Origin of the sequence: Ilumatobacter sp. (assembly GCF_030065885.1) — a bacterium.
GTDB lineage: Bacteria > Actinomycetota > Acidimicrobiia > Acidimicrobiales > Ilumatobacteraceae > Ilumatobacter.
The window spans coordinates 1-55,820 of sequence record NZ_JASJCS010000008.1 but is presented as its reverse complement, the minus strand read 5'-3'; the positions used below and the strand labels follow the sequence as shown (position 1 = coordinate 55,820).

The following is a 55,820-nucleotide window of genomic DNA, read 5'->3' as shown; positions in this document are numbered from 1 at the left end:
GCGTGGTCGGCGTCGGCCGGCAGGAACCCGGCGTCGATCCAGTGCTCGACCCGCTGGCGGTCGGGCCGGCCCGACAGCAGGTCGCCGCCGGTGTCCTCGCGAGTGAACGCAAACGCGATCGACAACCGGCCGAGGTGGCGATCGCGGACGTCGAGCAGCTCGTCGAGCAGCATCGCCGAGCGGCTCGTGCGGTTGACGTACAGCAACGAGACCTGCGAGAGCGGCTCGGCGGCGAGGATCGTCGACACGATCGACAGGATCGGCGTGATGCCGCTGCCGGCGGCGAGCGCCGCGTACGAGCGGGCGACCGCCGGGTCGATCCGGTGCGTGAAGTGGCCGAGCGGCGGGAGTGCGTCGATCTCGTCGCCGACCTGCAGTTCGGTCGACGCCCAGGTCGAGAACACGCCGCCCGGCACGCGGCGGATCGCCACGCGGAGCGGGCCGTCGGGTGCCCGCGAGCAGATCGAGTAGCTCCGCCGCAGCTCGACCCCGTCGAACTCGCGACGCAGCGTCAGGTGCTGGCCGTGCTCGAAGCGCAGGCGCTGGTCGCCACGATCGAACGTGACCACGACGCTGTCGTCGGTGTCGTGGTCGATGGCGGCGACGCGCAGCGGCCGGAAGCCGTCGTCGAGTGGCGCAGCGCCGGTGTCGGTGTCGGTCGCGGTCACAGCGGTTTGAAGTGCTCGAAGGGCTCGGAGCAGGCCTCGCACACGTAGGCGGCCTTGCACGCCGTCGCGCCGAACTCGGAGATCAGCCGCGAACGCCGCGAGCCGCAGCGCGGGCAGGCGACCGGCGGCTCGACCGGCGTCGCACCCTGGTCGGCGACGGGTGACGGGGGAGCGATGCCGGCGAGGCGGAGCCGCTCGCGCCCACGCTCGCTGATCCAGTCCGTGCTCCAGGCCGGGCTCATCACGAGCCGCACGTCGGGCTCGTAGCCGGCGTCGCGCACGACGGTCGTGACGTCGTCGCGGATCTGGTCGGTGGCCGGGCAGCCGGTGTATGTGGGGGTGAGCAGCACGGTCGCCGTGCCGTGGTCGATCGTCACGTCGCGCACGATGCCGAGGTCGCCGATCGTCACGTGCGGCAGCTCGGGGTCCTCGATGTCGCGGACGAGCTCGTCCAGGCCCTGGGCGTCGATCATCGTCACCACGAGGCCCCCGGATGGGCGCGTGCGACGACCTGCAGCTCACCGATGAGGTACGAGAACGCCTCGGTGTGGGTGCCGGTGCGGCCGCCCCGGTGCATCACCCCGTCGTCGGGCACCGTCAAGGTCGCCTCCTCGAGTGCGTTCGCCACGGTGCCGCGCCACGGCTCGGACAGCGTCTCGGCCGGCGGGTGGATGACGCCCGCTGTGACGAGCGCCTCCTCGACCTCGTCGCTGTCGAACAGCTCGCCGGTGTAGCGCCACAGCCCGTCGAGCGCAGCCTGCGCCCGCTGGTGGCTCTCCTCGGTGCCGTCGCCGAGGCGCACCACCCAGCTGCGCGAGTGGCGGAGGTGGTAGGTCGTCTCCTTGACCGCCTTGCCGGCGAGCGCACGGAGGGTCTCGTCGGTCGAGTGCTCCATGCTCCGCCAGTAGAAGAACGCCCAGGCGTCGTGGAGGAACTGCCGCACGATCAGCTGGGCGAAATCGCCGTTGGGCTGCTCGACGAGGAGCGGGTTGAGGAACTCATGCGGGTCGCGCGTGTAGGCGTAGTGGTCCTCGTCGTGGACGACGCCGTCGACCGGGCCCTGGACCTCGCCGGCGTACGTGTACAGCGCCCGGGCCTGACCGATCAGGTCGAGGGCGAGGTTCGACAGCGCCATGTCCTCCTCGATCTCGGGCGCGTGCGTGATCGCCTCGAGCAGCCGCTGGGCGAGGATCAGCGCACGATCGCCCTGGCGGAGGACGTACGTCAGCAGGTGATCGGGCGGCGGGGGAGGGGTGTCGGGGCGCATGGCGGACCGCTCACATGTTGGCGACTTCGTCGGGCAGCTCGAAGTCGGTCGGGTGTCGGAACGACTTGTCGCCCGCCGGGTCGAAGAACGCGTCGCGCTCGTCGGGGTCGCTGGCGGTGACGTCGCTCGACTTCACGACCCAGATGCTCACGCCTTCGGACCGCCGCGTGAACAGGTCGCGGGCGTTCTGGAGCGCGAGCTCGGCGTCGGGCGCGTGCACCGTGCCGCTGTGGACGTGGCTGACGCCGCGCTTGGGGCGGACGAACACCTCCCAGAGCGGCCAGTCGGACGTGCTGCCGGTCACGCGGCAGCTCCTTCACGCCCAGCGCGGGTGGCCCGCTTCTCGGCGTAGGCGGTGGCCGCCTCGCGGACCCATGCGCCGCCGTCGTGGGCGCCGACCCTGGTCGCCATCCGCTCGCGGTTGCACGGCCCGTCGCCCTTCACCACGGTCCAGAAGTGATCCCAATCGATCGGACCGTGCACGTAGTGGCCGGTCTCCTCGTCGAACCGGAGCTCGGGGTCGGGGACCGTCAGCCCGAGCAGGTCGGCCTGCGGCACCGTGGCGTCGATGAAGCGCTGGCGGAGCTCGTCGTTGCCGAACCGCTTGATGCCCCAGCGCATGTTCTGGTCGCCGTGCACCGACTCGGCGTCCGGTGGTCCGAACATCATGATCGACGGCCACCACCAGCGGTCGAGTGCGTCCTGCGCCATCGCCCGTTGCTCGGGTGTGCCCTCGGCGAGCGTCAGCATGATCTGGTACCCCTGCCGCTGGTGGAAGCTCTCCTCCTTGCAGATGCGGATCATCGCCCGCGCGTACGGCCCGTAGGAGCAGCGGCACAGGGGCACCTGGTTCATGATCGCTGCGCCGTCGACCAGCCAGCCGATCGCACCGACGTCGGCCCAGGTGAGCGTGGGGTAGTTGAAGATCGAGGAGTACTTCTGGCGACCGGCGTGGAGGAGGTCGAGCAGTTCCTCGCGTGGCGTGCCGAGCGTCTCGGCGGCGCCGTAGAGGTAGAGCCCGTGGCCGGCCTCGTCCTGCACCTTGGCGGTGAGGATCGCTTTGCGGCGCAGCGACGGTGCACGCGTGAGCCAGTTGCCCTCTGGCTGCATGCCGATGACTTCTGAGTGGGCGTGCTGCGCGATCTGGCGGACGAGGGTCTTGCGATACTCCTCGGGCATCCAGTCGCGGGGTTCGATGCGCTCGTCGGCGTCGATCAGCGCGTCGAAGTGGGCCTGTGACCGCTCGGCGTCCATGACCCGTCAGTCTATGACACACCAATTCCCTTGTCCAGGCTTCCGATCGTGTCATGATGTGGGTCGGGCGGAGACTGCGAGCCCGTGTCCCGGTTGCGGGCGTCGTGATCGGCCGACGACCATGAGTCGATGACCGGTCTGCTGCCAGCGCTCCACGGATCGCATCCCGACGCGCCCGACGCCGTGGTCGTCGACGGCGAGTCGGCCACCTGGGAGCGGCTCGCCGGTCGCGCCGACGCGCTCGTCGCTCGCATCGCCGGCGCGCCGGCGATCGCGGTGCACGGCGCACCCTCGTTGGACACCGTGATCGCCGTCGTGGCAGGCATCCGAGCCGGGGTGCCCGTCGTCCCGGTCGCCGCCGACGCCGGCCCGATGGAGCGCGACCACGTGCTCGCCGACTCCGGCGCGACACTCGTCATCGGCGACCCCGACTGGCCCGAGGTGACCCTCGACCGGATCCCCGTGCCGATCCGGCCCGCCGGTGTCTCGGCCGAGGTGGCGAGCGAGGCGCCTGCGCTGATCATGTACACCTCGGGAACGACCGGCCTGCCGAAGGGCGCGGTGATCCCGCGGCGCGCCATCGCCGCCGGACTCGACGGACTCGCCGATGCGTGGGGCTGGACGCCCGATGACCGACTGGTGCACGGTCTGCCGCTGTTCCACGTGCACGGACTGATCCTCGGCGTGCTCGGCGCGCTGCGGGTCGGATCGCGCCTCGTCCACACCGGCCGGTCGACCCCCGAGCGCTACGCGGCGGCGGGTGGCACGCTCTACTTCGGCGTGCCGACCGTGTGGTCGCGGCTCACGGCGGCGCTCGACCACGCCCGCTCGCTCGCATCGGCGCGGCTCCTCGTCTCGGGGAGTGCCGCGTTGCCCGTGCCCGTCTTCGAGTCGCTGCGCTCGCTGACGGGCCAGGCGCCCGTCGAGCGATACGGCATGACCGAGACGCTCATCACGCTCTCGACGCGCCACGACGGCGAGCGGCGCCCGGGCCACGTCGGCGTGCCGATCGCCGGGGTCGAGACGCGGCTGCGCGACGACCGTGGCGACCCGGTGCCCCACGACGGCGAGACCATCGGTGGCCTCGAGGTGCGTGGCGCGACCCTGTTCGACGGCTACCTCCACCAGCCGGAGAAGACCGCCGAGTCGTTCACCGACGACGGCTGGTTCGTCACCGGCGACGCCGCGACGATCGGCGACGACGGGTTCCACCGCATTGCCGGGCGGGCGTCGATCGACATCATCAAGTCGGGCGGGTACAAGGTCGGCGCAGCCGAGGTCGAGTCGGCGCTGCTCTCGCACCCGGCGGTCGCCGAGGCGGCCGTCGTCGGCCAGCCGGACGACGACCTGGGGGAGCGCATCGTCGCCTACGTGGTCGCCGACGGCGTCGACGCCGACGCGTTGATCGACCACGTCGCCGGCTCGTTGTCGGTGCACAAACGTCCGCGTGAGATCCGGCATGTCGCCGCGCTGCCCCGCAACGCGCTGGGCAAGGTCCAGAAGACGAAGCTCGGAGGTGGTCGAGCGCCTGCTGACCAGGAGGGTTGACAACGTGACATCATTGTGACATCATAGAGACATCAACTCAATGTCGTTGCGATGTCATCCATGACGCGACGGCATCCACGAAAGGGTCACGACGATGTTCAACTACGATCCGGTCCTCATGAAGGCGCTCCAGGACGACCGCATGCGGCGGCTCCGCACCCGGCACGCCCACCCGCGCTCGGGTCCGCCGCCGCGGCCCGCCAAGCAGCAACGCCGCCGGCCCTGAGATGCACGTTCGTCCCGTCGTCAACTCGCTGCGGGCCTCGATCGTCGGCCAGGCCGCCGTCGGCGGCGACGATCCGGCGGTCGAGGCCGCGGTCGCGCAGATCGCCGACGCGATCGAGCCGGCCCTGCACCTGGCTGCGCTCCAGCTCGCCGAGCAGGCCGCCGCCGAGGTCGGTGCGCAACTGCCCGACCGAACGGTCGAGGTCGTGCTCGTCGACGGTGACCCGGCGCTGCGGCTCGCCGATGCCGAACCCGAGCCCGCCGAACCCGACCTCGAGGACTTCGATGCCCGCATCACGCTGCGTCTGCCGCCGACGCTGAAGGGGCTGATCGAGCAGTCGGCGACGGCCGACGGTGACTCCGTGAACTCGTGGGTCGTCGACGCGCTCAAGCGGCGTGCACAGTCGACCGACGCAGGTGGCCGGCGGGTCACCGAGAGCTTCGACCTCTGATGCTACGCCGCGAGGAGTTCCACGTGTCCGGGCCGGCGAGCCTCGACGTGCACAGCCGGTCGGGCTCGGTCGAGGTCCGCGTCGGCGCGGCCGGTCGCGTCGTGGTGACGATCGACGGCGGATCGGCCGACTCGTGGGAGGTCGTGCAGGTCGGCGACTCGGTCTCGGTCCGACCTGGCGGTCGCGGTGGTGGCTGGCGTTCCCGTTCGACCCGTGTGCATGTCGACGTGCCGGAGGGCTGCGACGTCGACGTCTCGACCGCCTCGGCCGACGTCGTCGGGGTGGGCGACCTGGGTGACCTGCGGGTCAGGACGGCCTCGGGTGACGTGCGAGTCGACCGCGCTCGCCGGCTCGACGCCTCGACGGCCTCGGGCGATGTGCGCGTGCACGAGGTCGGATCCGACGCGTCGTGTTCGACGATGTCCGGCGACGTCGACCTGCGAACCGTCGGTGGTCGGTTGCGAGCGTCGACGGCGTCCGGCGGGGTCCGCGTCGCCCAGGTCGGCGAGGCGGTCGACGTCGGCACCGCCTCGGGCGACGTCTCCCTGCACTGCTGCGACGGGGACGAGGTCAGCGTGAAGTGCGTGTCCGGCGACATCTCGCTCGGTCTGCCGTCAGGCATCCGCGTCGAGCCCGACATCTCGACGCTGAGCGGCAAGACGATGCTGCCCTCGAAGGCGTCGTCGGGGCTGCACGACGGCGGCCGGCGGACCGTCCGCGTCCGCCTGCGCACGGTGTCCGGCGACGTGCGGATCGCACGGGCGACCTGACACCGGATCAGCCGGTCACGACGAAGCTGAACTCCTCGTACCGGCCGTCCGACGTCTCCATCTCGATCCAGAACGTCTCCCCGACGGGGGCGCCCTCGAAGATCACCTTGACGTACCACTTGCCGTGTTCGTCGGCCGACGTGCCGCCGCTGCCGAACGGGGACCAGAAGTGGATCTCGGTCCCCGGGCTGGCCTTGCCGGAGAACTCCTCGTACGGGGGATCGCTGTCGCACGAGCCCCAGTGCTGGTAGGCCTTGAAGCGAACCTCTTCGGCGGGCGGCTCGGTCGTCGCCGGCGGTTCCGTCGTCGCCGGTGGCTCGGTCGTGTGTGGGGGCTCGGTCGTCGCCGGCGGTTCGGGCTCGGGCTCGGGCTCGGGCTTCGGTTCCGGCTCGGGCTCGGGCTTCGGTTCCGGCTTGGGTTCGGGCTTGGGTTCCGGCTTGGGTTCGGGCTTCGGCTCGGGCTTCGGCTCGGGCTTGGGCTCGGGCTTCGGTTCGGGCTTGGGTTCGGGCTTCGGTTCCGGCTTGGGCTCTGGCTTCGGCTCGACCTTGACCGGCGGTTCGACGGGGGTGATCTCGATGCCGTCGAGCAGCGGGGCGGCCGCCGTCGTCGGCGGTGCCGTGGTCGGCGCGACCGTCGTGGGCGCGACCGTCGTGGTGGTCGACGTGGTGGTCGAGGTGCTGGTCGTCGTGCTGGTGAGCGCGGTCGTCGTCGGGTCGCCGGCGCTGCTCGAGGCAGTCGGCTCGTCGGATCCCGGGACGGGGGTGCCCTCGGCATCGGGGACCCCGCCGTCGAAGTCGAGCCGGTCGGAGATCTGGATGCCGGCGAACTGATCGGTCGTGAGTGCGGCCGCGCCACCTGCGAACAGCGCCAGCGAGGCGGCGACGCCGAGCACCACGCTCATGCGCCGCCCCGTCGCAGTCGGCGCACCGAGCAGCGTCCGGAGGTGCGCGCGGTTCGGCTGCGGTGTGAACGACATGGCGGCGTCGTCCAGCAGTGTTCGGAGCTCTCGGTCGTTCACGGCTGACCTCCCAGCGATGCGGCGAGGGCGGCGTGCCCCCGGTGGAGATGGGTGCGAACCGAGCCGAGCGAGCAGCCCAGCACGTCGGCGATCTCGCTCTCGGTGTAACGCAGCCAGTGCTTCAGCACGACGGCGGTGCGCTGCTTGGGCGAGAGCGCCTGGAGCGCCGAGACGATCTGCGGGTTGGTGCTGCGGCCGAGCGCCTCGGACTCGGCCGACGCGGCGGCCTCGCTCGCCTGATCCGACGGCGTTTGCGCAGCGTGCTTGCGGGCCGTCGCCGACCGCCGGTGCGACGACATCGCCAGGTTGGTGACCGTCGTGCGCAGCCAGGCCGGCGCCTTGTCGTGGTCGTCGAGGTCGTCCCACTTCTCGTACAGCTTGGCGAACGCGTCGTGGGCGAGGTCCTCGGCCCGGTGCCGGTCGGCGACGAGCAGGTATGCGAGTCGGGCGAGGCCGACGTACTCGGCCTCGTAGAGCTCGACGACGCCCTCGTCGGCGCCCGCCACCACGGGCGCGGTCTGGCCGGGTGGTTCCTGCCGGACCTCGGAGCCACCTTCCAGGACCCTGAGGTCCGGTCGGTTCCCTGCCGGCCGACTCCCGCTGTCGGCTGTTGCGTACATCATCGTGTGTATCGACGTCCGAGACGCCGATCTCTATGACACGCGTGCGCGAGTTGACCAGAGCTTGACGGTCGGTGCTGCGTCAGGTCGACGCCAGGTGGTCGATGGGCGTGATCAGGTACTCGTCGAGGTCGATGTCGTGGGTCATCCGCCAGTACTCCAGCAGGCTGTACGGGGTCACCGAGACGACCCTGCCGTGCGAGTTCCGGTAGTAGGTCGACATGCCGGGGTGGCTCCAGATCATGCCGGCGTGGCGTTCGTCGACGTCGCGGACGAACTCGTCGTGGACGTCGCGTCGCGGCTCGATCGCCGCGATGCCGCCCTCGATCATGTGCACGATCGCGTCGGTGATGAAGCGGGTCTGGCTCTCGGCCTGGAAGATCGCGCTGCCGCCGTGCCCCAGCCCGGTCGACGGTCCCTGCATGAGGAAGAGGTTCGGGAAGCCGGGCACCGTGATGCCCAGGTGTGCGGTGGCGTCGTCGTCGCCCCAGACGTCGTCGAGGGTGATGCCGCCTCGGCCGACCGGGTGGATCGCCCGAGCCATGTCGGTCATCCGGAAGCCCGTGGACAGGACGACGACGTCGACGTCGTGCGACCTGCCGTCGCCGGTGACGATGCCGGTCTCCGACAGACGTTCGATCGGATCGGTGACGAGGTCGACGTTCGGCCGCCGCAGTGTGCGGTACCACCCGTTGTCGAGCAGGATCCGCTTGCCGTACGGGGGATAGGACGGGACGCAGGCGTCGAGCAGATCGGTGCGGTCGCCGAGCTCGGCCTCGATGTGGGCGACCATCTCCTGCCGGTGTCGCTCGTTCACGCGGTTCAGCGACCGGTCGGGGTGCGGCCAGTCGGGGTCCTTGCGCAGGTACGGCAGCAGCCCGTCGCCGTATCGCCAGAGCATCGTGAACCGGAACCACTGGGCGTAGTGGGGGACGTTGGCCAGCAGCCACTGCGCACCGTCGCTGATCGGGTCGTGGTAGCGGGGGATCGGCCGCGCCCACTGCGGGCTGCGCTGGAAGATCGTGAGGTGCTCGACGTCGCCGGCGATCACCGGGACGATCTGCATCGCGGACGCACCCGTCCCGACGATCGCCACACGTTTGCCACTGACGTCGAGGTCGTCCGGCCACGCCGTCGTGTGGAACATCGAGCCGCCGAAGTCGGCGGCGCCGGGCAGATCGGGGATCGACGGGATCCCGAACTGCCCGATCGCCACCACGAGGTCGGTGCCGAGGATCTGCTCCTCCCCGGCGGGCGTCGAGACCCGTACGTGCCACGAGTGGTCGCGTTCGTTCCACGTCGCGCCGGTGACCGTCGACTCGAAGCGGATCCGGTCGCGGACGCCGAACTCGTCCGCACAACCGCGCAGGTAGTCGAGGAGCTCGGCCTGAGGTGAGAAGTTGCGGCTCCACCGGTACCGCGTGCCGGTCGAGTACGAGTAGGCGTGGTTGGGGGTGTCGACGCCGCAGCCGGGGTACGTGTTGTCGCGCCAGGTGCCGCCGACGTCGCCGGCACGCTCGACGATCGTGAACGGCACGCCGAGTCGATGCAGCCGTGCGCCCACGATCAGCCCGCTCGCGCCGGCCCCGATCACGACGACGTGCCGGTCGATGGGCGGCGCGCTGCCGTCGTGCCACTCGACGTCGCGTGCCGTCATGCCGAGGTCCTCGCGCATCATCGGCGCATACCCGGCGTCGATGTCCTCGCCCATGCACCAGCGCATCATCTCGAGCATCAGCTCGTCGCCGGGGTCGTCGATGGCCGTCCCGAACGGCCCGCCGGCCAGCGCATCGAGTGCCGCCGATCGGATCTCGTCGGCGACCGAGTCGGGGATGCCGGCCCGTTCGTCGGCGATCAGGCGGACGTCGCGTCGTGGGCGGTACGGGTCGGCGAGCCACCGGCGGTCGCCGGTGACGTGGACGAGACACATCAGCAGCACCCGGAGGTCGGCGTCGTCGAGCGCGGCGGCCAGTTCGGTGCGGTCGAGGGGGTCGTGCGTCGGCTTCATCCTCGCCGCCGACAGTACGGTGCTGGCGTGCGCATCTGTGTGGTCGGAGCCGGGTCGCTCGGTTCGGCGATCGGCGGCGTGCTGGCGCTCGCCGGCAACGACGTCGTGCTCGTGACCCGCAACGCCGACCACGTCGCCGCCATCGCCGCCTCCGGCCTGCGGCTCGACGACGGCGATCAGGTGCGGACGGTCCCGGTCGCGGCAGCGACGGGCTACGAGGGGCAGCCCGTCGCCGACCTCGTGATCGTGCTCGTCAAGTCGTTCGACACGCGCGACGCGATCGCGGCCGCATCTCCGGTGATCGGGTCGGACACCGGCGTGCTGACGCTGCAGAACGGCGTCGGGTGCGAGCAGATCATCGCCGACGTCGTCGGTGCCGAGCTCGTGATGGCGGGGCGCACCTTCGTGGGCGGTCGCATCGTCGAGCCGGGTCTCGTCGAGTACGGCGTCGTCGGGCGCCGCACGACGATCGGCGAGCTCGACGGCTCGTCGACCGATCGGATCGCGGCGATCGCCGACGTGCTCCGACGGGCCGGCATGGACACCGACGTGAGCGACGACATCGTCGCGATGATGTGGGAGAAGCTGTTCGTCAACGTCGCCACGGGCGCCTGGAGCGCCCTGACCGGTCTTCCGTACGGCGAGCTCTCGATCGATCCCGACGTCGCGCCGATGGCGATCGCCACCGTGGCCGAGGCGATGGCGGTCGCCCGCGGCCTCGGCATCACAGTCACGACGACCGACCCGGCCCTCCCGTGGCGGCGCGCCTGGGAGGGTCTGCCGTACGGCTTCAAGGCGTCGATGCTCCAGAGCGTCGAGAAGGGCTCGCGAACCGAGGTCGACGTGATGCACGGCGCCGTCTGCCGAGGCGGGCGCGAGGCCGGCGTGCCGACGCCCATCAACGACGCGCTGTGGGCGGCGGTCAAGGGCCTCGAGCGCCGGCTCGCGCTCGACTGAACCGCCCACAGCCACCGCCTGCGACACTGGCGTCGTGGGGACGTACAACGCGGCCGCGTGGTTGCTCGATCGGCACGTCGACGCCGGCCGAGGTGATCGGGTGGCGATCCGGTTCGAGGGCACGTCGGTCACCTACCGCGAGGTGCTCGGCGAGGTGTTCCGGGTCCAGCACGCGCTCGCCGACCGCGGGGTGGGGCCCGGCGATCGGGTCGTGATGGTCGTCAACGACGAGCCCGATTTCGTCGCATGGTTCCTCGGCGCGATGCGGGCGGGCGCGGTGCCCGTACCACTCTCGACGATGCTGATGACCGAGGACATCGCCGGCATCGTCGCCGACGCCGAGGCCTCGTTGCTCGTCGCATCGGCCGAACACCAGGACCGGGTCTCGGCCGGCGAGCTGCCGGCCGGCGCCGTCGTGCTGGGGACGCCGTCATGGGCCGACTACGACGACCGCAGCGAGGCGCCGGTCGGCGACACCGACGCGCTCGCGAGCGCGCTCTGGCTCTACAGCTCGGGCACGACGGGCTCCCCGAAGGGCGTCATGCACCGGCACGGGAGCCTGCAAGCCACCGCCGACACCTACGCCCGCAGCGTGTTGCGCACCGTCGAGGACGATCGCTTCCTCTCGATCGCGAAGCTGTTCTTCGCCTACGGGCTCGGCAACTCCCTCACGTTCCCGTTCGCGGTCGGGGCGACGTCGATCCTGCATCCGGCGCCGCCGACCCCGGCCGACATCCTGCGGCTGATCGCCGAGGAACGCCCCACGCTGTTCTTCGCCAGCCCCGGCTTTACCGCGGCGATCCTCGACGCCGCTCCCGACCCGAGCGTCTTCACCGGTGTGCGGGCCACCGTGACCGCGGGCGAGTCGCTGCCCGCCGATCTGCACCGCCGCTTCTCGTCCACCTTCGGACACCCGGTGCTCGACGGCATCGGCACGACGGAGGCGCTGCACATCTTCATGTCGAACCGGGTCGACGACCAGGTCGCCGGCACCAGCGGCATGCCGGTCGAGGGCTACGAGGCGCATCTGCGCGACGACGGCGGCGACGAGGTCGTCGAACCCGACACGCCGGGCTACCTCCACGTCAGGGGTCCGTCGATCGCGGACGGGTACTGGCGGCGCGCCGATGCCACCGCCGCCGCGTTCCTCGACGAGGGGTGGCTGCGGACCGGCGACGTCTACACCCGCTCGGCCGACGGCCACTGGACGTTCCTCGGGCGCAACAACGACATGATCAAGGCGGGCGGCATCTGGGTCTCGCCGGCCGAGGTCGAGAGCGCACTCGTCGAACACCCGAGCGTGCTCGAGGCAGCCGTGGTCGGGGCACGCAACGCGGACGGCCTCGAGCAGACCGTCGCCTTCGTCGTCCCGGCAGCTGGGCACGAGATCGACCCCGCCGAGATCGAGCGTCACTGTCGCTCGAGGATGGCCGCGTTCAAGCGCCCGCGCGAGCTCCACGTCGTCGCCGAGCTCCCGAAGACGGCGACCGGCAAGATCCGCCGATTCCAGCTGCGCGAGTCCCTCTGAACGCCGGTCGGTCCGGTGCGCGAGCTGCGAGACTGTCGGCCATGGACGTGATGGTCGACGACGACGGGACGGCGCGGTGCTCGTGGGGCGCGTCCACGCCCGACTACGCGGCGTACCACGACACCGAATGGGGCTTCGGCGTCGCCGACGACACCCGGCTCTTCGAGAAGATCTGCCTCGAGGGTTTCCAGTCGGGCCTGTCGTGGCTGACGATCCTGCGCAAGCGCGAGAACTTCCGTGCGGCGTTCGCCGGATTCGACCTCGAGTCGGTCGCCCGCTTCGGCGAGCGCAACGTCGATCGCCTGCTGGCCGATGCCGGCATCGTCCGCCACCAGGGCAAGATCCGCTCGACGATCAACAACGCGGCGCGGGCGATCGAGATGGTCGAGGCGCACGGTTCGCTGGCCGCGTTCTTCTGGCCGCACGCCACGTTCGACGACGAGGCGCCGACGGCGATCCCGGCCGTGACCGACACGTCGACGATGCTCTCCAAGCAGCTCAAGCAGGCCGGTTGGTCGTTCGTCGGTCCCACGACGATGTACGCGTTCATGCAGGCGATGGGGCTCGTCAACGACCACCTCGCCGGCTGCCACTGCCGCGACGCGGCCGAGGCGTCGCGCCGTGCCGTCGCCGATGCCCTGGGTGCCACGTGAGTGCCGTGAGCTCCGCGGGCGGGTGGTGATGCGCGCTGCCGCTCTGCTGGTGGCCCTGGCGGTGCTCGCCGGCTGCAGCTCCGAGCCCGCTGTCGACGCCGTTGCCATCGCCCGGCCTGCGCCATCGACGACGATCGACGCGCCGGCGGGCGTCACCTCGACCGCGCCGACCGCAGTGTCGGCGGCCACGACGGTCGCGCCGACGACCACGACGATCGTGCCGACGACGACCACGACCACCACCACCACGACCACGACGACGACCACCACGACGACGACCACCACGACGACGACCACCACGACGACGACCACCACGACGACGACGCTGCCGCCGCCACCGACGACGTCGTGCGAGCAGGTCGTGCACATCAGCGACTCGACCGGGGTCTACCTCTGGGAGGCGCAGTACGTCGATGGCGCCGCCAACACGATGGACGCCCGCTACCGCGATGTCGGCGTCGAGACCGTGTTCCACGACGAGAGCGGCGGGCGCTCGATCCACGAGCGGATCGCCGATTGGCAGACCACCGCGTTCGAGGTCGCGGTCGCGGTGCGCGACGGGGGCTTCGACGGCTGCTGGGTGTTGATGATCGGGACCAACGATGCGGCCAACATCATCTCGGGCGCGTCGATGAGCGCCGAGGAGCGGATCCTGCGGATGCTCTACGTCATCGGCGACGACCCGGTGCTCTGGCTCGATGCGGTGACGACGCGGTCGAGCAGCGGCTATCGCAACGAGGCGATGGAGGCGTGGAACGCCGAGCTGTACCGGCTCGCCGATGAGCGACCCAACGTCGAGGTGCTCCGGTGGTCCGAACGCGTCCAGCCCGGCTGGTTCGTCGACGACGGCATCCATGTCACCGTCGAGGGTCGCATCTGGCGGGCTGCGATCACCGCCCTCGCACTGGCCGAGTCGTTCCCGGGGTGAGCCCTGCCGCGAGAATCGGGGCATGGCCTACAACCCGACCGGTCTGGTGGTGCACGATGCGGACGCGCACATCATGGAACCGCCGAACTGGCTGCGCGAGCACGCCGACCCCGCGATCCGTGAGCAGATCGAGCCGCTCAGCTACCCGGGTGGCAACGAGCTCCGGCAGGCCGAGGACCTCCGCGACCGCCCCGGTGACCTCGACGAGGCGTTCCGGCGCCTGACCGAGCGCCACCGCAGCGCGGACTACACGGCCGTCGAGGCCGACGAGATCATGCTGCGCAAGAACTTCGCCGCCACCGGCTCGTTCCTCGCCGACGACCGGCCGCGGGCACTCGACCTGCTCGGCTTCGCCAGCCAGCTGGTGTTCAACACGTTCCACAACACGCGGCTACGCGACTGGGAGCACTCGGGCGACATCGAGCTGGCGGTCGGCGTGGCCCGTGCGCACAACCGCGGGATGGTGGAGTTCTGCGCGGTCGACGATCGCCTGCTGTCGACTCTGTACGTACCGCTCGCCGACGTCGACCGGGCCGGCGAGCTGGCCCGCGAGGCGATCGGCATGGGCGCCGGCGCGCTGCTGGTCGCATCGGGATGCCCACCGGGGCACTCGCCGAGCCACGTCGGTCTCGACGGGGTGTGGGCCGCGGCCGAGGAGGCGGGCGTGCCGATCGTGTTCCACGTCGGGGGAACGGGCGAGCTGCTCGACGCGGACTACTTCCGCAACGGGCTGCCGGTTCCGCCCGACTTCCACGGCGGCGAGGAGAACTTCCGGTCGGTCGACTACATGGCGATCCCGGGCCCGCCCGCTCAGACGTTGGCGACGATGATCTTCGACGGTGTGCTCGAACGCTTCCCGCGCCTCCGGATCGGGGTGATCGAGCAGGGTGCGATCTGGGTGCCGTCGTGGATGCGGCAGATGGAGTCGGCGTTCGATGCGTTCTCGCGCCACGAAGCGCGACTTCGGGACCTGTCGCTGCGGCCGAGCGAGTACGTTCGCCGCCAGATCCGGTTCACGCCGTACCCAACCGAGGACGTGGGCTGGATCATCGAGCAGGCGGGAGCCGAGACGGTGCTGTTCTCCTCGGACTACCCGCACGTCGAGGGCGGTCGCCGGCCGATCGAGCGCTTCGAGCGGTCGCTGGCCGGTGCCAACGAGGCCGCCCGGCGCGCGTTCTACCACGACAACTTCGTCGACCTGATGGGTGAATCGCGCGTCGCTGCGCTGGCCGGCTGAGCCGTCGGCCCGCGGTCAGCGCGCCTGGATCTCGGCCACCATCCCGGCGAGCAGTGCCGCGTCGTCGGGGGTCTCCACGGGGATCGAGAACTCGACGCGATCGCACAGACCCTCGTAACGACTCGCGACGGCGTCGGCGAGCGAGTCGTACGGTGCCACGACGGCGATCTCGTGGACCATCTCGTCGGTGACGTGGCGTTCCATCTCGTCCCAGCGCTGCTGCCTGGACAACGACGACAGGTGGTCGCCGATGTCGCCCCAGCCGTGCAGGTCGAACACGGCGCGGTAGGTCCGAGTCGACGCATAGAACGAGATCCTGGACCGAACGGTGCTGATCTTGTCGGCGAGGCCCGCCTCGGTCGGAGCGGTGACGATCAGCGGTGACGCGACCATGGCGACCTCGCCGGGGTCGCGCCCGGCGTCGTCTGCGCCGGCGGCGACGGCCGGCACGAGCACCTCGGAGATGTACCGGCGCGTGCAGATCGGGTGGGGTCGCACACCGTCGGCATGGCGCCCGGCGAGCCGCGACATGAACGCGTTCACCGACGCGAGATGGATCGGCGGCCGTCGGTGCTCGATCGGCCCGGGGTCGAAGAGCGGGTTCATCAGGGTCAGGTCGTAGTGCTCGCTGTGGAACTCGAGGGGGGAGCGCTCCTGCCAACAGGTCCAGACCGCCTGCACGGCGCGGACGTAGTCCTCGAGCCACGGCCCGGGGGGATGCCACGGCATGCCGTAGCGCCGTTCGATGTGGCCCTTCACCTGGGTGCCGAGTCCGAGGACGAAGCGGCCGCCGCTCGCACGCTGCAGTGTCCACGCCGTCATCGCGGTGACGGTCGGGCTGCGCGGGAACGCGATGGCCACCGCCGTCGTCAGGTCGATCCGTCCGGTCGTGGTCGCGGCCATCGCCATCGCGACGAACGGGTCCTCCTTCGTCTCGGTCAGCACGAGCCCGTCGAAGCCGAGCTCCTCGACCCGCGCTGCGTCGAGGTGGAAGCGGGCCATGTCGACCGGCCGCTCGGTCTCGCGGATGCCCGGGTCGACCTTGCCGAACGGGAGATGCGTCTCGACCTGCATGGCCGGGACGGTACCGAAGCGGCTCCCGCACGACCGAAGTGTCCCAGGCAGAATCGGCAGGGCGCCGGTCTGTTACGAACGAGCGTGCGGGAGCCGCTCACCACAATAGTAGCCACCGAACGTGCCAAAATGGCAGCGATTGTCTCGCACGGTGGGATCTTGGCGAAGGAGATTCCTTCAGCCTTGATGCAATCTCGACGCTCCCAAGGCCGCCGTCGCCATCGACGACAGCAGGTCGAGCATCTGCTCGCGCGGCAGGCGGGCGCTGAACGGCGTCGAGTTGATCAGTCCGAACGTGGCGTGCACGGCGGCCTCGGCGGCGTCGCGGTCGAGCGAGCGGGCCTCCGCCTGGAGCGCGTCGGCCCAGAGCGCGACGTAGCGCGCCTGGAGGTTGCGGACCTGCGAGCGGTCACCGGCCGTGGCGTGCACCAGATCGCGGAAGTGGACGGTGATCAGCGAGCGATCGTCGACGGCGAACTCGGCATGGAAGCGGACGAGCCGCTCGACGACGTCGGCGCCGCCCGCGTCGGCCACGGCGCGCCCGCCGGCGAGCAGGTACTCGCTGATCCCGATCAGCGTCTCACCGAGCAGCGCCTCCTTGCTGTCGAAGTGGTGGTAGAGGGCCGGCCCGCTGACACCGGCCGCATCGCCGATGTCGTCGACGGTCACGTTCGCGAAACCGTGTTCGGCGAACAGGTCGGCGGCGATCGCGAGCAGCTCGTCGCGGCGCCTGCTCACGCGCCGGCCCCGAACGGCGGCAGGCCACCGGCCGCGTGCACCCGGCTCGGCACGTCGTGGCCGACCAGGTCCGGCAACCCGCGGCTCACCGTGAGGACCGCGTCGAGGTCGACGCCGGTCTCGTGGCCGAGGTCGTGCAGCGTCATCACGAGGTCCTCGGTGGCGAGGTTGCCGCCTGCGCCGGGAGCGAACGGCGAGCCCCCGAGACCGCCGGCCGCGGTGTCGAATCGCCGGACGCCGAGCTCGATCGCAGCGAGCGCGTTGGCGAGCGCTGTCCCCCGCGTGTCGTGGAGGTGCAGGCCCAGGTCGTCCGTGCTCACCTCGGGGACGGCGGCGATCACCTCGGCGATGCGCCGCGGGGTTGCCGTACCGGTGGTGTCGGCGAGCGTCAACCGCGCAGTCGGCATCACGTCGCACGTCCGCTCGGCGATGAGGCATGTGGCCGAGGGATCGGCGACGTCGCCGAACGGCGAGCCGAATGCGCACGAGACGACGACGTCGAGGTGAGCGTCGTCGCCGACCGCATCCGCGATCTCGGCCAGGGACGCGATCGCCTCGGTCGTGGTGCGCCCCACGTTCTTCCGGCTGTACCCCTCGGACGCCGAGATCGTCACCGTGACGTGCGTGACACCTGCTTCGATCGCCAGCTCGGCGCCGCGGGCGTTCGGGACCAGCGCCCACCAGTCGACGTCGCCGTCCCGGGGGAGTGCCTCGAACACGCCCCCACCGCCGGCCATCGACGGCACGGCCCGGGGCGAGACGAACGACGCCGCCTCGACCTCGCGGACTCCGGCGTGTGCGAGCGCGAGCGCGAGGCGCGCCCGCCGTGCGGGATCGACCGGCGCCTCGCTCTGCAGCCCGTCGCGCGGGCAGACGTCGCGGATCGCGATCATCACCATGCCGAGCCACCTTAATGGTGACTCAGGTCCGGTGCAGCTGCGGGCGGGTCAGCTCGCGGTCAGCGGCGTTCAGCGCGGCGTCAGGCCCTCGAGCGCACGATCGCTCCATGACACCGACGACGATGACCCGGGGAACGCGTGCAGCAGCAACGCTCGTGCCGCTCCTCGCGATCGCTGCATGTGGTGGCTCCGAGCAACCGGCGGCTCCGACGGAGTCGACGAACGACGTGGCGACGGTCGAACCGGCCGCGGCAGCGATCGGGGCCGATGCATGCCCGGAGACGGGGGAACTGCTCGAAGACGCCAAGCTCTACATCGAGCACAACGCGACCGACGCCGACACCGGTGTGCATGGAGCGCTCGGTGGCGAGGCCTGGCGCATGCTCTGCGTCTTCTACCCCGACGGCGGCGAGATGTTGGTGGCCGATCCGCTGGGAACGTTCGACGAGTTGGCCGTGTCGGATCTGCTCTTCGAGTCGCGCGAGCCGGAGAACGCCGACGTGCCGATCGACGACGTCCGCTCCTGGTTCCCGGAAGGCGACTACCTGGTGTCGAGCATCGGGTACGACGGTGTCGCCCGGGTGAGCACGGCGTGGTTCACCCACGCCATCCCCGCCGAACCCCAGATCACGTCCCCCAGACTCACCGACGAGGCGGATCTGGCGAGCGAGTCCATCGTGCCGCTCGACGACGTCGTCGTCGCATGGGAGCCGGTGACCGAGACCATCTTCGGCGACCCGGTGACCGTGACCGGCTACGAGGTGATCGTCACGCTCGACGACTACGAGGATCCGCACGGCAACTCGCGCCCGATCTACGACGTGCACGTCGGCGCCGACGCGACCTCGCTGCCGGTCCCACCCGACTTCCTCCGGCGCGGCTCGGTCTACGAGGTCGAGGTGCTCGTCCTCGAGGAGAGCGGCAACCAGACGATCGGTCTCGGGTTCTTCCAGACGGCCTGACGGGTCGTGTCGAAGGCGGCCGCCCTCAGCCGCCGCTGTCGCGGAAGCCGGCCTCCTTGTGGCTCCCGTCGCAGAGCGGCTTGTTCGCCGACTGGCCGCACCGGCAGAGCGTGACGCGATTGCGGGTCTCGAGCTGCGTGCCATCGGCGAGCGTGATGCTGATCCCACCGGTCACCCAGAGCGGGCCGTCGTCGATCACGCCGATGGCTTCGGGCAGGATCGGCTCGCGGCTCTCGCCGTCGATCTCATAGGTCAGCGCGCCCGACGGGCACTTGTCGATCATGCCGATCACCATCGTGCGGGTGTTGACGTCGCCCGTGTCGGCGACGGCCTTCCAGACGTTGGTCACCTGGTTGCCGCAGTAGCCGGCGTGCTCGCAGATCGACCGATCGTCGCGAACGGTGATGCCGGTGCCGCCGAGATCGGTCGAACGGTCGGCGTACGACCCGGTGTCGCCCTCGTCGGCCACGAAGCCCTCGCGAGCGTGCGTCCCGTCGCAGAAGGGCTTGTTGGCCGAGCCGCCGCAACGGCACAGGGCGTACCGATCCTTCGTCTCGACGCGCTGGGTGGTCTCCCAGGCCAGTGGCTCGCCGTGCTCGGTCTCGACCTGCCGGCGGCGTTCCAGCGGAACGTCGCCGTTGACCAGCAGTGGACCGTTTTCTGCAGAGTTGATCGCTCCCATGCGCGAACGGTAGCCACCCGGATCGGGGCCCGCCGATCGGTGCGCGGGATCAGTGCGCGCGGCGGGGCGCCCGGCGGATGTGCGCGATCGCTGCGAACCCGTCGCGAACGGTCTCCCAGACCCGTCCGATGCTGCGCGCACCGGCCTTTCGGGCGGGGAAGCGGCTCGTCACGGCCGACCTCGTCCCTGCCGACCTCGTCCCGGTACGGCCGACGCGGTGGCGGTGGGCCTGACGCCGCATCTCGGCCTGCCGTTCCCCGACGAGCATCCGGATCGTGTGTGGGTCGCTGTCGTACATGTCGTACCTCCCTGCCCCGCACAGAGGACGAGATCGTCCTCCTGATACACGTCTCGCCCTCCGACCGTCGGATGACGATCGCTCAAGGCCGTGCTCGTGTCTGTCGATTCGGAATGTGAGGGATCTCTTCATGACCGCTACCGACCCAACCGCCGCCACGATCGACCCAACCGAAGCTCCCGCCGCAGGCTCGATGCCGCGCCGTCGTCGACGGCTCGTGCGGTATGTCCTCGTCGCGGTCGTGCTCGGCCTGTTCGCCGTCTTCGCCGTGTCCGAGCAGGATGGGTTGCGGTCGGCGATCTCGGGCATCGCCCATGCCGATCCGGGCTTGTTGCTGGTCGGGCTCACGGTCTCGCTGCTCGCCGTCGTCAACCGCGGCATGTTGAACCGAGCCGCTCACCACGCCGTCGGGCTCGACACCGGCGTCGCTTCGATGACGCGGACCGCGGCGGTCGGCTTCAGCGCGCAGAAGGTCGTGAAGTCGGCCGGTGCGGTCGGCCTCGCGATCTTCATCCGGCACGGCAGGCGCCGCGGCCACACGCCCGGTGCCGTTGCAGCGGCGTGCGTCCTCAGCGCGGCGGCGTCGTTCCTCGCGCTCGGCGTGCTGATGCTGGCGACGATCGTCGCGCTGTGGCTGTCGGGCGGGCTCACGACGTGGTGGCTCGTCGCTGCGGCGGGTTTCGCGGTGTACGCAACGCTGGTCGCCGTCGGCGCGGTGGCGATCGTTCGCAGCCGGACATGGGCGCGACGCTTGTGGGGGTGGGGCCATGCCGTCGGCCGTCGGCTTCCGATCGTCCGGCGACGGATGGCCGATCCCGTCCCGTTCCCCGAGGAGCTGTTCGACGCGGTCGCCGAGGCGCGCCGCCGACCCGCTGCCTCGGTGCGACTGATCGCGCACGCCGTCGCCTCGAAGTGCCTGGGCGCGCTCATGTTGGCCGCGGCAGCTGCTGCGGTCGGACTGCCGGTCACGGTCGTCAGCGCGCTGGCCGTGTACGCCACCGCGCTGGCGTCGTCGGTGGTGTCGATCGTGCCGGGCGGTCTCGGCACCGTGGAGGCGTCGACGGCATCGCTGCTGATCGCGTCGGGCGCGAGCGTGGGTGCGGCGGCGGTCGCAGTGGCGCTGTTCCGGCTCCTCGACCTCTGGATGCCGCTGCTCGCCGGGATGGTCATGGGCCGCGGCGAGCTGCGAACGGTTCGCTGACACTCGACAGCGAACTTAGTCTCCGTTAAGGTCGCTGCGTGGTCGAGTGGCCGGTGTTGACGTCGTCGTGTGATCCGGCGAGCGAGGAGTACGCCTCGAACGCGGCGACGTTCGGCGAGATCATCGAGGACCTCCGCCGGGTCACCGCCGAGACGGCGAAGGGCGGGCCCGAGCGCTCGCGCGAGCGCCACGTCGCACGGGGCAAGCTGCTGCCGCGTGAGCGTGTCGACGGCGTGCTCGACCCCGGTGCCCCGCTGCTCGAGCTCTCGGGTCTCGCCGCGCACGGCATGTACGACGGGCAGGTGCCCGCGGCGGGCATCATCACCGGCATCGGGCGCGTGGCGGGCCGCCTCTGCGTGATCGTCGCGAACGACGCCACCGTCAAGGGCGGCACCTACCACCCGATCACGGTCAAGAAGCACCTCCGTGCGCAGGAGATCGCGCTGCAGAACCGGCTGCCGTGCATCTACCTGGTCGACTCGGGTGGGGCCTTCCTGCCCGAACAGGACGAGGTCTTCCCCGACCGCGACCACTTCGGCAGGATCTTCTACAACCAGGCACAGATGTCGTCGAAGGCGATCCCGCAGATCGCCGCCGTGCTCGGGTCGTGCACGGCGGGCGGCGCGTACGTGCCGGCGATGTCCGACGAGGCGGTCATCGTCCGCAACCAGGGCACGATCTTCCTCGGCGGACCGCCGCTGGTGAAGGCGGCGACGGGCGAGGTCGTCTCGGCCGAGGATCTGGGCGGCGGCTACGTCCACAGCCACATCTCCGGCGTCGTCGACCACCTCGCCGAGGACGATCGACACGCGCTGTCGATCGTGCGCGACATCGTCGCCTCGCTGCCGCCACCGCCCGAGCCCGAATGGACCGTCGTCGACCCCGAACCGCCGCGCGTCGATCCCTCCCAGCTGACCGGCGTCGTGTCGACCGATACGCGGCACCCCTACGACGTGCGCGAGGTGATCGCCCGCATCGTCGACGGGTCGCGCTTCCACGAGTTCAAGGCACTGTTCGGGACCACGCTCGTCACCGGCTTCGCCCACATCTGGGGTCACCCGGTCGGCATCGTCGCCAACAACGGGATCCTGTTCGGCGAGTCCGCCCAGAAGGGCGCCCACTTCATCGAGCTGTGCGATCAGCGCAAGATCCCGCTCGTCTTCCTCCAGAACATCAGCGGATTCATGGTCGGCCGCGACTACGAGGCGGGCGGCATCGCCAAGCACGGCGCCAAGATGGTCACTGCGGTCGCCACCTGCCGCGTCCCCAAGCTCAGCGTCGTGATCGGCGGCTCGTTCGGCGCCGGGAACTACTCGATGTGCGGCAGGGCCTACTCACCTCGCTTCCTCTGGATGTGGCCGAACGCGAGGATCTCGGTGATGGGCGGCGAGCAGGCGGCATCGGTGCTCGCGACCGTGAGCGGCGAGTTCGAGTCCGAAGAGGCCGAAGAGGCGTTCAAGGCACCGATTCGCGAGCAGTACGAGACCCAGGGGCACCCGTACTACGCCACGGCACGGCTCTGGGACGACGGCGTGATCGAACCGGGCCAGACCAGGGACGTGCTCGGCCTCGCCCTCGCCGCGGTGAGCGAGGCGCCGCTCGACGACGTCGCCTGGGGCGTCTTCCGGATGTGATGGGGGCGGCGATGTTCGACACCGTGCTCGTGGCGAACCGCGGTGAGATCGCGGTCCGCGTCATGCGCACGCTGCGCGAGCACGGCATCCGCTCGGTCGCCGTGTACTCCGACGCCGATGCCGACGCGCTGCACGTGCGGCTCGCGGACGCCGCGGTCAGGATCGGTCCCGCGGCCGCGGTCGACTCGTACCTGCGCGTCGACCGGATCGTGGACGCAGCGCTCGCGTCGGGCGCGCAGGCGATCCACCCCGGCTACGGCTTCCTGTCCGAGAACCCCGCTCTGCCCCGAGCGTGTGCCGAGGCCGGCGTCGTGTTCATCGGACCGCCGCCCGGCGCGATCGATGCGATGGGCGACAAGATCGCAGCGAAGGCGACCGTTGCGGCCGCCGGCGTCTCGGTCGTTCCCGGCTCGGACGGGACGGGACTGGACGACGAAGCGCTCGTGCACGCCGCTCGCGAGGTCGGGTTCCCCGTGCTCCTCAAGCCGTCGGCGGGGGGCGGTGGCAAGGGCATGCGCCTGGTCGAGGCCGACCTCGAGCTCGCGGACGCGATCGAGTCGGCTCGCCGCGAGGCGGCCAGCGCCTTCGGCGACGACACGCTGCTCGTCGAACGGTTCGTCACGAACCCCCGCCACATCGAGATCCAGGTGCTCGCCGACGGCCACGGCAACGTCGTTCACCTCGGCGAGCGCGAGTGCAGCCTGCAGCGACGCCACCAGAAGATCATCGAGGAGGCACCCTCGCCGCTGCTCACGCCGGTCGTGCGCGCCGAGATGGGCCGCCAGGCGACCGATGCCGCCCGCGCCTGCGGCTACCGGGGCGCCGGGACGGTCGAGTTCATCGTGTCGGCGGACCGGCCCGACGAGTTCTTCTTCATGGAGATGAACACTCGCCTGCAGGTCGAGCACCCGGTGACCGAGCTGGTCTACGGCGTCGACCTCGTCGAGCAGCAGCTCAGGGTGGCCGCCGGGGAGGCGTTGCCGTTCACCCAGGCCGACCTGCAACCGAACGGGCACGCGATCGAAGCCCGGGTCTACGCCGAGGACGCCGAACGCGGCTTCCTCCCGACGGGCGGCACGGTCGTCGGGCTCCGCGAAGCGGTCGGTGCGGGCGTCCGGGTCGACTCGGGCATCGCGCCGGGTTCCTCGATCGGTTCCGACTACGACCCGATGCTGTCGAAGGTGATCGCTTGGGGCAACGATCGGGCCGAGGCGCTGCACCGACTCGATGGTGCGCTGGCCTCGACCGCCGTGCTCGGGGTCACGACCAACATCGGCTTCCTCCGCCGGTTGCTGGCCGACGCCGAGGTCCGCGCCGGCGCGCTCGACACCGGCCTCGTCGAGCGGCGGTTGCCCGAGCTCGGCGGCGACGGCGTGCCCGACGCGGCGCTCGTCGCCGTGATGCTCGCGCCGCTGTCCGAGTCGCTCGCCGACACCGGCGACCCGTGGCGACGGCTGGTCGGGTGGCGCCACGGTGAGGCGGCAGCGACGCGCCGCGAGTTCGACGTGCCCGGGCGCGGGCGCGTCGTCGTGCTCGCGACACCCGACCGTGACGTCGCGGCTGCGCCGTCGTGGCGGGTCGAGCTCGACGGATCCGCCCCGATCGTCTGCAGCGTGCGCGGCCACGGTGTCGACCGGACCATCGTCGTCGAGGGGCGTGCGCAGCCGGCCTACGTGCACGCAGCCGGCCGGACGACCCACGTCGCCGTCGGTGGCGAGAGTTGGGCGATCACCGAGGTCGAGCAGCGCGGCGCCGGCGCCGACCCGTCCGCCGCCCACGCAGACGGGATCGTGCGCAGCCCGATGCCGGGCACGGTGATCGACGTCGCCGTCGAGGTCGGCCAGTCGATCACTGCCGGCGCCGCGGTCGCCGCCGTCGAGGCGATGAAGATGGAGCACACGCTCGCCGCCCCCTTCGACGGCATCGTCGACGTCGTGCACGTCCCCGCCGGCGCCCAGGTCGGCCTCGACCAGCCCATCGTCACCATCCAGCGCCCGTAGGCCCGACACGATCGGCCCGGACGCGATTGGCCCGGTCGCGGCCGCCGCAGCCCATAGGGTCGGGGCGACGATGCTGTACGACGTCCTGCTCGACCTGACCGAACGGTCCGACCGCGTGCCCCCGGCCCAGCGCGGCGCCGTCGTGCTGCTCGCGCTCGTCTCCGTGGTGGCCGTCGACGTCGCGGCGCCGTCCGGGTTGCTGCTGACCCTGCCCTACGCGCTGTGCGTGATGGCTGCTGCCTGGTTCGTGTCCCACGATTGGGGCCTGCTCGCCGCCGCGGTGGCGGCACTCGCCGCCTTCGCCGTCGGGGCGTCCTCTCGCGACGGTGAGACGTGGGCCATCGTGATCGCGAACGCGGCGTTGCTGGCGCTCCTGTTCGTCTCGCTCGCCTTGCTCACCGCCGCCGTCAGGCGTGGGATCGACGAGCTGGTCGACTCGTCTCGGGTCGATGCCATGACCGGGGTGTTGTCGCGGCGCGGCTTCCTCGACGCGCTCACCACCGCCCGCCGTCGAGCGGTGCGGCGCGCGACGCCGATCGGGGTCGTGTATCTCGACCTCGACGGCCTGAAGCAGGTCAACGACGAGCAGGGCCACGCTGCCGGCGACGCGCTCATCCGCCGCTTCACCGACCGCGTGTCGAGGCACCTGCGCGCCAGCGATGCGTTCGGTCGGCTCGGCGGCGACGAGTTCGCGATCGTGGTCGAGCGTGCCGACGCACAGATCATCGAGGCCGTCGTCGGGCGCGTCCTCGACGACCCCGGCCTTCCCGACGTGTCGTGCGGGGTGCGGCTGTTCGACGGCGACTACCCGCCACCGGCGGCGATGCTCGCCGGCGCCGATCGCCGGATGTACGCGAACAAGCAGTTCCGCCGAGGGGGACTCCCGCCGCGGCGCGCCGGGTGAGGGTGCCGGCCGAGGGTCGACAGCGACCTTAGTCTGCGTTAAGGTGGTCGGCATGAGCTGGGAGCTGACCGACGAGCACGAGATGCTCCGCGCCACCGTCCGCGACTTCGCCGAGGGCGAGATCGCGCCACACGCCGCCCAGTGGGACCTCGACCACCACTTCCCGGTCGACGTCGTCAGGCAGATGGGCGAGCTCGGCCTGTTCGGCATCGTCTTCCCCGAGGAGTACGGCGGCGCCGGCGGCGACTTCGCATCTCTGTGCGTCGCCATCGAAGAGCTCGGTCGCGTCGACCAGTCGATGGGCATCACGCTGTCGGCCGGCGTGGGCCTCGGCGCCAACCCGATCTACCAGTTCGGCAACGAGGACCAGAAGGCGCAGTGGCTGCCCGACCTCGTCGCGGGCACGGCGCTCGGCGGGTTCGGCCTGACCGAGCCCGACGGCGGCTCCGACGCCGGCGCCACCAAGACGAAGGCCTTCCTCGACGGCGACAGCTGGGTGATCAACGGGTCCAAGGCGTTCATCACGAACTGCGGTACCGAGATCACGTCGTTGACGACCGTGACGGCGCGCACCGAGGACGGCATCTCGGCGTTCGTCGTGCCGGCCGGCACACCCGGGATGATCATCGAGCCGGCGTACCACAAGCTCGGCTGGCACGCCTCCGACACCCACGGCATCACCCTCGACGATTGCCGCGTGCCCGACGCCAACCTGCTCGGCAAGCCAGGCGACGGCTTCCGCAACTTCCTCACGATCCTCGACGACGGCCGCATCGCCATCTCGGCCCTGGCACTCGGGTGTGCCCGCGCGGCGCTCGAGATGTCGGTCGAGTACGCCAAGGAGCGGCAGGCCTTCGGCGGGCCGATCGGACGCAACCAGGGGCTCGCCTTCCAACTGTCCGACCTGGCGGTGCAGGTCGAGAACGCCCACAACCTGACCTACAAGGCGGCCTGGCTGAAGGATCAGGGTCGCCCGATCGGCCAGGCGGCGGCGATGGCGAAGCTCTACTCGACCGAAGCCGCCATGGACGCCGTGCGGGTCGGCACCCAGGTGCTCGGCGGCATGGGGTTCATGGAGGAGACGCCGATGGCGCGGTTCTACCGCGATGCGAAGATCCTCGAGATCGGCGAGGGCACGAGCGAGATCCAGCGCCTGGTCATCGCCCGCGGCCTCGGGCTCCCGGTCGCCTGACCGGTGAGGCCTGGCGCAGGTCGCGCACGGATGAGCGGGTCGCGGCGAGCTCTCAGCCGGCCACTTGGAACTCGCCGTCGACGAGCGTGCCACGCAGCGACGCCGGGCTGTCGGTCCACCGGACGCCCTCGGCCTCGGTGAAGTCGGCCGTCACGGCGTCGGGGTTGGCGATGACCACGCGCTCGCCGGGGCACTGGGGCGGGAACGACTCGGCCAGCGCGTCGCACATGACCAGGCCGCCGCCGTCGTCGAACAGGAGGCCGACCAACGTGAACTCGCCGCTCGGCGCGTCGTCGATGGCCTCCACCACGGGGACGGAGCCGGCGGGCTCGTCGCCCTCGTCGTCCCCGCCGCACGCCCCGGTCACGAGGAGTGTTCCGGCACAGATGATCGCAGTCATGACGCGCATCGGAGGCTCCTTTCGGCCCAGCGGAATCGGCGCGCTGCGTACATCGTCAAGGATGCGCCGGGGCCGAGCGCGCGCACCAGAGGCAGAGGTCTCTGGAAACGCTCAAGTGTCCCCTGACCAGGCGGAAAACGCTCAAGATCGGAGCCCCTCCCGACGATCTATCTGGTGGCCGACGCAAGGCGGAAGCGTCGTCCCGTTGGCCGGACGCCGCTGCTGCTCTCAGCGCGGCGGCGTCCGGTACAACTTCTCCCGGCGGCCGGCATGAACCGTTCGAGCACTCCGACACGACAGGATGGGTGTGTTGGATGATCCAGGCGAAGACCGCGCCCTGGTGGCACGTGTTGCCAGCGGTGACCGCGTCGCGCTGGAGCTCCTCTATCGCCGCCACGCCGAGTGGCTGACCGCCCGACTGCAGTCGCGCTGCGGCGACCCCGACCTCACCGACATCGCCGTCCAGGACACGTTCCTCGCGGTGTGGAAGTCGGCCAAGAAGTACCGCAGCGAGGGCGATGTCGGCGCGTGGCTGTGGGGGATCGCAATCCGCCGCTTGATCGACCAGCTGCGCAAGAGGAAGGCAGCGCCGGTGGATCCGGCGACGATCGTCGCCGACCTGACCGACCACCATTCGATCGACGAGGCAGTGCTCGGCAGCGGCGCGTACGGGAGCGTCGGGCCCGCCGTGCAGGCGCTGCCCGACGACCTGCGCGCCGTCCTCGTCGCCACCGCCATCGACGGTCTCAGCACCAAAGAGGCCGCCCACCTGCTCGGGGTGCCGCAGGGCACCGTGAAGACCCGACTCATGCGAGCCCGCCACACGCTCCAGGAGGCACTGTCATGACCCTTCCCGTCGTCGACCAGGCCCGCATCGACCGCAACTGGCGGGCGATCACCGCCGAGCTCGATGCGCCCCGACCGTCGTTCGTCGAGCGCGTGCTGCGCCGTGTCGGCATGTCGTCCAACGTGACCCGCCTCATCGTCGCCTCGCCGGCGCTGCGCCGGGCATGGTTCGCGTCGCTCGGCGTCGCCGTGCTCGTCGGGCTGGGCAACGCCGACGGCAGCGATCCCGACAGCCTGTTCGCCCTGCTCGTGCTGGCGCCGCTCGTGCCGGTGCTGGGCGTCGCGCTCTCGTACGGCACGGCCGCCGATCCGTCCTACGAGGCACACCTCGCCGCCCCGATGCGGGGCATCCGGCTGCTCGCGCTGCGGGCTGCCACCGTCCTGGTCGTCTCGATCGTGCTGATCGGCGCGCTCTCGTTGCTGAGCGCCAACGTCGGCTGGACGGCTGCGGCGTGGATGCTGCCCGGCGTCGCGCTGACGACGTCGAGCGTGGCGGCGATGACCGTGCTCTCGCCGCGCCGGGCGACCGCGCTCGTCGGGACGCTCTGGCTGGTCGGGGTGCTCATCGCCCAGGCCGCGGCCAACGACCAGTTGGCGGCGTTCGGGGCCATCGGCCAGGTCGTCGCGCTGTCGATCGCGGTCGCCGCGGCCGGCGTCGTGGTGCTGCGACGCGACCACTTCGATCACCTGGAGCTGACCGCGTGATGCCGGCCCACGTCCATCTCGACGCGATCACGCGCACGTTCGGGAAGCGGACGGTGCTGGCCGGCCTCGACCTGATGGCGCAGGGCGGCCAGCTGGCAGTCCTCGGGCCGAACGGTGCGGGCAAGACGACGCTGCTGCGCTGTCTCGCGACCGTGCTCGGTGTCAACCATGGGAGCGTTCGCGTCGACGGTCTCGACCCCGGCCACGAGCGTGAGCATCGCGAGATCCGGCGACGACTCGGCTACCTTCCGCAGGATGTCGGGTTCGCCCGCGGCACGCGGGTGTTCGACGCGCTCGACCACCTCGCCGTGCTCAAGGAGCACCGGGAGGAACGGACCAGGCGCCGGATGGTCTTCGACGTGCTCGATCGCGTCGGTCTGCGTGACCGTGCCGGGGACAAGACCGAGGAGCTCTCCGGCGGCATGCAGCGCCGGCTGGGCCTGGCCGGTGCGCTGCTCGGAGCGCCCACGCTGCTGGTGCTCGACGAGCCGGCCGCCGGCCTCGACCCCGACGAGCGGCTCCGCCTGCGCGAGATCCTCGGCGAGCGCCGCCACGACATGACCATCGTGATCTCGACCCATCTGACCGACGAGGCGGCGATGTGCGACCGCGTCGTCGTGCTCGACGAGGGAGCGATCCGCTTCGACGGCACGCCGGCCCAGCTCGCGGCGCGTGCGGACGGGTGCACCTGGGTGCAGGACGGCTTCCCGCCGCCCGACATCCGGGCGTCCTGGAAGCAGGCCGACGGCCGTCTGCGTTGTCTCGGGAGCCCTCCGCCGGGCGTCGAGCTCGTGCCGCCGCGCCTCGAGGACGGCTACCTCCTCGTGCGTTCGACGTCACCGATGGCTGTCTGACGCCTCCGGATCTCGCAGACGGCAGCGCTACCGTTGCGCGCTTGACGAGCCGCTCCCGTCCCCGGCCCGCCTGGCTCGTGCTCGGCCTCGCGATCCTGGCGGCGGCGCTCACCGGGCCCGGGCAGACGATCGGGGTGTCGGTGTTCATCGACCACTTCGTCGACGATCTCGGGCTCAGCCGGTCCGAGGTGAGTGGGGCCTACATGGTCGGCACGCTCGTCGGCGCTTCGCTCCTCCCGTTCGTCGGTCGGTTCATCGACCGTCGCGGCGTGCGTGTCGCACAGGTCGCGATCGGGCTGGCGTTCGGCGTGGCGTTGGTGAACATGTCGCTCGTCAACGGCCTGGTCTGGCTGGCGGTCGGCTTCGCCGGCATCCGCTTCCTCGGGCAGGGGTCGCTCTCGCTGGCCGCCACCGTCACGGTGCAGATCCGGTTCGAGCGCCGGCGCGGCACGGCCGTCGGGCTCTTCACGACGGTGTCGGGTGGCCTGATGGCCCTGGTGCCGGTCGTGCTGGCGGTCGTGATCGCTGCGGTCGGCTGGCGGCAGGCCTGGCTGCTCGCTGCGCTCGTCGTCGTGGCGGTCGTCGTGCCGATGGCGCTGTTCGGTCTGCGCGATCTCCCGACGGGGCGCCGCGGGTCGGCCGAGCCGGCCGGATCGGGGCACGATCGGGGCGCGGCGATGCGCACCGCGTCGTTCTGGATGCTGGCCGCCGTCACGGGGGCAGCGGGGATGATGTCGACGGCGATGAACTTCCACCAGATCGACCTGCTCGGTGACGCCGGTCTCTCCGAGACGGCGGCCGCGGCGCTGTTCGTCCCGCAGGTGCTCGGGTCGACCATCGCCGGCCTGGCGATCGGGTACGTGGCCGATCGCATCGGCACGCGGTACCTGCCGGCGGTGTCGATGGTCCTGCTGCTCGGTGCGCAACTCCTCGGCGCGGTGGCGGCGCCGGGCGTGGTCGCGCTGGCGTACGCCGTCGTGCTCGGCGCTGCGGGCGGCGCGGTGCGAACGGCGGCGATCACGCTCCAGCCGACGTGGTTCGGCACCGGGCACCTCGGCTCGATCCAGGGTGCGCTGACGCTGTTCGGTGTGGGCGCGTCGGCGATCGGCCCCGTCGTGCTGACGCTGGTCGAGGAGTCGCTCGGGTCCTACCCGCCGGCGCTGGTCGTGCTCGGCGCCGTGCCGGTGGCGGCGCTGCTGTTCGCGCTCGGTCCGAACCGCGGCCCGGCGGCGATCTGATCGCCGCGGTGTGCCAGGCTCGCTGCCGTGGGTGGTCCGTCCGAGCCGATCCGTGCCGCGACCGACATCGATGCGGCCTGGTTGACCGAAGCGCTCCATGCGGCCGGTGTGGGACTCGGGGCCGAGATCGTGGCGGTCGGCTCACGGTCGATCGGGACGGGCCAGGTCGGCGAGAACGTGCGCTTCGACCTGGCCTGGTCCGACGGTGATGCCGGCGACGACGCCGACCGTCCCGCCAGCGTCGTCGGCAAGTTCCCGTCGCCGAGCGAGGTCAGCCGGTCGACGGCGGTCGACATCGGCACGTACCAGCGCGAGGTCGGCTTCTATCGCGATCTCCAGCAGGACGTCACGATCCGCACCCCGCAGGCCCTGCACGTCGGCTGGGAGCCGGCGACGCACGACTTCGTGTTGCTGATGGAGGACGTCGCGCCCGCAGAGCCGGGTGACCAGCTCGGTGGCTGTTCGGTCGACGAGGCCGTGCTGGCCGTCGACGAGGCGGTGGGGCTCCATGCCCCGACGTGGGGGCGGGTCGAGGAGTACCGGCGCCTCGGCTGGCTCGGCTTCCCCGGCGCGGACCGGACGGCGTTCCTCACGGCGATGTTGCAGGGGACGTATCCCGGATTCGCCGAGCGGTTCTCGGGCCGGTTGACATCCGACGACGTCGATCTCGGTGCGGCGCTGATCGAGCGGTACGGCCGGCTGACCGACCGCATCGTCGAGTGGGCTGCGTCGCACGCCGCCTGGTGCGTCACCCACGGTGACTACCGCCTCGACAACATGCTGTTCGGTGGGGGCGATGGTGGGCACGGTGGCGACTCGCGGGTCACGATCGTCGACTGGCAGACCGTGACGGTCGGCACCGGCCCGGCCGACGTCGCCTACTTCTGCGGGGCGGGCCTGCTTCCCGACCAGCGGGCGGCCGCTGAGCGCGACCTGGTCGGGCGGTACGCCGCCGGGCTGCGCAGCGCCGGTGTGAGCATCGCCGACGACGACGTGTGGGAGGGCTACGTGCTGGGGTCGGCGAGCGGCTACCTGATGGCGGTGCTGGCCTCGCAGGTCGTCGAGCAGACCGAGCGTGGGGACGAGATGTTCGCCGTGATGGCCGAGCGCCACGCTGCCCAGATGTGCGATCTCGACCTGATCGACCAGCTGTGAGGAGCCACCCGTGATCCACCCGCTCGACGACTACCCGCTCCACCAGACGTCGCAACCCATGAGCCACGTCGCCACCGACTCGCCGAACGCGTACGACCGGTTCTTCTTCAACGGCTACGACCGCGACGGGGCGGTGTTCTTCGCAGTCGCCTGCGGCGTGTATCCCAACCGCGGCGTGATGGATGCGGCGTTCAGCGTCGTACGCCACGGCGTCCAGTACAACGTGCGGGCGTCGCGGGCGTGCCCCGGCGATCGCACGGCGACGACCGTCGGGCCCGTGCAGGTCGAGATCGTCGAGCCGATGCGCCGGCACCGGATCGTCGTCGACGACCGGCACGGCGTCGCCGCCGACCTGACGATGACCGCGCACTCGCCGGTCATCGAGGAGCCCCGGTTCGTCCATCAGAGCGGGCACCGGACGGTGTTCGACTACACGCGGCTGACCCAGTTCGGGCGGTGGCAGGGCTGGATCGACGTCGACGGCGACCGCGTCGACATCGACGCGCTGGCGCCGGTGGTCGGCACCCGCGACCGGTCGTGGGGTGTCCGGCCGGTGGGCGAGCGCCCGCCCGGCCCGCCGTCGGTGCCGCAGTTCTTCTGGCTGTGGGCGCCGACGGTCTTCGCGGACGCCTGCACTTACGTCGCGGTCAACCACGAGTCGGACGGCCGGGCCTGGCACCAGAGCGGCGCGGTCGTGCCGGTGCTGGGTGAGGATGACCATCCGATCGATCCAGGTCGGGTCCAGCGCGGCGAGTCGGCGACGTTCGATCTGCACTGGCAGCCCGGCACCCGCTGGGCCGAGCGGCTGACGACGCGGCTCGGCGTGTGGGGCGGCGATGCGGTCGAGATCGCCTACGAGCCGTTCCTCCGGTTCCAGATGTCGGGCATCGGCTACCAGCACCCGGTGTGGCGCCACGGCAGTTGGATCGGGCCCGACGAGTCGACGCGCGACGAGATCGCCCTCGACGACGTGAATCCGGCGGACCCGACGATGATCCACATCCAGGCCCTGTCGCGGGCGCGGTGGGGCGACCGCACCGGTGTCGGCGTCGTCGAGCAGCTCGTCATCGGGCCGCACGAGCCGACCGGGTTGACGGGCCTGCTCGACGGCGCGCCCTGACGCGTTCAGGATGGGGGCATGGAACTCGAAGCCGTCCCCATCGACATTCCGACCGACGCGAACGTGATCGTCGGGCAGGCCCACTTCATCAAGACGATCGTCGACCTCCACGAGCGGCTCGCCGGGTCGTCGCCGAGCCTCCGCTTCGGCGCGGCGTTCAGTGAGGCCTCGGGGCCGCGGCTGGTCCGCCGCTCGGGCAACGACGACGAGCTGGTCGACGCCGCAGTCGCCGCCGTCCTGGCGATCGCGTCGGGTCACTGCTTCGTCGTGTTCCTGCGCGACGGCTACCCGGTCAACGTGATGAACGACGTGCGCACGATCCCCGAGGTCTGCCGCATCATCTGTGCGACCGCCAACCCGCTCGAAGTGCTGGTGGCGGTGACCGACGCGGGCCGCGGCATCGTCGGCGTGGTCGACGGCGAACCCCCGCTCGGCGTCGAGACCGACGACGACGTCTCCGCCCGCCTCGAGCTGCTCAGGACGATCGGGTATCGCGTATAGCGCGTCTCACGGCTGGGGAGGATTGCCGACAGTTGTCGACCTCGATGGTCACGACCGACACCAACCAGCGCGAGTTGACGACCAGAGTTGTCAACTCAGAGACAGTTGGCCCCATGGCCCGCCGGTCACTCATCGAGCCTCCGGATCGTTCCGTCGGGATCGACGCTTCCCAGGGTCAACCAACGATTCGTTCGAGCTTGGCTCTCCTGTTGTCGAACTCGCACCTCGCCGAGTTGTCGTCGATCCACTCGATGATCCTCACCTCGATGGCCTCGGTCCCGTCGCTGATACCTCCCGAGAGCTGGAGGAGCAAGAGTTGGCTGGCGATGTCGTAGCTCCAGCGACCGGCGAGTTTCGCCCGTGAGACCAGCCAGGAGCCCTTGCCGGTGGCCGTCCCGTTCGGCCGGAGATCGAGGTCGTACCGCGCCTTGGTGCCGAGGAACCGAACCGTCACTCGCCAGGTGCCGGACGTGACTCTCCGCGCCCCTGAGGACCTCGTCGCACCTCGGTCGATCTGCGTTGCGTCGATGCCGGCGGGAAGCCTGCCCGTCAGGCGTCCGATCTCCGCGAGCAATCCGCCAGACGCCCCATCACGCTCGATCGGCTCACCGGAAACGATCGTCGCCGTGTTCAGCTGGCGGAATCGGATTGGTGGGCTCACGTCCGACGCGAGTCGGACTGGCACGAGCTTGCCTTGGTCGTCAGCCGCAGCGGCTTCGGCCCTGACCCACTTCGACGCCACGGAGGCATTCGACCACACGACGACGACGCACTTCGCGTTGTCGAGCTCGCGCTCGATGTCGATCTCGAACTCGGATCCGATGGCGATCCGGTCATCCATCCACACCGTCCAGCCATGCTGCCTCAGATCGGAGGCGAGCAGCGTCACCGCTTCGACGTCAGCGCGGGCGTAACTGACGAAGACGTCGCTGCCGCGAGCCTGCGCCGAGCTTCCCATGACGTGAGTATCTCATCGCCCGCTCTCGACCGATGGACGGGCTGGCGCAGCTGCGACGGCGTCGCGTTCCGGTGCAAGGCCGACGCGCGGCACGAGTCAGCCCACGGCGTTGAAGATCAAACGGATGATGACGGCCAGTGCGACGAGCGTCACCAGCCAGACGGCGGCGAAGAGCAGCATCGCATTGCCGGTTCCCGGCCGCTCGGGGACGTGCCACCAGTACAGGATGCGGCGCGGCGACTCGTCCACCGGACCCTCTCGCTCGGGGTGCACGGCGTCATCGCTCTCTTCGTTGGTGCTACCGCTCATCTCGTTCACTCGCTGCCGGTGGCTTCAGAGTATCCCCTGCGGTGCCCATGAGCCGTTCGAGCCCGCTGGCACCCGATCGCCTCGCCAGGTCACCAACTGGTCGAGAGCCTCTCGTGGTCGGCCGGGCGCCCCGGACGTGTTCGAGAGCACGGCGTGGGTCGTGTCGTTTGTGAGGTCGTTGACCGTCCGGAACGGGACGTCGACGTCGTAGCCCTCGAGCGACACGGCCCGACCCGTCGCGTGCGACGGTGATGGGGGATCGCCGGCTGCGGGGCGGATTGTCCGTGTCGCTCGGGCACGGTGCGAGGCGCCAGGATCGTGTGCAGCTTGGCCCTCGAGCTCGGAGCACCTGCCGTGGCGACGCCTGAACAGATCGACATTCAGTTTGCCTGGGGCGGACTCGCTCTGGCCGGATCACTTCACCTCCCCTCGGGAGCCGGGCCGCATCCTGCGGTGGTGATGGCCCAGGGCTCCGGCCCGGCCGATCGGGACTCGGGCGGCTACTTCGAACCGATCCGCCGGACGTTCCTCGATCGCGGCATCGCGACGTTCGCGTTCGACAAGCCGGGGTGTGGCGCGTCGACCGGCGACTGGCGTCACTACGGCCTCGCCGGACGAGCGGACCAGACCGTCGCAGCCCTCGATCTGACTCGGAACCATGCGGCCGTCGATCCCGAACGAGTTGGGATCTGGGGCCACAGCCAAGGTGGATGGCTGGTGCAGATGCTCGCCGGCAGACCGATCGAGCTCGCATTCGCGATCGCCAGTTCGGCTCCCACGATCGGCGTGCAGGACCAGATCCTCTACGACGTCGAACACACGTTGCGCGACCACGACCACGGCGACCGAGATGTCGGAGACGCCCTCGCGCTCGCCCCGGGGACTCCACCGAGCGGCCGCCGACGGGGACGACTTCGAGTCGATCTCAGAGCGGTGGCTCGCACCGGCACGCCATCGATCGTGGTACGGGAGCTTCCAAGCCGTCGAGGACGCCGACGACTGGCGGCACCTGACGCTGCTCGTCAGCGAGCCCTTCGATCCCGTCTCATCGCTGAGCCGCATCGAGTGCCCGTTCCTCGCCACCTACGGCGGCCGCGACCCCTTGCTGCCGCCGTGGCGAGGCGCCGAGCAATCCGGCGTCGCGCTCGTCGACGCCGGCAACGTCGATGCGACCATCATCGTCTTCCCTGATGGAGACCATCGGATGCGAGCATCAGGAGCCGACGAGTTCGTTCCCGGCTATCTGAACCTGGTGGGCGATTGGACCGCACGAAGAGCTCACCGTCCGCCTCCAACCGAGCACGCATAGCCGGACCTGTCGCTCATCGTCACGACAGCAGGGCGCGGTCGAGTGCCTTGGTGATCGGCCAGGCGCCTTCGGAGGTGTTCGAGAGCACGGTGTGGGTGGTGTCGGTTGTCGGCTCGTGCACGGTGCGGAACGACACGCCCGCGTCGTAGCCCTCGAGCGACACGGCCGGCCCCGTGGCGTGCAACCAGAACCCCATGCCGTAGCGCATCGACTCCTGCGGCACGTCGCTGCGCGGACGCGTCATCTCGGCGACGGCACCGGGCGACACGATCCGACCTGCGTGCAGCGCCGACCAGAAGCGGTCGATGTCGGCGGCGGTCGAGAACATGCCGCCGTCGCCGCTCCCGAGCACCGGCAGGTGCAGCGTGTTGGCGCGCAGCCCGTCGTCGACGTAGCCGATCGCCGTGTTGCCCGGCAGCTGGTCGTAGCGGAGATACGACGTCGAGGCCAGCCCGGCCGGCGCGCAGACGCGCTCGACGACGAGATCCTCGAATCGTTGCCCCGCCACCCGCTGCGCGATGACTGCGAGCACCACGTACCCGCCGTTGTTGTAGGCGAACCGGCTGCCCGGTTCGAACACCTGCGGGTAGCCGTCGAGGATCGGGAGGTAGTCCTCGGTGCCGGCGAGCCGGTGCACCGGCACCGGCATCGCGTAGTCGGCGATGTCGTCGTGCGCCTCCTCGTCGAAGTAGTCGCCGATGCCCGATCGGTGGGCGAGCAGGTGCTCGACGGTGACACGCCCGTCGATCAGCGGCAGGTCGTCGTCGAGCACCTCACGCGCCGTCGTCGCCAGCGTCAGCCCACCGTCCTCGACCAGCGACATGACCGTCAGCGCCGTGAAGCCCTTGGCGCCGCTGGCGATGCCGAACCGGTTCGCGACCTCGTTGGGGATCTCGTGCGCGCGGTCGGCGAGCCCGAACGCCTCGCGCACGAGCACCTCGTCGCCGCGACGAGCGTGCACCACCCCCGAGAAGCCCTCCCGACGGGCCAGCGCCACGATCTCGTCCACGACGATCTTGTCCACGGGCCGGACGGTAGCGAGCGGCGGGTCAGCCTCTAGCGTCGGTTCGGTGCAGCGCTCGTTCTTCGACCAGGTGCTCGACGTGTTCGAGGGTCTAGCCGGCGACGTCGACGGCGAGCTGCACTCGTTCGCCCACAAGCGCGGCCTCAAGGTCTGGTACGACGGCGCCAACCGCGAGCACTACGAGGCGCAGCTGATCCGCGTCGACGGCGAGGTGATGCTCGAGATCGGCTTCCACAGCGAGTACCCGAAGCCGGGGCCGAACGACGAGGTGCTCCAGCGGCTGCTCGGCAGCGAGCGGCGCTGGCGGAAGGCGCTCGGCGACGAGGCCGAAGCCGGGGAGTTCATCGGCTCCGACGTCTGGCGGCGGATCTCCGAGGTCTGGGAGGCACCCGACGGCGACGACCCGGATGACCCCGACGAGGCGATCGAGGTCGCCCACCGCTTGGCCGAGTACGTCACCGCGCTCGAGCCGATCCGCCGGGCCGGCTGATCCGGCCCGCAGGCTGGCCGCCTACGTCGCGAGGTGTTCGAGCATCGCCTTCATCTGGGCGTGGACGGCGTTGATCGCCTGCAGCGGGCGGATCATCACCTTGAACTCGACGATCATCCCGTCGTCGTCGCAGGTGATGATGTCGACGCCATTGGCGTACTTGCCCTCGATCTCGGTCTCGAACTCGAGCATCGCGTGATGGCCCTGGAGGATCTCGGTCGTGTAGCGGAACTTCCCGCTCGCGCCCATCGTGGCCTGCTCGGTGTGCGGGTCGACGTCGGCCAGTGTGCTGCCCGCGGCCTTGAGGTAGAGCTTCGTGATCTCACGACCCTCCTGGGGCGTGAACACGATGGGGGAGAGGAACACGCAGTCCTCGCGCAGCAGTGCGTCGAGCCCGCCCTCGAGCTCGCCGCGGATGTGCTGGTGCCAGCGGTCGATGCAGCCGTGAATCGGGTCCATGCCGTCCAGTCTCCCAGAAGTGGGCCACAGCTCAGCGTTCGTAGTGCTCGGCCTCGCGCACGCCGGCCCGCATGTCGTCGATCGCTTCGTTGACGTCCTCGATCGCCCTCGTCAGCGCATCGATCGCCTGGTCGCGCGTGACACCGTGGCCGAGCGTCGCCCGCAGCTGCGCGAGGCGCCCCTCGGCGCGCCAGGCGACGTGCCGGCTCCACTCGCCGTAGAGCGTCGTCGGATCGTCGATGCCGATCAGGTCGCGGGACCGCGACTGGTCCAGACGCGACCGGTCGCACGCCACGTATGCGTTGACCATCGTGATCCGTTCGGCCGGGCCGGTGAGGGCTGCGGCGCGGTGGACGACCATGTCGCCGTGGAGGGCGATCGCATGGCCCGGCCCGGGGAAGTGGGGGGCGACGACCCGATCGGCCGGCGGGCGTTCACCACGGGCTGCCAGCGCCGCCACCTCGTGCTTGGTGCCGGCGAAGTACTCGAATCGCCCGCCCGGCAACGCCGCCGGGTCGGAGACCATCATCACGTAGTCGAGCGGGATCGTGTCGTGGTGCCACTTGTCGACCGCCTCGTCGACGTTGCTCGGCTCGTAGTTGAGATGACCCAGGTGGACCGGCATCGTGTGCGGCGCCACCTCGACCCCGTAGATCTCGGCCATCGCCTCGGTGACCGCTGGTTCGATGCACAGGTCGCGGAGGAACCGCGAGCGGTAGCAGCCGCCTCGCACCGTGTTCTCGATTCGGTTGCCGGCGCGGCGGGTGAAGGCTCGCAGGCGGCGGCACGTCTCGAGCATGACCGCGGCCCCCTCGTCGCTGAGGACCCGGAAGGGCTCGGATACCGCAACCGGTGTGGCGACGCCGGCGATCTCGGCGTCGTCGTAGCCGAGGTCGGCGAGCGACCTCGTCCCGGCGGGCGGTTCGATCTGCAGGTGGCGTGCGGGTTCGAACACCGGCTCGTCGTCCAGCCACTCGTAGCCGTCGGGCTGCGTCGCTGGGAAGGGGACGGCGGTCGCCACGTCAGGCCCGCTGTTCGCACCAGGCGCGGATCACGGCCTGCAGCTCGTCACCGCCTGCAGCCACCTCGTCGAGGTCGTGGAAGCGCATGATTCGGACCTGCTTGCCGCCGCCCTCGAGCCGGGGGAAGTCGCCGTCGATGGTGGCGCCGGTGTGGAACAGGAGGCTGACGAACCGCTTGGCCGGGTTGAAGCTGGCGATGTTGCCCTCGAACGAGAACGTCGGCGTCTGCCACTTGATCGACTCCTCGACCCGGTCGTCGGCGTCGAGGATGAGGTCGCGGACCCGCTGCATGATCGGTTCGAGTGGATGCTGCTTGGCCGCGAACCACTCGTCGACGACCGGCTCGCGACGTCCCGGCATCAGCCGAGATGCTCGTGCAGGAACGCCGTCGCCTGCGGCCAGATCTCGGCCGCCTTCGCCTCGTCGAGGGTGCCGAGGGCGTTGTGCGGCGCCATGAAGGCATGGCCGGTGCCGGCGTGGACCGTGAGCGTCACGTCCTTGCCCATGTCGCGGAGCTGCGCCTCGAGCGCCCGCGCCGCGTCGGGTGGGAAGAAGTCGTCGTTCTCGGCCATGTGGCCCTGGATCGCAGCGCTGATCTGGCCGTAGTCGGGCTGATCGTCGCCCTGCGGGAAGCCGTAGAAGGGCACCGCCGCCTTGATCTTGTCGGGCCGCATCGACGCCAGCACGAACGTCAGCAGGCCGCCCATGCAGAAGCCCATCACGCCGATGCCGGCGCCGGTCGTCGACTCGTGGTCGGCCAGGAAGTCGACCGCCCCGCTCATGTCGCGTCCGGCGCGGTCGGGCGGCAACGCGGTCATCAGCTCGCCGGCCCTGTCCATCTCGGTGTGCTCGGCGAGCTCGCCGTGGTACAGATCGGGGGCCAAGGCGACGAACCCGGCCGCGGCGAGCCGATCGGCCATCTCCTTGATCCCCGAGTCGAGACCCCACCACTCCTGCACGACGATCACGCCGGGACCGCTGCCACCCTCGGGTGTCGCCAGGTAGCCCCCTGCCGTGCTGCCGTTGCTCGCGAATTCGACCATGCTTCCCATGGCGTTCAAACCTACGCGAGTGCGGGCTCCGCCGACGTGGCGCGGTCGGCGGCGATCGGGACGTGGATCGCCGCCGCGAGCACGCCGAGCACCACCGCCATCACCCAGACCGGCCCGTAGCCGCCCGTGTCGTCGAACACGCGCCCGCCGAGCCAGACCCCGAGGAACGCGCCGACCTGGTGCGACAGGAAGACGATCCCGAACAACGTCGACAGGTAGCGCGGCCCGAACAGCAGCGCCACCAGGCCGCTCGTGAGCGGCACGGTCGACAGCCACAGCACGCCCATGAGGGCACCGAACACGAGGGCGCTCGCCGTGGTGAGCGGGACGAGGAGGAACGCGGTCATGAGGATCGCCCTGAGCAGGTACAGCACGGCGAGCAGCGTGCGGCGCCGGTAGCGGTCGCCGAGCCACCCGGCTGCGAACGAGCCGCCGATGTTGAACAGGCCGATCAACGACAGCGCGATCGCTGCCGTGCGATCGGTCAGGCCCTCGTCGGTGAGATAGGCCGGCAGGTGGGCGGCGATGAACGCCACGTGGAACCCGCACACGAAGAAGCCGCTGGTCAGCAGCACGTAGCTCCGGTTGCGGAACGCGCGGCGGACCGCATCGGTGAGCGACTCGCTCGTGGCGTCGGGGTGAACGCCGTCGCCCGCGGTGTCGGCGGGCAGCAGCTGCGAGGCCGCACCCACCAGCACCAATGCCACCACACCGATCGTGCCCAACGCTCCGCGCCATCCGAACGCGTCGATCAGCACCTGCACCAGCGGGACGACGGCGAACATCCCGATCGATGCGCCCATCGTGACGACACCGAACCCGAACGACTGCCGGTCGACCGGCACGGCCTTGCCGACCGCGCCGATCACGACCACGAACGACGCCCCCGAGACGGCGATGCCGAACAGGACCGCGAGCGAGAAGCCGAACACGCCGATGCCGTCGGCGTTCGCGGCGACCAGGAGGCCGGCTCCCATCAGCAGGCCCGCCGACGCGACCACCCGCCGCGGCCCGAGCCGGTCGGCGGCCATCGCGGCGAGTGGCAGCCCGAGGATCAGGTTGTGGGCGGCCAACGCGAGGGCGAACGACTCGCGATCGGTGCCGAGCTCGTCGACGACCGGCTTCAGGAACAGCCCGATCGACTGGCGGGTCCCCATCGTCAGGAACACCATCGCGGCGCCGGTCAGCAGCACGATCCACGTCCGGCGCGGCATCGGCGCAGTCTGGCATGCTCTGCGTGTGGAGAGTCGTTGGTCTGCGGAGCTTCGGCCGTGACCGTGCCGCGCGTGCTCTGGGAGCCGTCCGAGCAGGCCGTCGCCGACACCCGGCTGGGCGAGTTCCTCACGTTCTGCTCGCAGCGGACGAGCCGTCGCTTCCACGACTACGACGAGCTGTGGGAGTGGTCGATCGGCGACGGTCTGGAGGAGTGCTGGGCCGCGATCTGGGAGTTCTTCGACGTGCGGTCGTCGACGCCGTACCGGCAGGTGCTGAACGATCGGGTGATGCCGGGCGCGCGCTGGTTCGAGGGCGCCCGGCTCAACTACGCCGAGCACATCCTGCGGTCGGCCGACGGCCGCCTCGGCGACCCGGCGATCGTCGGCGTGTCGCAGAGCCGCCAGCGTGTCGAGCTCTCGTGGTGGGAGCTCACCCAGGAGGTCGGCAGGGCGCGAGCCGGGCTGCAGCGGCTCGGCGTCGGGCACGGCGACACGGTCGCCGCCTACCTGCCGAACATCCCCGAGACGATCGTCGCGTTCCTGGCGGCGTGCAGCCTCGGCGCGACGTGGACGTCGTGTGCGCCCGAGTTCGGCGTCCGGGCGGTGCTCGACCGCTTCAGCCAGGTCGAGCCGGTCGTGCTGCTCGCCGTCGACGGCTACCGGTACGGCCGCCACCACGTCGACCGATCAGGTGAGCTCGAGGCCATCCGAGCCGGCCTGCCGAGCCTGCGCGCCACGGTGCTCGTGCCCTACGTCGATCCCGAGGCGCCGCTGCCCGAGGATGCGATGTCCTGGTCGGGGCTGCTCGCCGAACGCGGACCACTCGAGTTCGCGCAGGTCACGCCCGATCATCCGCTCTACGTGCTCTACTCGTCGGGCACGACCGGGCTCCCCAAGCCGATCGTGCACGGGCACGGGGGTGTGCTGGTCGAACACCTCAAGGTGATCGGGTTGCACGGCGACATGCGGGCCGACGACCGCTTCTTCTGGTTCACCACCACCGGGTGGATGATGTGGAACTTCGTCGTCTCGGGGCTGCTGGTCGGTGCCCGGCTCGTGCTGTTCGACGGCGACCCGAACCACGACGGTCCCGACACGCTCTGGCAGCTCGCGGCCGACGAGGGCATCACCTGGTTCGGCGGCGGCGCGCCGTACTTCACGGCCTGCCGGCGCGCCGGCCTGATGCCCGGCGAGCGGCACGACCTCTCGCGGCTCCGGGTGATCGGCTCGACCGGTGCGCCGCTCCCGGCCGACGCGTTCCGGTGGGTGTACGAGCACGTCTCGCCCGACGTGATGCTCTCGCCGATCTCGGGTGGCACCGATGTCTGCTCGGCGTTCGTGGGCGGCAGTCCGCTGACGCCGGTGTGGGAGGGCGAGATCCCGTGCAGCTACCTGGGTGCCGCGGTGCGGGCGTTCGACGAGAGCGGCGACCCGGTGGTCGGCCGGCAAGGCGAGCTCGTGCTCACGCAACCGATGCCCTCGATGCCGGTCGGATTCTGGGGCGACGCGGACGGCTCTCGCTACCGCGCCGCCTACTTCGAGCACTACCCGGGCGTCTGGCGACACGGCGACTGGATCACCGTCACCGATCGCGGCAGCTGCCTCATCACCGGGCGCTCCGACGCGACGCTCAATCGCGGCGGCGTGCGGGTCGGCACCGCCGAGATCTACCGCGTCGCGGAGGCGATCGACGGCGTCGTCGACAGCCTGGTGGTGCATCTCGAGGCACCCGACGCCGACGACCCGGGCGACCTCGTGCTGTTCGTCACCCTCGCCGACGGGGTCACCCTCGACGACGACGTCAGCGGGCGAATCCGGTCCGGGCTGCGGTCCGGGCTCTCGCCACGCCACGTACCCGACGAGCTGCACCAGGTGGCGTCGATCCCCACGACGCTCAGCGGCAAGAAGCTCGAGCTGCCCGTCAAGCGGATCCTGCTCGGCGAAGCCGCCGAGCACGTCGCCAGCCGCGGGTCGCTGAAGGATCCGACCGCTCTCGATGCGGTCGTCGAGATCGCCGCCACGCGCTGATCGCACGGCCCGGATGTCGCGGGTCGATGTATGGATCGGGCGCATTCGTGCGTCGTACAGACTGATGGTGATGGAGGAGATCGAGGTCCAGCCCGGTTCGCTCGCCGACGAGATCGAGGTCGAGTCGACGCGGGCCACGCCGGTCACGTTCAGCGAGCTGTACGAGCACGACTTCCTCCCGCTGGTTCGGCTTGCGACGCTGATGACCAGCCGGGTCGAGGTCGCCCGCGACATCGTGCAAGACGCGTTCGTCAAGCTCCACGTCAAGTGGGCGACGGTCCGCAACCCCGCGGCCTACGTGCGCCGGAGCGTCGTCAACGGCTGCCGCTCGTACCACCGCCGCGAGATGCGATGGCGAGGCCGAAAGCAGTCGGACGAACCGACCGCGACGCTCGACGTCGACGACACCCTCTCCACGCTGTCGGCCCTCACCCCCAAGCAGCGGGCGATCATCGTCCTGAAGTTCTACGAGGGCTGCAACGAACACGAGATCGCCGAGATCGTCGGCTGCCGGCCGGGTTCGGTCGGCCCGACGGTGCAACGGGCGCTCACCAGGCTGAGAGAGGTCCAGACATGAACGAGAACGAGCTCCCCGAACGGTTGCGTGCGGCTGCCGACGACGTCGTCGCGCACTCCGACCTCGCCGAGGTCGAGCTCGGCGCCGGGCGTGTCCGGAGCCGCCGTCGCGTGGCGACGGGTGTGGTGGCGGCGATGCTCGTCGCCGGTGCGGGCGGTGCCGGCTTCGGCATCGGCCGGTCGGTCTCCGACGACGACCCCACGCTCGCCGCCGGTGACGATCCGGTGGCGACGACGACCATCGATGATGGTGGCGACGCTTCCGGGGACGTCCCGGCCCGCGATGCCGACGAGCCCAGCGACACGCTGCCTCCGCCGCCGGATCTCGCCGTCCTGCCGACGTTGCCACCCCCCGAGCCGGGCCTCACCGAGCTCGCCGCCGATGACGGCGCCCTCGGTCGTTACTACGCGCCGGTCGAGCTGGAGCTGATCTACGAGCGTCAGCTCGACACCGGGATCCGGGTCCGGGCGCAGCGGGGCGAACCGTGGAGCGACAGCTTCGACCCGTACTCCGAGTGGCCCGCGGGCGAGTGGCGCCCAGCCGACTTCTGCTACGGGAACCGTGAGCTGCGCATCACCCTCGACGGTCCCGACGTCGTCGACGTGACGCACGGCGCGTACTACGACCAGCTCTTCGGTGACGTGCAGGCCGAGATCATGATGGCCGGTTGGGCCGACGGCCAGCAGATGCGCATCGTCGCCGTGCAAGCGGGCCCGGCCGTGACCGAGGTCGCCGTCGTGTGGGACGACGATGCCAACGACCGCGCGGCGGTGGTCGACGGGATCGCCGTGCTCGTCGTCGCCGGCTCCGACCCCTGGGCGAGCTCGTACACGCTCGAGGTCACCGACGCCGACGGCACCCGCTCGCTCGACCAGAACGAGCTCGACCGCTTCAACGACCAGGAGTGGCGGGCCGCGTGCGAGGAGCCGCCGCCGGCGCTGCCCGATGCGGGCGAGCAACCCGTCGACGCGGCGGCCGAGCGGGCGGCGATCGAAGAACGGTTCTCGCTCCTGTGGGACCTCGACGTGCCACGCGAGGAGAAGCAGGACGTGCTCGACGACTGGACCGGTGTCGACGAGGCACTCGCCGCAGTGACGGAGGGCGACTTCGGCGACATCGCGCTGACGGCGACCCAGACGATCGAGGAGCTGGTCTTCGTCGGCCCGACCGAGGCCTGGTTCCGCTACTCGGTCGTCACCGAGCTCACGAACTTCCACGACCGCTACGGCACGGCCACCCTGGTCGACGGCGTGTGGCAGTTCCCGCGGGCTCTGATCTGCCAGGACCTGAGCCTCGCCGGCGGCGGCTGCGACCCGTGGGTCGACCAGATCTTCCCGCCGAGCTGGTACGAGCGCTACGGCGAGCCCGGGTGCTGGATCGACGAGAGCGGTGCGCAGATCTGCGCAGACGTCCCTGTCGGCGAGGCCGACGTGGTGTTCGAGGGTCCGCTGGGTACGGTCCCGCCGCCACCGACTCTGGTACCGATTCCGGCGACGACGGTGCCGGGTCCGTAGCGGTACCCTCGGGCAGGTGACACCGCTCGACATCTACACCGAGAGGCTCGCACGGGTGCGGGCCGCGATGGCCGAGCAGCAAGTCGACACGCTGCTCCTGTCGGTCGGCCATGACCTGCCCTACCTGACCGGCTACCTCGCGATGCCGCTCGAGCGGCTCACGATGCTGGTCGTGCCGCGGGACGGCGACCCGACGTTGCTGATCCCACGGCTCGAGGCGCCCCGCGTCGATGAGCAGCCCGGCGTCTTCGAGCTGCTGCCGTGGGACGAGACCGACGACCCCACAGCCCTCGTCGCCAAGCTGGCGGCGGGCTCGCGGACGTTGGCGGTCGGCGATCAGATGTGGGCCCGTTTCCTCGTGGAACTGCTCCCGCAGCTTCCCGGCGCCGAGTACCGGCGGGCGGTCGACGTGGTCGGCCCGTTGCGGATGGTCAAGGACCAGGCCGAGATCGACGCGCTGGCGGCCGCCGGAGCCGCCGTCGACCGGATCGCCGGCGAACTGCAGTCGGGCTCGATCCCGCTCGTCGGTCGCACCGAGGCCGAGGTCTCCGCCGACCTGTCGGCGCGGATCGTCGCCGAAGGCCACCAGAAGGTCAACTTCGCGATCGTGGCGGCCGGCGAGAACGCCGCCAGCCCGCACCATCACGCCGGCCCGCGCGTGATCGGCGAGAACGAGATCGTGCTCTGCGACTTCGGCGGCACGATGGACGGCTACTGCTCCGACATCACCCGCTGCGTCGTGACGGGCGACGTGCCTGCCGACATCGCCGAGGCGTACGCCGTGCTGCACGAGGCACAACGAGCAGCGGTGGCGTCGGCGACCGTCGGCACCGGCTGCCAAGAGGTCGACCGTACGGCCCGGCGCATCATCGCCGACGCCGGCTACGGCGAGTACTTCGTGCACCGTACCGGTCACGGCATCGGGCTCGAGGAACACGAGGACCCGTACATCGTCGAGGGCAACGACCGGCCGCTCGAGGCAGGCCACGCGTTCAGCGTCGAGCCGGGCATCTACGTCCCCGGCCAGTGGGGGATGCGGCTCGAGGACATCGTCGTGGCCACGGCGGCGGGTCCGTCGCCGATGAACGCGGCCGACCACGACCTCGCCAGCGTGTAGCGGCGCTCAACGGTCGAGCAGGGCGTCGTCGACGGTCTGGGTGTACGAGGTGAGCTCGATCGACACGTCGGCGCCGAAGTAGCGGCCGAGGACGCCGGCGTCGAGTGCGCAGTAGTCGACCGTGCCGCCGATGACCGGGACGCCGACGCAGGCGGCGGGCTGCCCGGCAATGGTCTCGACGCGACCACGGCCGTCGGCGATGTTGCGCGTCGCATCGAGGCGCAGCCGTGACGCGAAGCTGTCGCCCCAGAACCGGTGGGTGATGTTGAGGTTGCTGATGCGGGCATCGTCGAGCCCGTCGACGCACGACTCGATCGTGCAGGTCCGAGTGGTCGAGCCGCTGACGACGTAGTCGATCTCACCCACGGTCACCCGTCGGCGTCCGTCGGAGCCCTGCCTGACGGTCGCCGTCGTGGTGGTGCCCGTCGACGACGGGATGATGTCGTACACCGCCGTGAACGCCGTGCTGCCGGCACGGTCGAGCCGCTCGAGCACGGTCTCGACGGCCGGGTCGTTGACGGGAGGCTCGGGCACGAGCGTGGGACGTTCACCCGTGACACATGCCGGGAGGGCGCACACGGCCGCGACGACGGCGAGGCGGGGGGCGGTGACCGGCATGGGGGTGACAGGTTACGGGCGTTACCCTCCACCGGCGTGATTCGCCTCGACGCTGCGACGGTGCTGCTGCAGTGGGCGACGGGCGGCATGGCGTTCTGCTGGTTCACGACCCGCCGCCGCGAGGTCGGCCTCGGGTACGGCTGGCTGCTGCGGGGGACGTTCGGGCTGCTGGCGGTCGGGGCAGCGGTGGCCGGCTTCCGGTACGGCACGCTCCCGGTCAGGGAGGCTGCGTCGATCGGCGTCGCGCTCACCTGTCTGCTCGGCCTCGTCGTGTCGGTGGCACGACGGTCGGCCGGCGTCAGTGGACAGATCGCCGAACACGACCGACGCACCGCCCGGGTGGCGGCGATGACCGGCATCGACCGAGCCGTCGACGGCGAACGTCGGTCAGGGGCTCGCGGCGCCGAGTTCCCGCCCGTGCTCGACCTGCTCCCGGTCGTCGTCGGTGCGGGCGGGTTGATCGCCGCGGGCCTCGACGCGGCACCCGACGGTGGTGCCGACGCGGCCGTCGCGCTGCTGCGCACGCTGGTCGGGGCGGCCTTCCTCGGTGCGGTCACCGACGCGATGCTGCTCGGGCACTGGTACCTCGTGCAGCCGGGCCTGCCGCGCCGGCTGCTCAACGAGATCGTCACGGCGCTCGGCTGGATCTGGCCGGTCGAGGTCGTCGCACTGCTGCTGCCGACCGGCATGTTCAGCGTCTTCTCCGGGGCCGTCGACGACGGTTGGGGCGGCACGCTCGGATGGTTCTGGGCAGCGTGCGCGATCACCACGATCGTGCTCGTCGTCGTGACGCGGGCGGCCCTGCGCGAGCGCGAGTACTCCGCCGTGATGGCTGCGACCGGCCTGCTCTACCTCGCCATCCTCACTGCGTTCGGGACCGATCTGGTGGCGCGAGCGGTACTGGATGGGTAGTCGATCGGGCATGATGGTGCGCATGCCTCGGCCCGTCTGGAACGGCACCATCAGCTTCGGCCTCGTCGCGATCCCGGTGAAGCTGTACCACGCGGTGCGCAAGCAGAGCGTCTCGTTCAACCAGCTCGACGACCGCACGATGGCGCGCATCAAGTACAAGAAGGTCTCGGCCGTCGACGGCGAGGAGGTGCCGGACGAGCACATCGTCAAGGGCTTCGAGGTGTCGAAGGACCGCTACGTCGTCGTCGACCCCGACGAGCTCGAACCGTTCATCCCGGCCGCCACCAAGACCGTCGACCTCGAGGAATTCGTCGATCTGGAGGAGATCGACCCGGTCTTCTACGACAACGCCTACTACGTGGCGCCCGGCACCAACCCGAAGCCGTACGTGCTGCTGGCGTCTGCGATGGAGGAGGCCGGCAAGGTCGCGATCGGGCGGTTCGTGATGCGCAACAAGCAGTACACCGCTGCGATCCGGGCCGAGGAGGGCCGCCTGATCATGTCCACGCTGGCGTACGCGGACGAGGTGGTCGACCCGGCGAACATCGACGAGCTGCAGGGCCTCGACGACGTCGAGGTGTCGAAGAAGGAGATCGCGATGGCCGAGTCGCTCGTCGACTCGCTCACCGCCGCCTTCGAGCCCGAGAAGTATCGCGACGAGTACCGCGAGCAGGTGGTCGACCTGATCCAGATCAAGGCGGCGGGTCAGGAGTTCGAGGTGCCCGAGGCGGCGGCGGAGAAGCCCAAGGTGGTCGACCTGATGGCGGCGCTCGAGGCGAGCGTGGCGAAGGCCAAGGAGGAGCGCAAGAAGCCGGCTCGCAAGAAGAAGTCGGCTTGAGCTCGGTCGAGATCGAGGTCGGGGGGCGTCAGGTCTCGCTCTCGAACCTGGACAAGGTGCTCTACCCGAGTGGCTTCACCAAGGCGCAGGTCATCGACTACATGGCGCGGATCGCGCCGGTCGCGATCCCGCACCTCACCGGCCGAGCGCTGACGTTCCGCCGGTACCCCGACGGCACCGACACGGCCGGGTTCTTCGAGAAGCGCTGTCCCGGTCATCGCCCGGAGTGGGTCGACGTCGCCCTCGGCCCGGGCGATCGGAAGGGTGGCATCCACTACTGCCGCATCGACGAGGTGGCGTCGATGGTGTGGGCCGCCAACATGGCGGCGATCGAGATCCACGCGCCGATGGCGCTGGCCGACGACCTCGCGACCCCGCGTGCGCTGGTGTTCGACTTCGACCCCGGTGCCCCCGCCGCGATCGCGGAGTGCTGCGAGGTCGCGCTCGCCGTGCGCCACGTGCTCGATTCCGTCGGCCTTCGGGGCTGGTGCAAGACCTCGGGTTCGAAGGGGCTCCAGATGTACGTGCCGCTCAACACCGCCGGTGCCGGCCACGAGGGCGCGGCGGACTTCGCCCTCGCGGTGGGGCAGGTGCTCGAACGGCAGCTGCCCGGCCGGGTGACCACGGTGATGGCCAAGGCGCAGCGGCCGGGGAAGGTCTTCGTCGACTGGAGCCAGAACGCCTTCCACAAGACGACCATCGCGCCGTACTCGCTGCGCGCCCGCCCGGAACCGACCGTGTCGACGCCTGTCGGCTGGGACGAGGTCGAAGCCGCCGCCGCACGATCGCTCGACCTGCGCTTCACCAGCGACGACGTGCTCGAGCGCGTCGACCGGCACGGCGACCTGTTCGCCGAGGTGCTGACCGTCGAGCAGGTGCTCCCGACACCTGGTGCGTGAACTGCTACGGCGGTCGGGCGAGCACCCAGGGTGCAATTCGGACCGGTTTGGACCATCATGGTGGGTCGTGAGACCGCGATGTTGGGACGTGGGCCGCTGGGCCGCGCTCGCGACGGCCCTGGCCGTCGGGGCCACCGCCTGCGGTCAGGCGCGCCTGGCGACGCCGCCCGAACCCGAGTTCGTCACCGGCTCGCGCGCCGAGCCCGTTGCGCCGCCGACGACGCTCGAGGGTGCCGGGATCGTGTCCGACGCGAGCAGCGACATCGATGTGATCGCCGTCGACGTGGCCGACATGGTCATCATCGACGATGCCGGCAACGCAGCGCCGAACCGCTCGGGATGGGCCGCGTTCGATCAGTCGCTCCAGCGTCGCATGGTGCCGGCGAGCGTCGGTGCGTCGGTGGCCGTGATGATCGACGGGCAGATCGTCCACCAGGCGGCGTTCGGCGAGCGTGTCGCCGGCGGCGGCGACCCGGTCGAGACCACGGACCGGTTCCGCATCGCCAGCATCTCGAAGACCATCACGGCGATCGTGGCGCTGCAGCTCGTCGAAGATGGCGTGCTCATGCTCGACGAGCCGGTCGGCGCCACCATCGCCGCGCACCTCGGGCTGGCGACCTACGACGTCGACGCCGCGTCGATCACCGTCCGCGAGCTGCTCAGCCACACGGCCGGCTTCCCCCAGCACGAGGCGACGTTCTTCTCGAACGGGGCGACCTCGTGTCCCGATGCGGCGGCGCAGGGGCTCTCGCGCTCGGTCTCGTCGGGCAGCGGCTTCCGCTACAGCAACATGAGCTACTGCGTGCTCGGCGTCCTCATCGAAGCGGTCACCGGCAAGACCTACGAGCGCGTCGTCGACGAGCGCCTGCTGACGCCGCTCGGCATCAGCGGCATGCGGATGACGTCGACCTACGAGCTCGGTCCCGACGAGGTGTCCCACGACCCGTCACCCGACCGGAACTTCATGGAAGCGCTCGGTGCCGCAGGGGCATGGAACGCGACGCCGGCCGACGTGGTGCGCATCATGAACGCCGTCGACCCGAAGACCCGGGGCTGGAAGGCGCTCAGCGACGAGACGATGTCGATCCTGCGGTACCGCGTGCCGAACGCGCTGCCGCCGTCGGGCTACGGGCTCGGCGTCATCAACTACGACGGCGACGCGTACGGTCACACCGGCACGCTCCAGAACACGCACGCGATGGTGCTCGTGCAGCCCGACGGCCTCACCTGGGCGGTGACGGTGGCGGGCGCGTACCCGAGCGACAGTGGTCAGCTGCGCAGCATCGTGCGGCAGGCCCTCGCGGCCGGCTTCGCCAGCGCCTGAGATCAGGCGTTCCGTCGGATCGGCCTCCGCCGGATCTGGCAGGATCGGCGGATGGAGTTGCCGCAGCAGGGCCGTGCCGTCGACGACGTGATCGCCGATCTGAGCGCCAAGCGCGACGGCGACGTCCGCTGGCAGGACGGCAGGGCGTTCGGCATGGTCTACAGCGGTGGCCCGTCGGTGCACGAGGTCGCCGAGCGCGCCGCCACGCTCTACCTGCACGAGAACGCGCTCAACACGAAGGCGTTCCCGTCGCTGGGTCAGATCCAGAGCGAGGTCGTGCGTTGGACCGCCGGGTTGCTGCACGGCCCCGACACCGCGGCCGGCTTCCTGACGAGCGGGGGAACCGAGTCGATCCAGTGCGCGGTGCTCGCAGCCCGCGAGCGCGGCCGGAAGGAACGGGGCATCCACGCCGGTGAGATCGTCGTGGCCGAGTCCGCCCACGCGGCGTTCCACAAGTCGGCGCACATGTACGACATGCCGATCCACACGACGCCCGTCCGCGACGACTGGACCGTCGACGTCGACGCGATGGCCGCAGCGGTGAACGACCGCACGGTGCTGGTCGTCGGGTCGGCGCCGCAGTACCCGCAGGGTGTCGTCGACCCGATCCCGGCGATCGCCGAGCTGGCGGCGTCGGTCGGTGCCAACTGCCACGTCGATGCCTGCATCGGCGGGTTCGTCCTGCCGTTCGCCGAGATGCTCGGCCGCGACGTGCCGGTGTGGGACTTCCGCGTCGAGGGCGTGCACTCGATCTCGGCCGACATCCACAAGCTCGGGTACGCCCCGAAGGGCGTGTCGGTCATCGTCCACCGCACGAAGGAGCTGCGGCGCTACCAGACGTGGATCTTCGACGGGTGGTTGGGTGGCTTCTACGGCTCGCCGAACCTCCAGGGCACGCGGTCGGGGCTCCCGATGGCGACGGCGTGGGCGGTGATGCAGCACCTCGGCGTCGAGGGCTACGTCGACCTGACCCGCCAGACGCTCGAGAACGCCGATCGGATGCGGGCCGGCATCAACGCGATCGACGGCCTCCGAGTGCTCGGCGACGGCGACTACCACCTCGTGGCGATGGCGGCCGATCCCGAGTCGCCGGTCTCGATCGACGTCTTCGCGCTCGCCGACGTGCTCCTCGAGCGTGGCTGGTACCACGATCGCCAGGGCCCGCCCGACTCGCTCCACTCGACGGTCAGCAACTCGAACACCGGCGTCATCGACGACTACGTGCGCGACCTCCGTGCCGCCGTCGTCGAGGTCACCGGCACGACCACCGACGACCGCAGCACCAGCTACTCGACCGTCGAGTAGGGCCCGCGGGCACCCCGACGGCGCGGCCCCGGCTCGACCGCCTCGTAATGTCGTGGACTTCTCACCGGCGGCCCGCGAGCATGGCGGCGGGGCGAGGGGGAACCATGGCGTACGACGACCTTCGATACGACGACGTTCGGCAGAAGTCGATCCACAACACCTTCCAGCGGACCGAGGGCATCTACGACCAGATCGTCTACTGGCGCGTCCGCTCGCTCGAGGCGGACATCCACACCTCACACATCTTCGATGACCCGGAGACGGGCGGCGACTTCGACGAGTGGTTCGTGTACCACAACACGTTCGACATGGGTTCGTCGGTGCACACCCTGCACGACTTCCTGCGGGTCTGCGTCGGGGCTCACCGGGCGCTGCCCGACCACGAGGCCATCACCCTGTTCCTCGACATCAAGGACGGCTTCCCGTCGAGGATCACCAGCGCTCACTCGCGGGCACGCTTCGACGCGCTGCTCGACCACCACCTCGGCGAGCACCTCTACACGCCGGCCGACCTGATGAAGCGCGACCCGGACGCCGGCAGTCTGCGCGAGGTCGTGCAGGGCGTGGGGTGGCCGACGCTGGGCGAGCTGCGCGGCAAGTTCATCGTGATCCTCACCGGGAGCGAGCACCAGCTCTCGAACTACGTCTCGTCACGCGAGGAGCCGACCGACCGCCTGGCGTTCCTGTCGGGCTATGCGGAGTCGAAGCGCGACATCGGCCGCGACGACGGCCTCGTCGTGTACAACATGTCGCGCGAGTACGTTCACCTGGCCGCCGAGGTCGGCCGCCAGGGGTTCCTCTCCCGGGCGTACTACATCGACGACCGGGACGCGTGGGAGGAGGCGGAGGCGGCGCGGTGCCACCACATCGCGACGGACATGGTGAACTCGCGGGTCGACCCGTGGTCGTCGACCACCGGTCCGTCAGGCTTCCCGTTCCGCGCCCTCGACGGCCCGACGCCGCGGGAGGTCGAGCCGGGCGTGGTGGGCGCGATCTGGGCTCGGTCCGGCGACATCTGGGAACGCGAGGACAGCTGCTACTTCCAGCATCGTGCGTGCGGACCCCGTGACGTCGACGAGTCGTACGTGTTCGCGGTCTCCGGCCCGAACTCGCACACCGAGGACTGGACCAAGGGCGGGATCATGGCGCGCCAGTCGACCGATCCCGACTCGCCGTACTTCGGGGTGTTCCGGCCCGGCGAAGGGGACGGTCTCCGCGTGCAGTTCCGGGCCGAGTCGCGCCGATCGACGACCGTGCTCGAGCGCCGCATCGGGCGCACCTGGTTGTTCGGGTCCTGCTTCGCGCAGGACAGCCTGGTCTACCTGCGCCTCGACGTGTCGCGGGGCGGGCGGCGGTGCGTCGGCTCCGGTTCGATCGACGGCGTCGAGTGGGTTCGGCTCGGTTCCTTCGACTTCGAGCAGCCGTTGATGCTGCACGGTCTGGCGGTGAGCTCTCACGGTCAGCGGCGCGGCGCGAAGTACCTGTTCGTCGTGCCCGGTGGTGAACCGCCGCCGCCGTTCGACCGCGAGCGTGCGATCGGGCCGAGGGGTGACCGCGCCGAGGGATGGGCCGACTGGACGGGCACGCGTCGCTGGCGCGTCGACCGGTTCAGCCGGTAGGTCGGAAATGCCGGGCCGACGGGCTCAGTGGGCTCGGCCGAGGATCCGGTCGACGTACGGGTTGGCGAACGTGCCCTCGGGGTCGAGCCGCTCGCGCACCTCCTGGAAGCGATCGAAGCGGTCGGGCTGCATCCGCCGGATGTCCTCGGCGTCGAGATCCTCGCACCACTTGCCGAGGTGGACGCGGGCGTCGGTCCGTCGGACCCACTCCTCGACGTCGGCGAAGTAGTCGCCGACCGCACCGGACTGGTTGAGGCACAGGCACAGCCAGGCCGTGTCTCGCCCGACGCCCGGGCCGAGGAACGACGTCTCGTGCGGGCCCGGCGTGAAGCGCACCTCCACCAGCAGGAACGGCAGCCGGTCCGTACTGGCTCGCTGCTCGTAGAGGTCGATCAGCTGCTGGAGGTCGCTCCACACGCGCGTGCGAGGCACGGCGACCTCGAGCTCTTGGTGGAGGTGGTACTGGCTCCGGCTGAACGCCTCGTGCGAGTGGAGGACGAGGCGGGTCGGCCGCTGGAGCCGCATCGTCCGGGACGCCAGCCTGGGCAGCAGACCCCAGTGCGCCATCGCGTCGCCCAGGGTGGCGGCGACGACGGCGGCCTTCGCCTCGTTCAGCGACTCGCGGAACGCTCCCAGACGCGAGCGCCCGTCGTCGGTGCGGGTCCACGTGTGGACGTGGAGCCGGTCGGTGTGCGGGTACGCGTAGAAGCTGACGTGCTCGTGGGCCTCGAACAGCTCGTCGAGATGCTCCTCGGCCCACGCGCGTGACTCGACGAAGGTGCCCTGGCGGAGGTTGAAGGCGTCACCGACCTGGAACGTCACCTTCGTGATCACTCCGACCGCCCCGATCCCGCCGACGGCAGCCCGGAACAGATCGTCGTCCGGACCGAGGCCCTCGTGGAGGGTGCCGTTGCCGTCCACGAGATCGAGGGCGACCACGGCGTCGCTCGGATGGGCGGGACCGCGACCCGTCCCGTGGACGTCGGTCGCGAGGATCCCGGCGATGCTCTGTGCGTCATGCGACGCCAGCGTCTGGAACGCCAGACCGGCGTCGAGCAGGACCGGCGTGAGGTCGCGGAGCCGGGTGCCACCCCACGCAGTGACCTGCTGGCGCTCGTGGTCGATGTCGACGACGCCGGCGAGCCGGTCGAGCGAGAGCGTCACCCCGTCGGTCTTCAGGCCGTCGTTGAACGAATGGCCCGCTCCGGCGACACGTACCGACGATGCCGACCGGACGATCTGCTGGACCTCCGCGACCGTCGCGGGTAGCTCGACGGCCGCGGCGTGGCGTCGGTCACCCGACCAGTTGCGGTACTCCGACCCGTGCGTCCGCCCCTCGAGCGACAGGTGCCGTCGCCGGCTGGCGACGTACCTGAACGTGTTGCCGACCGTCCGTGCGGCCGCCACCACGAAGTGCGGATACACGATGTTCGACGACGTGGCCCGGCGCCGTCGCAGCCGCTCGCGGAGGCTCCCCATCGGGCCATTGTCTCGCGGCCGGTGGTGTGGCTGCCAGTGGTTTGGCCGTCCGTTCGAGTGCGCACCGTGGGCGGGCGCGTCGAGCACCGCCGTCGGGTCAGTCGTCGTCGTCGCCGCTGCTGTCGTCGCTCGCGTCGTCGAGCTCGTCGCCGACGACGGCGAAGCTCTCGTCGAGCTGCACGTCGACCTGGCGGCCGTCGTCGAGCGTGACCTCGAC

General features: G+C 70.7%; 58 protein-coding genes (1 of these 58 running past the window's edge). 34 read left to right on the top strand and 24 right to left on the bottom strand.

Annotated features, from left to right (window positions below; genetic code table 11):
• The 5 genes in view from QNJ12_RS03365 to paaA are tightly spaced (at most 10 nt apart) and all read right to left on the bottom strand, a layout consistent with a single transcriptional unit that may run on beyond the window.
• Positions 1–668 carry the 5' portion of a 2Fe-2S iron-sulfur cluster-binding protein gene (locus QNJ12_RS03365; protein ID WP_300618773.1) on the bottom strand. It extends 433 nt beyond the left edge of the window, so 668 of the gene's 1,101 nt are visible here — the first part of the coding sequence; its start codon is at positions 666–668; the stop codon falls past the left edge of the window.
• The gene (paaD, locus tag QNJ12_RS03360; RefSeq protein ID WP_300618770.1) at positions 665–1,141 is read right to left on the bottom strand and encodes a 1,2-phenylacetyl-CoA epoxidase subunit PaaD; all 477 of its coding nucleotides are present in this window, start codon (positions 1,139–1,141) and stop codon (positions 665–667) included. Before paaD ends, QNJ12_RS03365 begins: the two co-directional genes overlap by 4 nt.
• A gap of 2 nt (positions 1,142–1,143) precedes the next feature.
• Positions 1,144–1,935, bottom strand: a complete 792-nt coding sequence (gene paaC / locus QNJ12_RS03355) for a 1,2-phenylacetyl-CoA epoxidase subunit PaaC (RefSeq protein ID WP_300618767.1) — start codon at positions 1,933–1,935, stop codon at positions 1,144–1,146.
• Positions 1,936–1,945: 10 nt separating this feature from the next.
• On the bottom strand, positions 1,946–2,239 hold the full coding sequence (gene paaB / locus QNJ12_RS03350) for a 1,2-phenylacetyl-CoA epoxidase subunit PaaB (RefSeq protein ID WP_300618764.1): 294 nt from the start codon (positions 2,237–2,239) through the stop codon (positions 1,946–1,948).
• Positions 2,236–3,189, bottom strand: a complete 954-nt coding sequence (gene paaA, locus QNJ12_RS03345) for a 1,2-phenylacetyl-CoA epoxidase subunit PaaA (RefSeq protein WP_300618761.1) — start codon at positions 3,187–3,189, stop codon at positions 2,236–2,238. The genes paaB and paaA overlap by 4 nt, the downstream gene beginning before the upstream one ends.
• 129 nt (positions 3,190–3,318) lie before the next feature.
• On the opposite strand from paaA, the gene QNJ12_RS03340 reads away from it, so the two are divergent.
• The 4 genes from QNJ12_RS03340 to QNJ12_RS03325 all read left to right on the top strand — a co-directional run bounded on the left by QNJ12_RS03340 (position 3,319) and on the right by QNJ12_RS03325 (position 6,184).
• The gene (locus QNJ12_RS03340; RefSeq protein WP_300618758.1) at positions 3,319–4,737 is read left to right on the top strand and encodes an acyl-CoA synthetase; all 1,419 of its coding nucleotides are present in this window, start codon (positions 3,319–3,321) and stop codon (positions 4,735–4,737) included.
• 94 nt (positions 4,738–4,831) lie between these two features.
• Positions 4,832–4,963: a hypothetical protein gene (locus QNJ12_RS03335; RefSeq protein WP_300618755.1), complete on the top strand. Its 132-nt coding sequence runs from the start codon at positions 4,832–4,834 to the stop codon at positions 4,961–4,963.
• A 1-nt stretch (position 4,964) separates the two neighbouring features.
• Positions 4,965–5,414 carry a DUF1778 domain-containing protein gene (locus QNJ12_RS03330; protein WP_300618752.1) on the top strand — a complete coding sequence of 150 codons (450 nt, stop codon included), beginning with the start codon at positions 4,965–4,967 and terminating at the stop codon, positions 5,412–5,414.
• On the top strand, positions 5,414–6,184 hold the full coding sequence (locus tag QNJ12_RS03325; protein ID WP_300618749.1) for a DUF4097 family beta strand repeat-containing protein: 771 nt from the start codon (positions 5,414–5,416) through the stop codon (positions 6,182–6,184). The genes QNJ12_RS03330 and QNJ12_RS03325 overlap by 1 nt, the downstream gene beginning before the upstream one ends.
• Positions 6,185–6,191: 7 nt before the next feature.
• On the opposite strand, the gene QNJ12_RS03320 is transcribed toward QNJ12_RS03325, so the two are convergent.
• From QNJ12_RS03320 to QNJ12_RS03310, 3 genes are all read right to left on the bottom strand, one after another.
• Entirely contained in the window at positions 6,192–7,202 is a 1,011-nt protein-coding gene (locus QNJ12_RS03320) for a hypothetical protein (RefSeq protein WP_300618747.1), read from the bottom strand.
• Positions 7,199–7,825 carry a SigE family RNA polymerase sigma factor gene (locus QNJ12_RS03315; RefSeq protein ID WP_300618745.1) on the bottom strand — a complete coding sequence of 209 codons (627 nt, stop codon included), beginning with the start codon at positions 7,823–7,825 and terminating at the stop codon, positions 7,199–7,201. The genes QNJ12_RS03320 and QNJ12_RS03315 overlap by 4 nt, the downstream gene beginning before the upstream one ends.
• A 79-nt stretch (positions 7,826–7,904) precedes the next feature.
• Positions 7,905–9,830 (bottom strand): NAD(P)/FAD-dependent oxidoreductase, encoded by a 1,926-nt coding sequence (locus QNJ12_RS03310; RefSeq protein ID WP_300618742.1) that lies wholly within the window; start codon positions 9,828–9,830, stop codon positions 7,905–7,907.
• Between the two features lie 27 nt (positions 9,831–9,857).
• On the opposite strand from QNJ12_RS03310, the gene QNJ12_RS03305 reads away from it, so the two are divergent.
• Genes QNJ12_RS03305 through QNJ12_RS03285 form a run of 5 tightly spaced genes read left to right on the top strand, consistent with a single transcriptional unit; the run spans position 9,858 to position 15,133 of the window.
• Positions 9,858–10,787 (top strand): 2-dehydropantoate 2-reductase, encoded by a 930-nt coding sequence (locus QNJ12_RS03305; RefSeq protein ID WP_300618739.1) that lies wholly within the window; start codon positions 9,858–9,860, stop codon positions 10,785–10,787.
• 34 nt (positions 10,788–10,821) lie between these two features.
• On the top strand, positions 10,822–12,315 hold the full coding sequence (locus QNJ12_RS03300; RefSeq protein ID WP_300618736.1) for a benzoate-CoA ligase family protein: 1,494 nt from the start codon (positions 10,822–10,824) through the stop codon (positions 12,313–12,315).
• A gap of 41 nt (positions 12,316–12,356) precedes the next feature.
• Positions 12,357–12,968 (top strand): DNA-3-methyladenine glycosylase I, encoded by a 612-nt coding sequence (locus QNJ12_RS03295; protein WP_300618733.1) that lies wholly within the window; start codon positions 12,357–12,359, stop codon positions 12,966–12,968.
• A gap of 28 nt (positions 12,969–12,996) precedes the next feature.
• Positions 12,997–13,896, top strand: a complete 900-nt coding sequence (locus QNJ12_RS03290; RefSeq protein ID WP_300618730.1) for a hypothetical protein — start codon at positions 12,997–12,999, stop codon at positions 13,894–13,896.
• 22 nt (positions 13,897–13,918) lie between these two features.
• The gene (locus QNJ12_RS03285) at positions 13,919–15,133 is read left to right on the top strand and encodes an amidohydrolase family protein (RefSeq protein ID WP_300618727.1); all 1,215 of its coding nucleotides are present in this window, start codon (positions 13,919–13,921) and stop codon (positions 15,131–15,133) included.
• A gap of 15 nt (positions 15,134–15,148) precedes the next feature.
• Here QNJ12_RS03285 and QNJ12_RS03280 read toward each other — a convergent pair whose 3' ends face one another.
• The 3 genes from QNJ12_RS03280 to QNJ12_RS03270 form a co-directional block, all read right to left on the bottom strand.
• Positions 15,149–16,207 carry a TIGR03617 family F420-dependent LLM class oxidoreductase gene (locus tag QNJ12_RS03280; RefSeq protein ID WP_300618724.1) on the bottom strand — a complete coding sequence of 353 codons (1,059 nt, stop codon included), beginning with the start codon at positions 16,205–16,207 and terminating at the stop codon, positions 15,149–15,151.
• A 177-nt stretch (positions 16,208–16,384) separates the two neighbouring features.
• Positions 16,385–16,945, bottom strand: coding sequence for a TetR/AcrR family transcriptional regulator (locus QNJ12_RS03275; RefSeq protein WP_300618721.1), 561 nt, complete (start codon positions 16,943–16,945; stop codon positions 16,385–16,387).
• Positions 16,942–17,844, bottom strand: coding sequence for a hydroxymethylglutaryl-CoA lyase (locus QNJ12_RS03270; RefSeq protein ID WP_300618719.1), 903 nt, complete (start codon positions 17,842–17,844; stop codon positions 16,942–16,944). Before QNJ12_RS03270 ends, QNJ12_RS03275 begins: the two co-directional genes overlap by 4 nt.
• 107 nt (positions 17,845–17,951) lie before the next feature.
• Here QNJ12_RS03270 and QNJ12_RS03265 point away from each other — a divergent pair, with 107 nt between their 5' ends.
• Positions 17,952–18,806, top strand: coding sequence for a hypothetical protein (locus tag QNJ12_RS03265; RefSeq protein WP_300618717.1), 855 nt, complete (start codon positions 17,952–17,954; stop codon positions 18,804–18,806).
• A gap of 25 nt (positions 18,807–18,831) precedes the next feature.
• Here the strand turns inward: QNJ12_RS03265 and QNJ12_RS03260 are convergent, their stop codons facing one another.
• Together QNJ12_RS03260 and QNJ12_RS03255 are read right to left on the bottom strand one after the other, a co-directional pair.
• Entirely contained in the window at positions 18,832–19,488 is a 657-nt protein-coding gene (locus QNJ12_RS03260) for a CDGSH iron-sulfur domain-containing protein (protein ID WP_300618715.1), read from the bottom strand.
• A 49-nt stretch (positions 19,489–19,537) separates the two neighbouring features.
• Positions 19,538–19,786 carry a hypothetical protein gene (locus tag QNJ12_RS03255; RefSeq protein ID WP_300618713.1) on the bottom strand — a complete coding sequence of 83 codons (249 nt, stop codon included), beginning with the start codon at positions 19,784–19,786 and terminating at the stop codon, positions 19,538–19,540.
• A 217-nt stretch (positions 19,787–20,003) separates the two neighbouring features.
• Between QNJ12_RS03255 and QNJ12_RS03250 the strand changes: the two genes are divergently transcribed.
• The 5 genes from QNJ12_RS03250 to QNJ12_RS03230 all read left to right on the top strand — a co-directional run bounded on the left by QNJ12_RS03250 (position 20,004) and on the right by QNJ12_RS03230 (position 26,717).
• Positions 20,004–20,987: a lysylphosphatidylglycerol synthase transmembrane domain-containing protein gene (locus QNJ12_RS03250; RefSeq protein ID WP_300618712.1), complete on the top strand. Its 984-nt coding sequence runs from the start codon at positions 20,004–20,006 to the stop codon at positions 20,985–20,987.
• A gap of 38 nt (positions 20,988–21,025) precedes the next feature.
• Positions 21,026–22,621, top strand: coding sequence for a carboxyl transferase domain-containing protein (locus QNJ12_RS03245; protein ID WP_300618710.1), 1,596 nt, complete (start codon positions 21,026–21,028; stop codon positions 22,619–22,621).
• An 11-nt stretch (positions 22,622–22,632) separates the two neighbouring features.
• Positions 22,633–24,621, top strand: coding sequence for a biotin carboxylase N-terminal domain-containing protein (locus QNJ12_RS03240; RefSeq protein ID WP_300618708.1), 1,989 nt, complete (start codon positions 22,633–22,635; stop codon positions 24,619–24,621).
• Positions 24,622–24,691: 70 nt separating this feature from the next.
• Positions 24,692–25,525, top strand: coding sequence for a GGDEF domain-containing protein (locus QNJ12_RS03235; protein ID WP_300618693.1), 834 nt, complete (start codon positions 24,692–24,694; stop codon positions 25,523–25,525).
• 52 nt (positions 25,526–25,577) lie between these two features.
• Positions 25,578–26,717: an acyl-CoA dehydrogenase family protein gene (locus QNJ12_RS03230; protein ID WP_300618691.1), complete on the top strand. Its 1,140-nt coding sequence runs from the start codon at positions 25,578–25,580 to the stop codon at positions 26,715–26,717.
• 52 nt (positions 26,718–26,769) lie between these two features.
• Here QNJ12_RS03230 and QNJ12_RS03225 read toward each other — a convergent pair whose 3' ends face one another.
• Positions 26,770–27,126: a hypothetical protein gene (locus QNJ12_RS03225; RefSeq protein ID WP_300618689.1), complete on the bottom strand. Its 357-nt coding sequence runs from the start codon at positions 27,124–27,126 to the stop codon at positions 26,770–26,772.
• A gap of 301 nt (positions 27,127–27,427) precedes the next feature.
• On the opposite strand from QNJ12_RS03225, the gene QNJ12_RS03220 reads away from it, so the two are divergent.
• The 7 genes from QNJ12_RS03220 to QNJ12_RS03190 are packed head-to-tail and all read left to right on the top strand — an operon-like array spanning position 27,428 to position 33,536.
• On the top strand, positions 27,428–27,964 hold the full coding sequence (locus QNJ12_RS03220) for an RNA polymerase sigma factor (RefSeq protein ID WP_300618687.1): 537 nt from the start codon (positions 27,428–27,430) through the stop codon (positions 27,962–27,964).
• The gene (locus tag QNJ12_RS03215; RefSeq protein WP_300618685.1) at positions 27,961–28,668 is read left to right on the top strand and encodes a hypothetical protein; all 708 of its coding nucleotides are present in this window, start codon (positions 27,961–27,963) and stop codon (positions 28,666–28,668) included. Before QNJ12_RS03220 ends, QNJ12_RS03215 begins: the two co-directional genes overlap by 4 nt.
• The gene (locus QNJ12_RS03210) at positions 28,668–29,522 is read left to right on the top strand and encodes an ABC transporter ATP-binding protein (protein ID WP_300618683.1); all 855 of its coding nucleotides are present in this window, start codon (positions 28,668–28,670) and stop codon (positions 29,520–29,522) included. Before QNJ12_RS03215 ends, QNJ12_RS03210 begins: the two co-directional genes overlap by 1 nt.
• Positions 29,426–30,760 (top strand): MFS transporter, encoded by a 1,335-nt coding sequence (locus QNJ12_RS03205; RefSeq protein WP_367281744.1) that lies wholly within the window; start codon positions 29,426–29,428, stop codon positions 30,758–30,760. Before QNJ12_RS03210 ends, QNJ12_RS03205 begins: the two co-directional genes overlap by 97 nt.
• A 27-nt stretch (positions 30,761–30,787) precedes the next feature.
• Positions 30,788–31,915: a phosphotransferase gene (locus QNJ12_RS03200; RefSeq protein ID WP_300618679.1), complete on the top strand. Its 1,128-nt coding sequence runs from the start codon at positions 30,788–30,790 to the stop codon at positions 31,913–31,915.
• Positions 31,916–31,925: 10 nt separating this feature from the next.
• Positions 31,926–33,035, top strand: coding sequence for a hypothetical protein (locus tag QNJ12_RS03195; protein ID WP_300618677.1), 1,110 nt, complete (start codon positions 31,926–31,928; stop codon positions 33,033–33,035).
• 18 nt (positions 33,036–33,053) lie between these two features.
• Entirely contained in the window at positions 33,054–33,536 is a 483-nt protein-coding gene (locus QNJ12_RS03190) for an adenosine-specific kinase (protein ID WP_300618675.1), read from the top strand.
• Between the two features lie 175 nt (positions 33,537–33,711).
• On the opposite strand, the gene QNJ12_RS03185 is transcribed toward QNJ12_RS03190, so the two are convergent.
• Both QNJ12_RS03185 and QNJ12_RS03180 read right to left on the bottom strand, forming a co-directional pair.
• Positions 33,712–34,494 (bottom strand): toll/interleukin-1 receptor domain-containing protein, encoded by a 783-nt coding sequence (locus tag QNJ12_RS03185; RefSeq protein WP_300618673.1) that lies wholly within the window; start codon positions 34,492–34,494, stop codon positions 33,712–33,714.
• A gap of 96 nt (positions 34,495–34,590) precedes the next feature.
• Positions 34,591–34,803, bottom strand: coding sequence for a hypothetical protein (locus QNJ12_RS03180; RefSeq protein ID WP_300618671.1), 213 nt, complete (start codon positions 34,801–34,803; stop codon positions 34,591–34,593).
• Positions 34,804–35,103: 300 nt separating this feature from the next.
• Here QNJ12_RS03180 and QNJ12_RS23670 point away from each other — a divergent pair, with 300 nt between their 5' ends.
• Complete coding sequence (locus QNJ12_RS23670) at positions 35,104–35,994, top strand: alpha/beta hydrolase family protein (RefSeq protein ID WP_367281743.1); 891 nt, start codon at positions 35,104–35,106, stop codon at positions 35,992–35,994.
• Positions 35,995–36,131: 137 nt separating this feature from the next.
• Here the strand turns inward: QNJ12_RS23670 and QNJ12_RS03170 are convergent, their stop codons facing one another.
• Positions 36,132–37,136: a serine hydrolase gene (locus QNJ12_RS03170; RefSeq protein WP_300618667.1), complete on the bottom strand. Its 1,005-nt coding sequence runs from the start codon at positions 37,134–37,136 to the stop codon at positions 36,132–36,134.
• Between the two features lie 46 nt (positions 37,137–37,182).
• Here QNJ12_RS03170 and QNJ12_RS03165 point away from each other — a divergent pair, with 46 nt between their 5' ends.
• Positions 37,183–37,626: a hypothetical protein gene (locus QNJ12_RS03165; protein WP_300618665.1), complete on the top strand. Its 444-nt coding sequence runs from the start codon at positions 37,183–37,185 to the stop codon at positions 37,624–37,626.
• A 21-nt stretch (positions 37,627–37,647) separates the two neighbouring features.
• Here the strand turns inward: QNJ12_RS03165 and QNJ12_RS03160 are convergent, their stop codons facing one another.
• The 5 genes from QNJ12_RS03160 to QNJ12_RS03140 are packed head-to-tail and all read right to left on the bottom strand — an operon-like array spanning position 37,648 to position 41,373.
• Positions 37,648–38,085, bottom strand: a complete 438-nt coding sequence (locus tag QNJ12_RS03160; RefSeq protein ID WP_300618663.1) for a nuclear transport factor 2 family protein — start codon at positions 38,083–38,085, stop codon at positions 37,648–37,650.
• 31 nt (positions 38,086–38,116) lie between these two features.
• Positions 38,117–39,106: a hypothetical protein gene (locus QNJ12_RS03155; RefSeq protein WP_300618661.1), complete on the bottom strand. Its 990-nt coding sequence runs from the start codon at positions 39,104–39,106 to the stop codon at positions 38,117–38,119.
• Between the two features lies 1 nt (position 39,107).
• Positions 39,108–39,467, bottom strand: a complete 360-nt coding sequence (locus tag QNJ12_RS03150) for a DUF1801 domain-containing protein (protein ID WP_300618659.1) — start codon at positions 39,465–39,467, stop codon at positions 39,108–39,110.
• Positions 39,467–40,159 (bottom strand): dienelactone hydrolase family protein, encoded by a 693-nt coding sequence (locus QNJ12_RS03145; protein ID WP_300618657.1) that lies wholly within the window; start codon positions 40,157–40,159, stop codon positions 39,467–39,469. The genes QNJ12_RS03150 and QNJ12_RS03145 overlap by 1 nt, the downstream gene beginning before the upstream one ends.
• An 11-nt stretch (positions 40,160–40,170) precedes the next feature.
• Complete coding sequence (locus QNJ12_RS03140; RefSeq protein ID WP_300618655.1) at positions 40,171–41,373, bottom strand: MFS transporter; 1,203 nt, start codon at positions 41,371–41,373, stop codon at positions 40,171–40,173.
• A 57-nt stretch (positions 41,374–41,430) separates the two neighbouring features.
• Between QNJ12_RS03140 and QNJ12_RS03135 the strand changes: the two genes are divergently transcribed.
• From QNJ12_RS03135 to QNJ12_RS03120, 4 genes are all read left to right on the top strand, one after another.
• A complete protein-coding gene (locus tag QNJ12_RS03135) occupies positions 41,431–43,401 on the top strand; it encodes an acetoacetate--CoA ligase (protein WP_300618653.1) in 1,971 nt (656 codons plus the stop codon).
• A gap of 70 nt (positions 43,402–43,471) precedes the next feature.
• A complete protein-coding gene (locus QNJ12_RS03130) occupies positions 43,472–43,978 on the top strand; it encodes a sigma-70 family RNA polymerase sigma factor (RefSeq protein ID WP_300618651.1) in 507 nt (168 codons plus the stop codon).
• Positions 43,975–45,492: a hypothetical protein gene (locus tag QNJ12_RS03125; RefSeq protein ID WP_300618648.1), complete on the top strand. Its 1,518-nt coding sequence runs from the start codon at positions 43,975–43,977 to the stop codon at positions 45,490–45,492. Before QNJ12_RS03130 ends, QNJ12_RS03125 begins: the two co-directional genes overlap by 4 nt.
• Positions 45,493–45,508: 16 nt before the next feature.
• Positions 45,509–46,609 (top strand): Xaa-Pro peptidase family protein, encoded by a 1,101-nt coding sequence (locus QNJ12_RS03120; RefSeq protein ID WP_300618646.1) that lies wholly within the window; start codon positions 45,509–45,511, stop codon positions 46,607–46,609.
• Between the two features lie 6 nt (positions 46,610–46,615).
• Here the strand turns inward: QNJ12_RS03120 and QNJ12_RS03115 are convergent, their stop codons facing one another.
• Positions 46,616–47,227 (bottom strand): hypothetical protein, encoded by a 612-nt coding sequence (locus QNJ12_RS03115; RefSeq protein WP_300618644.1) that lies wholly within the window; start codon positions 47,225–47,227, stop codon positions 46,616–46,618.
• Positions 47,228–47,263: 36 nt separating this feature from the next.
• Between QNJ12_RS03115 and QNJ12_RS03110 the strand changes: the two genes are divergently transcribed.
• From QNJ12_RS03110 to QNJ12_RS03085, 6 genes are all read left to right on the top strand, one after another.
• A complete protein-coding gene (locus QNJ12_RS03110; protein WP_300618642.1) occupies positions 47,264–48,139 on the top strand; it encodes a hypothetical protein in 876 nt (291 codons plus the stop codon).
• A gap of 22 nt (positions 48,140–48,161) precedes the next feature.
• Positions 48,162–48,977, top strand: coding sequence for a Ku protein (locus QNJ12_RS03105; protein ID WP_300618640.1), 816 nt, complete (start codon positions 48,162–48,164; stop codon positions 48,975–48,977).
• Positions 48,974–49,876 (top strand): non-homologous end-joining DNA ligase, encoded by a 903-nt coding sequence (ligD, locus tag QNJ12_RS03100; protein WP_300618638.1) that lies wholly within the window; start codon positions 48,974–48,976, stop codon positions 49,874–49,876. Before QNJ12_RS03105 ends, ligD begins: the two co-directional genes overlap by 4 nt.
• Positions 49,877–49,964: 88 nt before the next feature.
• Positions 49,965–51,200 carry a serine hydrolase gene (locus QNJ12_RS03095; protein WP_300618636.1) on the top strand — a complete coding sequence of 412 codons (1,236 nt, stop codon included), beginning with the start codon at positions 49,965–49,967 and terminating at the stop codon, positions 51,198–51,200.
• Between the two features lie 51 nt (positions 51,201–51,251).
• Entirely contained in the window at positions 51,252–52,505 is a 1,254-nt protein-coding gene (locus tag QNJ12_RS03090) for an aspartate aminotransferase family protein (RefSeq protein WP_300618634.1), read from the top strand.
• Between the two features lie 104 nt (positions 52,506–52,609).
• Positions 52,610–54,124, top strand: coding sequence for a Ca2+-dependent phosphoinositide-specific phospholipase C (locus QNJ12_RS03085; RefSeq protein ID WP_300618632.1), 1,515 nt, complete (start codon positions 52,610–52,612; stop codon positions 54,122–54,124).
• Positions 54,125–54,148: 24 nt separating this feature from the next.
• Here the strand turns inward: QNJ12_RS03085 and QNJ12_RS03080 are convergent, their stop codons facing one another.
• Positions 54,149–55,603, bottom strand: coding sequence for a D-arabinono-1,4-lactone oxidase (locus QNJ12_RS03080; RefSeq protein WP_300618630.1), 1,455 nt, complete (start codon positions 55,601–55,603; stop codon positions 54,149–54,151).
• Positions 55,604–55,820: the final 217 nt, after the last annotated feature.

Coding starts and splice junctions, on each gene's coding strand:
- paaD (WP_300618770.1), bottom strand. CDS start 1,141: ATGATCGACGCCCAGGGCCTGGACGAGCTCGTCCGCGACATCGAGGAC.
- paaC (WP_300618767.1), bottom strand. CDS start 1,935: ATGCGCCCCGACACCCCTCCCCCGCCGCCCGATCACCTGCTGACGTAC.
- paaA (WP_300618761.1), bottom strand. CDS start 3,189: ATGGACGCCGAGCGGTCACAGGCCCACTTCGACGCGCTGATCGACGCC.
- QNJ12_RS03340 (WP_300618758.1), top strand. CDS start 3,319: ATGACCGGTCTGCTGCCAGCGCTCCACGGATCGCATCCCGACGCGCCC.
- QNJ12_RS03335 (WP_300618755.1), top strand. CDS start 4,832: ATGTTCAACTACGATCCGGTCCTCATGAAGGCGCTCCAGGACGACCGC.
- QNJ12_RS03330 (WP_300618752.1), top strand. CDS start 4,965: ATGCACGTTCGTCCCGTCGTCAACTCGCTGCGGGCCTCGATCGTCGGC.
- QNJ12_RS03325 (WP_300618749.1), top strand. CDS start 5,414: ATGCTACGCCGCGAGGAGTTCCACGTGTCCGGGCCGGCGAGCCTCGAC.
- QNJ12_RS03315 (WP_300618745.1), bottom strand. CDS start 7,825: ATGATGTACGCAACAGCCGACAGCGGGAGTCGGCCGGCAGGGAACCGA.
- QNJ12_RS03310 (WP_300618742.1), bottom strand. CDS start 9,830: ATGAAGCCGACGCACGACCCCCTCGACCGCACCGAACTGGCCGCCGCG.
- QNJ12_RS03295 (WP_300618733.1), top strand. CDS start 12,357: ATGGACGTGATGGTCGACGACGACGGGACGGCGCGGTGCTCGTGGGGC.
- QNJ12_RS03290 (WP_300618730.1), top strand. CDS start 12,997: ATGCGCGCTGCCGCTCTGCTGGTGGCCCTGGCGGTGCTCGCCGGCTGC.
- QNJ12_RS03285 (WP_300618727.1), top strand. CDS start 13,919: ATGGCCTACAACCCGACCGGTCTGGTGGTGCACGATGCGGACGCGCAC.
- QNJ12_RS03280 (WP_300618724.1), bottom strand. CDS start 16,207: ATGCAGGTCGAGACGCATCTCCCGTTCGGCAAGGTCGACCCGGGCATC.
- QNJ12_RS03270 (WP_300618719.1), bottom strand. CDS start 17,844: ATGGTGATGATCGCGATCCGCGACGTCTGCCCGCGCGACGGGCTGCAG.
- QNJ12_RS03265 (WP_300618717.1), top strand. CDS start 17,952: ATGACACCGACGACGATGACCCGGGGAACGCGTGCAGCAGCAACGCTC.
- QNJ12_RS03260 (WP_300618715.1), bottom strand. CDS start 19,488: ATGGGAGCGATCAACTCTGCAGAAAACGGTCCACTGCTGGTCAACGGC.
- QNJ12_RS03255 (WP_300618713.1), bottom strand. CDS start 19,786: ATGTACGACAGCGACCCACACACGATCCGGATGCTCGTCGGGGAACGG.
- QNJ12_RS03240 (WP_300618708.1), top strand. CDS start 22,633: ATGTTCGACACCGTGCTCGTGGCGAACCGCGGTGAGATCGCGGTCCGC.
- QNJ12_RS03235 (WP_300618693.1), top strand. CDS start 24,692: ATGCTGTACGACGTCCTGCTCGACCTGACCGAACGGTCCGACCGCGTG.
- QNJ12_RS03230 (WP_300618691.1), top strand. CDS start 25,578: ATGAGCTGGGAGCTGACCGACGAGCACGAGATGCTCCGCGCCACCGTC.
- QNJ12_RS03225 (WP_300618689.1), bottom strand. CDS start 27,126: ATGCGCGTCATGACTGCGATCATCTGTGCCGGAACACTCCTCGTGACC.
- QNJ12_RS03215 (WP_300618685.1), top strand. CDS start 27,961: ATGACCCTTCCCGTCGTCGACCAGGCCCGCATCGACCGCAACTGGCGG.
- QNJ12_RS03210 (WP_300618683.1), top strand. CDS start 28,668: ATGCCGGCCCACGTCCATCTCGACGCGATCACGCGCACGTTCGGGAAG.
- QNJ12_RS03190 (WP_300618675.1), top strand. CDS start 33,054: ATGGAACTCGAAGCCGTCCCCATCGACATTCCGACCGACGCGAACGTG.
- QNJ12_RS03185 (WP_300618673.1), bottom strand. CDS start 34,494: ATGGGAAGCTCGGCGCAGGCTCGCGGCAGCGACGTCTTCGTCAGTTAC.
- QNJ12_RS03180 (WP_300618671.1), bottom strand. CDS start 34,803: ATGAGCGGTAGCACCAACGAAGAGAGCGATGACGCCGTGCACCCCGAG.
- QNJ12_RS03160 (WP_300618663.1), bottom strand. CDS start 38,085: ATGGACCCGATTCACGGCTGCATCGACCGCTGGCACCAGCACATCCGC.
- QNJ12_RS03150 (WP_300618659.1), bottom strand. CDS start 39,467: ATGCCGGGACGTCGCGAGCCGGTCGTCGACGAGTGGTTCGCGGCCAAG.
- QNJ12_RS03145 (WP_300618657.1), bottom strand. CDS start 40,159: ATGGGAAGCATGGTCGAATTCGCGAGCAACGGCAGCACGGCAGGGGGC.
- QNJ12_RS03140 (WP_300618655.1), bottom strand. CDS start 41,373: ATGCCGCGCCGGACGTGGATCGTGCTGCTGACCGGCGCCGCGATGGTG.
- QNJ12_RS03130 (WP_300618651.1), top strand. CDS start 43,472: ATGGAGGAGATCGAGGTCCAGCCCGGTTCGCTCGCCGACGAGATCGAG.
- QNJ12_RS03125 (WP_300618648.1), top strand. CDS start 43,975: ATGAACGAGAACGAGCTCCCCGAACGGTTGCGTGCGGCTGCCGACGAC.
- QNJ12_RS03115 (WP_300618644.1), bottom strand. CDS start 47,227: ATGCCGGTCACCGCCCCCCGCCTCGCCGTCGTCGCGGCCGTGTGCGCC.
- QNJ12_RS03105 (WP_300618640.1), top strand. CDS start 48,162: ATGCCTCGGCCCGTCTGGAACGGCACCATCAGCTTCGGCCTCGTCGCG.
- QNJ12_RS03090 (WP_300618634.1), top strand. CDS start 51,252: ATGGAGTTGCCGCAGCAGGGCCGTGCCGTCGACGACGTGATCGCCGAT.
- QNJ12_RS03085 (WP_300618632.1), top strand. CDS start 52,610: ATGGCGTACGACGACCTTCGATACGACGACGTTCGGCAGAAGTCGATC.
- QNJ12_RS03080 (WP_300618630.1), bottom strand. CDS start 55,603: ATGGGGAGCCTCCGCGAGCGGCTGCGACGGCGCCGGGCCACGTCGTCG.